Genomic DNA, 56,390 nt, shown 5'->3' with positions numbered 1-56,390 from the left:
AGGCCCGCGCTCTGCAGCGCTTCGAGCACCGCGCTGCCGGCGCCGCCGGCGACGCAGCCTTCCTCGACCGTCACCAGCGCCTCGTGGGTGCGCGCGAGTTCGACCAGCAGTTCGGTGTCGAGCGGCTTGACGAAGCGCATGTTGGCCACCGTCGCGTCGAGCTTCTCGCCGGCCGCGAGCGCCGGGTACAGCAGCGTGCCGAAGGCGAGGATCGCGATGCGGCGACCGCTCGGCCGCGCATGGCGGCGGATCTCGCCGCGGCCCCACGGCAGCGCAGCCAGCCCGGGCTCGATTGCGACGCCGGCGCCGGCACCGCGCGGGTAGCGCACCGCGACCGGGTGGTCCTGGCGGAACGCCGCGGTCAGCGCCTGCCGGCATTCGTTCTCGTCGGCCGGCGCGATGAGGCTGCAGTTCGGGATGCAGCGGATGTAGGCGATGTCGTAGGCGCCGGCGTGCGTCGCGCCGTCGGCACCCACCAGGCCGGCGCGATCGAGCGCGAAGACCACCGGCAGCTTCTGGATCGCGATGTCGTGGACCAGCTGGTCGTAGCCACGCTGCAGGAAGGTCGAGTAGATCGCGACGACCGGCTTCAGACCTTCGCACGCCAGGCCGCCGGCGAAGGTCACCGCATGCTGCTCGGCGATGCCGACATCGAAGTAGCGCTTGGGGAAGCGCTGCTCGAACTCGACCATGCCCGAGCCCTCGCGCATCGCCGGCGTGATGCCCACGAGCCGCTCGTCCTCGGCGGCCATGTCGCACAGCCACTGGCCGAAGACCTGCGTGAAGCTCGGCTTGCCCGGGGCCTTCTTGACGATGCCGACCTTGGGGTCGAAGGGGGTCGGTCCGTGGTAGTTGATCGGGTCGGCCTCGGCGAGCTTGTAGCCGTAGCCCTTCTTGGTGACCACGTGCAGGAACTGCGGGCCCTTCAGGTCGCGCAGGTTCTCCAGCGTCGGCACCAGCGCGTCGAGGTCGTGGCCGTCGATCGGGCCGACGTAGTTGAAGCCGAACTCCTCGAAGATCGTGCCCGGCACGACCATGCCTTTCGCGTGCTCCTCGAGCCGCCGGGCCAGCTCGAACAGCGGCGGCGCCTTCTTCAGCACGCTCTTCGCGCCCTCGCGCGCGGCGCTGTAGAAGCGCCCGCTCATCAGCCGCGCGAGGTACTTGTTGAGCGCGCCGACCGGCGGCGAGATCGACATGTCGTTGTCGTTGAGCACGACGAGCATGTTGGCGGCCGAGTCGCCCGCGTTGTTCAGTGCCTCGAAGGCCATGCCGGCGCTCATCGCGCCGTCGCCGATGATCGCGACCGAGCGGCGCTCCTCGCCCTTGATCTGCGCGGCCAGCGCCATGCCCAGCGCGGCCGAGATCGATGTCGAACTGTGCGCGGTGCCGAAGGTGTCGTACTCGCTCTCGTCGCGGCGCGGAAAGCCGCTGATGCCGCCGAGCTGGCGCAGGGAAAGCATGCGGTCGCGCCGGCCGGTGAGGATCTTGTGCGGGTAGGTCTGGTGCCCGACGTCCCACACCAGCCGGTCGCGCGGCGTGTCGAACACGTAGTGCAAGGCGATCGTCAGCTCGACGGTGCCGAGGTTGCTGCTCAGGTGGCCGCCGGTCTGCGCGACGCTGGTCAGCAGGTGGTCGCGCAGCTCGTCGGCCAGCTGCTTGAGCTGCGCGCGCTCGAGCTTGCGCAGCTCGGCGGGCTGGTCGATCTTGGACAGCAGCGGGTAGGTTTTCATCGGTGCCCTCTCATGACTCGCGCTCGACCACCTTGTCGGCCAGCACGCTCAAGCGCGCGGCATGCGCGAGGCCGCTTCCGGCCAGCGCCGCCTGCGCCTGGTTGCGCAGCGCCTCGGCATGGCGCTGGGCCGCGTCGAGGCCGAGCACGGTGACGTAGGTCGGCTTGTTGTGGTCGGCGTCCTTGCCGGCGGTCTTGCCGAGGGTGCCGGAGGCCTGCGTCGCGTCGAGGATGTCGTCGACGACCTGGAAGGCCAGGCCGATCGCCGCGCCGTAATCGGCCAGCGCGGCCCAGGCTCGGGCATCCGTCGTGCCGCAGGCCGCGCCCATCATCACGCTGGCCTGCAGCAGCGCGCCGGTCTTGCGGCGGTGCATGTCGGACAGCGCCGGCTCGTCGAGCGAGCGGCCGACGCTCGCGAGGTCGATCGCCTGGCCGCCGGCCATGCCGTCGCCACCGGCGGCGCGCGCGAGCAAGGCGCACAGCCGGGCCTGCAGGCCCGGCGCGACCGCATCGCCGGGCGGCGTCAGCACTTCGAAGGCGAGTGCCTGCATCGCGTCGCCGGCGAGCATCGCCATCGCTTCGCCGTAGCGCACGTGCACCGTCGGCTTGCCGCGACGGAGCACGTCGTCGTCCATGCACGGCATGTCGTCGTGGATCAGCGAGTAGGCGTGGATCAGTTCGACCGAGCACGCGGCACGCAGAGCGGCCTCTTGATCGGCCGCCTCGCTCGCCTCGGCCGCCGCCAGCACGAGCAGCGGGCGCAGCCGCTTGCCGCCGTCGAGCACGCCGTAGCGCATCGCCTCGCCCAGGCCCGCCGGCGCGTCCGCCGGCACCCAGCGCCCGAGCGCCTGTTCGACGGCCGCCAGGCTCTCGCGGCTCCAGCTCTCGAAGGCGTCGCGCTTCATGCGGCGTTGGGGTTGAAGCTGCGCCACTGGCCGGCTTCGAGCACCTGCACCTGCTGCTCGACGGCCTCGAGCTTCTCGCGACAGTAGTCGAGCAGGTAGGCGCCGCGGCGGTAGCTGGCGAGGAGGTCGTCGAGCGGCAGCGCGCCGGCTTCCATCGACGCGACCAGCCGTTCGAGTTCGCCCAGCGCCGCCTCGTAGTTCGAAGGCGCGTCCTGCGGTGTTTCGGCGGTGGGTGGCGGCCCGTCGGCGGGCACTTGCTTGGGCATGGCGCGAATGGCCGGGATTGTAGTCAGCGGCCCTTCCCGGCCCGCGGCTTGCCCGCTCGCATCGAAGCCGCTGGACGTCCCCGTCGATAGAATCCCGCTCCCCGTGCCAAGCCGCTTCGCCCGGCGCGGGTTCCCACCCTCCTCGGTGGCGCGGCATGTCGCTGCGCCGGTGTCCCGGTTCAAGTTTTCCGACCGCCTGGGGATCATGTCCGACCTGAGCATCACCCGCGAAGCCCTCGAGCGCAGCCATGCGCAGCTGCCCGTGTCGAGCTATTTCGACGAGGAGACCTACCGCCGCGAGCAGGAGCTGATCATCCGGCCCGGCCCGCGCTACCTGGGCCACGCGCTCGCAGTGCCCGAGGTCGGCGACTACCACGCGCTGCTGCACGAAGGCGATGGCCGCGCACTGCTGCACACGCCCGACGGCATCGAGCTCGTCTCGAACGTCTGCCGCCATCGCCAGGCGGTGATGCTGCGTGGCCGCGGCCAGACCGGCCAGCACGTCGTCTGCCCGCTGCACCGCTGGACCTACGACCTGCACGGCCGCCTCGTCGGCGCGCCGCACTTCCCCGACGACCCCTGCCTGCACCTCAAGAACTACCCGGTGCAGCGCTGGAACGGCCTGCTGTTCGAGGGAGGCGCCGACCGCGCGAACGTCGCGACCGCACTGGCCACGCTCGCGCTGCCGCCCGAACTCGACTTCAGCGGCTACGTGTTCGATCGTGCGCACCTGCATCACTGCGACTACAACTGGAAGAGCTTCATCGAGGTCTACCTCGAGGACTACCACGTCGGCCCCTTCCATCCGGGCCTCGGCAACTTCGTCGCCTGCGACGACCTGCGCTGGCAGATGGGCCGCGAGTTCTCGGTGCAGACGGTGGGCGTCGCCAAGCACGGCGACGAGGCGCTGGGCAAGCCCGGCTCCGACGTCTACCGCCGCTGGCACGAGGCGCTGAAGGCCTTCCGCGCCAGCCAGCACGGCGGCACGCCGCCGGCGCACGGCGCGATCTGGCTGACGCTGCATCCGACGGTGATGGTCGAGTGGTACCCGCACGTGCTGGTCGTCTCGACGCTCTACCCGCAGGGTCCGCGCAAGACGCTCAACCTCGTCGAGTTCTTCTACCCGGAGGAGATCGCCGCCTTCGAGCGCGAGTTCGTCGAAGCGCAGCAGGCCGCCTACATGGAGACCTGCGTCGAGGACGATGAAATCGCCTTGCGCATGGACGCCGGCCGCGAGGCGCTCTGGCGCCGCGGCGACGACGAGCACGGCCCCTACCAGAGCCCGATGGAAGACGGCATGCAGCACTTCCACGAGTGGTATCGCCGATCCATGAGCCGGTGCGCAGGCCAAGGCACGGCGAAGGCGTGAGGCGGCGGATGTCCCCGGACCTGCGCTGAACCACGCCGCGCCCGCCGGCCTGCCGGCGCCGGTGCTGATGGCGCTGGCCACGTTGTTGTTCGCCGCGATGGGCGTGGGCGTCAAGTTCGCGTCGAGCCACTACGCCACCGGCGAGATCGTCTTCTTCCGGGGCCTGGTCGGCGCGGTCGCGATGGCCCTGCTCGCGCGCCGGCGGGGCATCGCGCTTGCGACGCCGGTCCCGGCGATGCACCTTTGGCGCTCGGCCGTCGGCGTCACCGCGCTGGGCCTGTGGTTCTACGCGATCGCCGGGCTGCCGCTGGCTACCGCGATGACGCTGAACTACATGTCCTCGGTCTGGATGGCGGTGTTCCTGATCGGCGGCGCGGTGATGCTCGGCCGCTCCAGCATCGATGCGCGGCTCGTCGCGACGGTGCTGGTCGGCTTCGTCGGCGTGGCGCTGATCCTGCGGCCGACGATCGAGCGCGACCAGCTCTGGCACGGCCTGCTCGGCCTGCTGTCGGGCGTGCTGTCCGCGCTGGCCTACCTGCAAGTCACCGCGCTCGGTCGCGTCGGCGAGCCGGAGCCGCGCGTCGTCTTCTACTTCTCGCTCGGCGGCATGACGGCCGGGCTCGCGACGCTGCCGTTCACCGGCCTCTCGACGACGCACACGTTCGAAGGCGTCGTCTCGCTGCTCGCCGTCGGCATCTTCGCGACCGCGGCGCAGTTGATGATGACCCGCGCCTATGCGATCGGCCGGACGCTGGTCAACGCGAGCCTGCAGTACCTCGGGATCGCCTACGCCTTCGGTTTCGGCGTGCTGCTGTTCGACGACCCGGTGACACCCATGGCGCTGGCCGGCACCGCGCTGGTGATCGCCGCCGGCCTCGCGGCGACGCAATTGCGCAGCCGCGCCGCACCCACCGATGCCAAGACCTCGACGCTGGAGAGCTGAGCCGCATGAACCCGCCCCTGCCGAAGCCCTTGATCGATGCCGCGACGCTCGCCGAGCGCCTCGCCTCGGGCGCGCCGACGACGCTGCTCGACGCCTCCTTCGACCTCGCCGACCCTGCCGCCGGCGAGCGCGCCTGGGCGGCGGGCCACCTGCCCGGCGCGCTGTACCTGCATCTCGATCGCGACCTGGCCGACCACGCGCCGGCGCCCGACGGTCGCTTCCGCGGCCGCCACCCGCTGCCCGCGCGCGAGGCCTTCGCCGCGACCCTCGGCCGCTTCGGCGTCGGGCCGGCCACCGCGGTCGTCGTCCATGACCGCCAGGGCGGCGTCTACGCCGCGCGCGCGTGGTGGATGCTGCGCTGGCTGGGCCACGCCGAAGTCGCGGTGCTCGACGGCGGCGTCGCCGCCTGGACGGCCGCCGGCCACCCGCTGAGCAGCGAGCCGCCGCCGGCGCCGACGCCCGCCGCGCCCTACCCGGCGGGCGCTTCGCTCGTCGCCAGCATCGACGCCGACGCGCTCGGCGCCCGGCTCGGCACGCTGCGCCTGATCGACGCGCGCGCGCCGGAGCGCTTCCGCGGTGAGGTCGAGCCGCTTGACCCGATCGCCGGCCACATTCCCGGCGCGCTGAACCGGCCGTTCAAGGACAACCTCGACGCGCAGGGCCGCTTCCTGCCGCCCGACGCCTTGCGCGCGGCGTTCGTGCCGCTGCTTGGCGGCGCGCCGGCCGCCGACGTCGTGCACCAGTGCGGCTCCGGCGTCACCGCCTGCCACAACCTGCTGGCGATGGACGCCGCGGGCCTCGCGGGCTCGGCGCTCTACCCCGGCTCGTGGAGCGAGTGGTGCGCCGACGCGACGCGGCCGATCGCGATCGGCTGACGCGGCACGCGCGTCGAACCACCCTTGACGGCCGCGTGAACGCGGCGCAAGGTCCGCTCACCCGGACCCCGCGGAGCGCCTCATGTACCGACGCATCCTGGTTCCCACCGACGGCAGCCCGATCACCGAGAAGGCGATCGCCGCCGCGATCGGCCTCGCGAAGCCGCTCGGCGCGCAGATCGAGGCGCTCGCCGCGGTCGAGCCTTTCCAATATGGCGTGATCGGCGAGGTGGATCCGCCGCCGCCGGTCGACTTCCGCGAAACGCAGCAGCGCATCGCGACGCAGCGCGTGCAGGCGATCGCGCTCGCCTGCGAGAGCGCCGGCATCGCCTGCAGCGTCCACGTCACCGAGGCCGCGCATCCCTACGAAGCCATCATCGGCCACGCGACGCAGCGTGGCTGCGATGTGATCGTGATGGCCTCGCACGGTCGCCGCGGTGTGCGCGCGATGCTGCTCGGCAGCCAGACACAGAAGGTGCTGACGCACACCGCGGTGCCGGTGCTGGTGGTGCGCTGAGCCGATGACGCGAAGCAAGGCGCCGGCCCCGTCGATCGACTTCCGGCCGTTGCGCCGCGACGACTTCCCGACGCTGGCCGGCTGGCTCGTCGAGCCGCACATCGCGCGCTGGTGGGCCGACGACGCGACGCCGGCCGGGCTCGAGGCCGACTACGGCGGCTGCATCGACGGCAGCGAGCCGGCCGAGGTGTTCGTCGCCTGCGTCGAAGAACAGGCGCTCGGCTTCGTGCAGCGCTACCGGCTCGCCGCGTATCCGGACTACCGGGACGAGCTGGCGGCGCTGGCGCCGATCCCGCCCGGCGCATGGGGGATCGACTACCTGATCGGTCCGCCGTCCTTGATCGGCCGCGGCTGGGGCCGCGCGATGGTCGAACGCTTCGTCGGGAAGCTCTGGCAGGACGACATTGAAGCGGTGTGCGTCGTCGTCGCGACGCATGCCGACAACCCGGCGTCATGGCGCACGCTCGCGAGCGCCGGCTTCGCGCGGGTCGCGGCCGGCGACATGGCCCCCGACAACCCGGCCGACGACCGCCGGCACCTCGTCTACCGGCTCGACCGGCCGCTCGACGTCGCCCCAGCGCTCAACGCAGCCACTGCGGCTCGCCGTCGAGCTGCGTGACGAGGCCGCTGGCCGCGTCGATCGACACGCGCTCGCGCACGATCCAGCGCAGCGCCGTCGGGTAGAGCCGCCGTTCCGCGTCGAGCACGCGCGCGGCGAGCGCCGCCTCGTCGTCGCCCGGCTCCACCGGCACCGCCGCCTGCGCGACGATGGGCCCGAAGTCCAGCTCCGGCGTCACGTAGTGCACCGTCGCGCCGGCGAGCTTGCAGCCGGCCTCGATCGCGCGCCGGTGCGTGTGCAGGCCGGTGAAGGCCGGCAGCAGCGACGGATGGATGTTCACCATCCGCCCGGCGTAGCGCTCGACGAAGCCAGCGGTCAGCACGCGCATGAAGCCGGCGAGCACGACGAGGTCGGGCCGGTGCGCGTCGATCGCTTCGGCCAGCGCCGCATCGAAGGCCTCGCGGCTCGCGAAGAGCTTGTGGTCGACGACCTGCGGCGCGATGCCGTGAGCACGCGCCACGTCGAGCCCGGCGGCGCCCGGGCGGTTGCCGATGACTCCGACGATCTGCGCCGGCCAGCACTCGCGCTCGCAGGCCTCGAAGATCGACGGCAGGTTCGAGCCACGGCCGGAGATCAGGATCACGAGGCGTTTCATCGGCGACGAGTGTAGAAGTCGCCTGCGGCTGTGCTCAGTGCTGGTGCCTGTATGCGTCGAACTCGAGACCCGCGCCCTGGTAGCCGAAGCGGCTGACCTGGCTGACGTAGGCACGCAGATAGGCTTCGACCGAGCCGGCATCCTCGCGCTGCTTGACATGGCGCAGCTCGTGGGTAAGCACGGTTTCGAACTGGCGCGTCACCCAGTCGTTGATGAAAACCGTGTGCCCCAGGGTTAGGGCGGCCAGGCGCTGCGGGTCCAGGCCGAGCGCGCGGAAGGAGCGGTCAAGCGTCGAATCGGACGGCGTCGGCAGCTCGCCGACGACGATGCGCACTGAAGCCAAGTCGTTCACACCGGCCTCGCGTGCCCAGTCCAGCTCGGGCCCCACCAAGGCACGGCCGTGTTCCTCGGCGTACGCCTCCCGTTCCTGAACCCATTCGACGGCGCTCGGCAGCATCGCCTCGACATCGGCTTCGAGCAGGCGGGGCCGCGCCAACGGGTTGGCGAGCGACGGCGGCGGGTAGCGCTCGTCCATTTCCGCCACTGAAAGCTCGCGCGCCGCGGGCGAGCTGGGTTCTGGCGAGACTGAACGGCTGCGCGTGGACGCCACATGCGCTTCGCGCACCGGCGAGTCGTCGCGGACGTTCTCGCTCGCCACGCGGCGGCGGCTTGATTCGGCCGCTTCAGGACTGGTGCTTTCGCGGCTTCGCTTCATCGCGTCGAGACGCCAGGTACCCGACGTGTAAGAACGCGGCGAACTGCTCGCATCGCTCGTGCTGTCGTCGTTCGAGCTCGAGCGCGCCGACAGGTCATGGGCCGAGGAGGGCGAACGCCGCAAGGTCGGCTTGCGAGGAGAGTTGGACCGCGTGTTTTCGGGCGACGGCGGATCGAACAGCCGACCCGACAAGAAGTTGCGGATGTTCACGACGGCGGCGGTGAGTCGGTACTGAAGCGTGCTGAACGCTCGAACTCTGCTGGCAGTCGCTGCGGGAACAGGCGTTCGAGCGAAGCCGCGACGGCATAAACGAACAACAACCCGGCCACGACCCCTTCCTAGAATGGCTTTTCTTCATCGCACACGCCCCATGAAAGCCCGCGTCCTCACCGGCATCACCACCACCGGCACGCCCCACCTCGGCAACTACGTCGGCGCGATCCGCCCGGCGATTGCCGCGAGCCGCGAGGCCGGCGTGCAGAGCTTCTTCTTCCTGGCCGACTACCACGCGTTGATCAAGTGCGACGAGCCCGATCGCATCGAGCGCTCGCGGCTTGAGCTGGCCGCGACCTGGCTGGCTTGCGGGCTCGATCCGCAGCGCGTGGCCTTCTACCGGCAAAGCGACATCCCTGAGACGCCCGAGCTGACCTGGCTGCTGACCTGCGTCACCGCGAAGGGCCAGATGAACCGCGCGCATGCCTACAAGGCGGCGCTCGACGCGAACCTGGCGGCGGGCGAAGACGCCGACGCCGGCATCTCGATGGGGCTGTACAGCTACCCGATCCTGATGGCGGCCGACATCCTGCTGTTCAACGCGCACCGCGTGCCGGTCGGCAAGGACCAAGTCCAGCACATCGAGATGGCGCGCGACCTCGCGCAGCGCTTCAACCACCAGTACGGCCAGGGCCACGATCTGTTCGTGCTGCCGCAGGCCGAGGTGGAGGCCGAGGTCGAGCTGCTGCCGGGCCTCGACGGCCGCAAGATGAGCAAGAGCTACGACAACATCGTGCCGCTGTTCGAGGGCGGCGCGAAGGGCCTGCGCGACGCCGTGGCGCGCATCGTCACCGACTCCAGGCTGCCCGGCGAGCCGAAGGAGCCGGAGGGCACGGCGCTCGTCGCGATCTTCGATGCGTTCGCGAGCGCCGACGAGCGCGCGGCCTTCCGCGCCGAGCTGCGCGCCGGGCTCGGCTGGGGCGATGCGAAGCACAGGCTCGTCGAGCAGATCGATCGCGAGCTCGCGCCGATGCGCGCGCGCTACGACGAATTGATGAGCCACCCCGAGCGCATCGAGGAAACGCTGCAGGCCGGCGCCCAGAAGGCGCGCGCGGTCGCGAAGCCCTTCCTCGAAAGCCTGCGGCGGGCCGTGGGCCTGCGGCCGATGCTGGCGGTGCCGGCGTCGATCGCGAGGCCGGCCGCGGCGAAGGACGGCCCGGTCGCGCTCGCGAACTTCAAGCAGTACCGCGAGACCGACGGCCGCTTCCATTTCAAGCTCGTCGATGCCGCCGGGCAGACGCTGCTGCAAAGCGACGGCTTCGCCGAAGGCCGTGAGGCCGGCGCCTGGGTCAAGCGGCTGAAAGCCGAAGGCGCCGCGGCGCTGGCCGGCGCGCCGGTGCGGCGCGGCGCGGGCGTCGATGCGCAGCGCGTCGAGGCGGCGCTGGCCGCGCTCGTCGCGGCCGAACCGGCGCCGTGAAGCGCGACGACCTCGTGCCGACCATGGCCGGCATCCACATCAACGACATCGAATCCGCCATCAACTGGTGGCGCGAACGTTCGCCGTCGCCCGACAACGTCAGCGCCTGCCCCGAAGTGCGCGCGCTGGCCGAGGTGTACGCGCTGCTCGTCTACTACCGCGAGTCGCAGTGCGACGAGGCGACGATGCCGCCAAAGGCCCGCGACGCCTGGCTCGCCTGGTACGCGACCACGCCCGACGCGCCCTGCATCGCGATCTGCTCGACCAGCCAGGGCGACTCGGTGTGCAAGGGCTGCGGCCGCACCGAGGGCGAGGTGCAGCACTGGCCGGCGATGAGCCCCGGCGCGAAGCGCGCGGTGTGGCGGCGCATCACGCACGAGGGGACCGCGTGGCGGTTCAACCGCTATGCGGAGCGCGGGGCCGAGACGAGCGAGGCCGCAGCCGTCGGCACGCCGCCCGGCGCCGCCTGAGCCTGCGGGCGTGGTTCACCCCATGGCCCGCAACGCCGCCTCGGTCGCCGCGTCGGCCGGGTAGAACAGCTCGACGGTCAGCTCGGCCAGCGTCACGTCGCGCGGCGAGCCGAAGGTCGCGAGCGTAGTGAACAGCGACAGCCGCACGCCGCCGAGTTCGAGCACGCAGGGGATCAGCAGCGCGGGCGCGTCCTCGGGCGCGCCCTGCTCCCGCGGCTCGCGAGCGAGTGCCGCGACGTTCGGCCAGGCCATCACCTCCGCGGCGAGCGCGAGCGTCGCGGCGTCGGTGCTGGATGCGGCGACGCGCTGCAGTTCGTCGATCAGGTAGCGGCCCCAGTCCGCGAAGTTGAGCGTCCATGCGGCCATGCCCTCGGGGTGCAGGCTCGCGCGGAACACGTTGAGCGGCGGCCCTTGAAGGAAAGCCGGCAGCTGCGCGACCAGCGTCTTCGCCGCCGCGTTGGCGAGCACGACGTTCCAGTGCCGGTCGAGCGCGACGCCGGGATAGGGGTGGTGCGCGTCGAGCAGCCGTTGCAGCGCCGCGCGCACGCCTTGCAGACCCGGCGCGCCGAGCTGCGTCTCGGAAAAGCGCGGCGCGAAGCCGGCGGCGAGCAGCAGCCGGTTGCGCTCGCGCAGCGGCAGCCCCAGCTGCTCGGCCAGCGCGAGCAGCAGCTCGGCGCTCGGCTTCGCGCGGCCGGTCTCGACGCAGCTCAGGTGCCGCGTCGAGACGCCGGCGTCCAGCGCCAGGCTCAGCTGGCTCAGGCGCCTGCGCTCCCGCCAGCCGCGCAGCAGCTCGCCGACCCTGGCGGTGCCCGACTCGGCGAGCGCGCTCATCCCTTGAAGGGGTTCGCGGTCGCGAACCACAGGCCGATGCCGGTCGCGATGATGAAGGCACCGTCGGTCACGCCCGCGGTCAGGAAGTACTTGGTCTGCAGCGTGTCGATCAGCTCCGGCTGCCGTGCCGCCGCCTCGAGGAACTTGCTGCTCGAAAGCCCGATGCCGAGGCAGGAGCCGATCGCGGCGAGGCCGATCAGCAGGGCGACGGCGAGCGGCAGGACGTCGAAGGCGGGCATGGACTTCTCCTCGGATGGGTCGGGAATTGATGGCCTCAGTGTGGGACGCCGGGGTCAAGGCGTCGATGACCTCCCGGGTCAAGCCGGAAGGCGCATGGGCAACCGCCGCTGCGACCCGGACGGCCGGCTCACGCGGGAATGGGCGTTGCCAGAGAGAGGAACGCGCCGTCTCGCGCGCGCAGCCAGGCCACAGGAAAGGACCCCGCCATGACCATGCTCGACAAAGTGATCGCCGCCGTCACCCCACCCGAAAGCGAAGCCGCCCGCGCCGAGGCCCGTGCGAAGGCGCGCGAAAAGGCCGTTCCCGGCGGCTGGCTCGAAGCCGTGCTCGACCACCACCTGCAGATCGAGGACAGCTTCGCCGCGGTGCGCAACGCGAGCGACGCGACCAGCCGCCGCGGCGCGCAGAAGCAGCTGGCGGTGCTGCTGACCGGCCACTCGCTCGCCGAGGAGGCGGTGATCTACCCGGCGCTCGCGCTCAACGGCGAAAAGGCGCATGCCACCTCGGCCTACACCGAGCAGAGCGCAGCGAAGGTGCAGCTCGCCGGCCTCGACGAGCTCGACCCGATGAGCCAGGATTACCTCGACAAGCTCGAACACCTGCGCGGCGCGGTGCTGCACCACGTGTACGAGGAAGAGAAGAACTGGTTCTGCGACTTGCAGGACAAGCTCGACAAGGGCGCGCACGACAAGCTCGCGGCGCGCTACGCCGAGGAATTCCGCCGCTACATCGGCATGGCGCCGCCGCAGCGCGGGGCGCAGGGCATGGCGCAGGGGATGTCGCCGGGCTACGCGCAGGGCATCGCGCCCTGAGGCCGCCTCCGCCGCGCATCGAGCGCGACTGCCTCGGCCAGCCGCGCCGACGACGCCCCCGCGGCCCGGCCGATCGAGGCGTCGCCGGCCGGCTCAGCCGGCGGCACGCAGCGGCAGCGCCAGCACGAAGCAGCTGCCGCCGTGCTCGCGCGGCTCGCACCAGACCGCGCCGCCGTGGTGGCGCGCGATCTGGCGCACGAGGCTCAGGCCCAGGCCGACGCCGCCTTCGTGCTCGGCATGTCCCGGCAACCGGTAGAAGGGCTCGAAGATGCGCTCGCGCTGGTCCTCGGGCACGCCGGGGCCACGGTCGTGCACGCGGATCTCGGCACGTTCGCCGGCGCGCTGCAGTTGCAGCACCGGCGCCTCGCTGCCGCCGTAGCGGCGCGCGTTCTCGAGCAGGTTGCGCAGCGCGCGGCGCAGCAGGCGCTCGTCGCCGGGCAGCGTCGCGGGCAGCCGGGCGTCGGGCGCTTCGAGCAGCGCGTCGACGCGGGCCGCTTCCTCGGCCGCGAGCGCGAGCAGATCGACGGGATCGCGCGGCGCCTCGGCGGCCTGGGCGCTCAGGTTCTGGCGCGCGTCGAGCCGGCTCGCGAGCAGCACCTCCTCGACCAGCGCGTCGAGCTCGCCGATGTTGCGCTCGATCTCCTGCTTGAGCCGCGGCTGCTGCGCGGCGGGCGCCGTCTCCAGCATCGCCAGCGCCATCTTCAGGCGCGCCAGCGGCGAGCGCAGTTCGTGGCTGGCATTGGCGAGCAGCGAGCGGTGCGAGGCGAGCAGCGTCTGCACCCGTTCGGCCGCCGCGTTGAAGCTGGCGGCGACCGCGGCGACCTCGTCGCGGCCCGAGGCGTCGACGCGGCGCGTCAGCTCGCCGGCGCCGAAGTCCTCGACGCCCTGCTTCAGCGCTTCGAGCCGGCGCGTGAGCCGGCGCACGACCGGGTAGGCGCCGGCGGCGACCGCGACGAACAGCACGCCCAGCGTGATCACGACCCCGATGCCGCGCATGAAGAAGGGCGGCGACTCGGGCAGGCCGCGCCCCCCGCCGTCGGGCCGCCGCGGGCCGCCGCCGCGCACCACGAGCAGCGTGCGGCCGTCGCTCATCGCGACGCGCTGCGGCGTGCGCCGTTCGCCGGGGTTCAGCGAGCGCAGCGGGCGATCCTCGGCGGGCGGCGCGGCGCGGCCGGCGGGATCGACGGCGTCGGGCGGCGCCTCGGCGGCGCTCGCATCGGGCGGCTCGCCGGTGAGCCGCGCGTACATCGGTGCGGTCGCGATGCGCTTGCCGGCGACGTCTTCCAGCGCCAGCGCGAGCCGCAGCCGCGCCGACCATTCGAGCAGCTCGCGGCGCTGCTCGGCCTCGTCGGCCTCCGGCGGCGGCAGCGCGCCTTGCAGCAGCTCGGCCCAGGCGGCGAGGCGATCGCTGGTCGCGGCCGCGTAGCGTGCGCGCTCGTGCTCGATGTTGCGCTGGACCAGCCAGCCGGAGACCAGCGCGAACAGCAGCAGCGCCGCGACGACGGTGAGCCAGATGCGCAGGTACAGCGTCTTCATGCGCCGCCCGGTCGCGCCCGAGCGCCTCGGCTCACGACTCGGCGTCCTGCTTGCGCGCGAACACGTAGCCGGCGCCGCGTACGGTGAGGATGCGGCGCGGCACCTTCGGGTCGTCCTCGATCACCGCGCGGATGCGCGAGACGTGCACGTCGATCGAGCGGTCGAAGGCCTCGAGCGCATGGCCCTTGAGCGCATCCATGATCTGGTCGCGCGTGAGCACGCGGCCCGGCGCGCGGGCCAGCACCAGCAGCAGGTCGAACTGGTAGCTGGTGAGGTCGCAGGGCCTGCCTTCGAGGCGCGCCTGGCGCCCGCCGGGGTCGATCTCGAGCCGGCCGAAGCGCAGCACGTCGTCGTCGGCGGCCTGCGGCTGGGCACGGCGCAGCAGCGCCTTCACGCGCGCGAGCATCTCGCGCGGCTCGAAAGGCTTGGGCAGGTAGTCGTCGGCACCGATCTCGAGCCCGACGATGCGGTCGAGCGGCTCGCCGCGGGCGGTGAGCATCAGCAGCGGCAGCGCGCGGTGGCGCGGCGAGGCGCGCAGCTCGCGGCAGAGGTCGAGGCCATCGCCGTCGGGGAGCATCAGATCGAGCACCAGCGCATCGACCGGCGTGCCGCGGTCGAGCCGCTGCCGGCCCGCGGCCAGCGAGCCGGCGGTCTCCACCTCGTAGCCCGCCTGGCGCAGGTAGTCGCCGAGCATGCCGGTGAGGCGGGCGTCGTCGTCGATCAGCAGCAGGCGGGCGGCGGTCATCGGTCGGTCAACCCTTCGGCGTTTCGAGCTGCCGGCGTTCCTGCATGTGGCGATTCATCATGTCGTGCCGCGCCTTCATTTTCTCGGCCAGCTTGGCGCGCTGCTCCGGGCTGAGCACGCGGCTCGCGTCGAGCATCGCCTGCAGCATCCGCCGCGATGCCTGGTCGTGCTGCGCGAGCATCTGCTGGCGCAGCGTCTCGGCGGCGTTGGCGTCGACCGTCGGCTGGGAGAACAGCTGCAGCTGGCGCTCGCGCAGTTCGCGGCCGGACTGGCGGATCGTCTTCAGGTCGTCGCGCGCCGCCTGAGCGATCTGGCGCAGCTGGGTGCGCTGTGCGTCGGTCGCGTTCACCTCGTCGAACACGCGCTCCAGCATGCGCGGCGAGCCCATCATGAAGCCGCCGCCTTCGTGGCCGCCGTGGCCGGGGCGCGCCCAGGCGCTCAGGCTGAACGCGCTGGCGAGCGCCAGCAGCGTCGCCATCACGAACACCCGCGTGCGCGGCAGGGAGAGATTCAGTCCATTCATCGGAGATCCTTTCCTTCGCCTTCGATCAGGCTGGAGGCATCGTCGGCCGCAGCGGTGAAGCGTGCTTGGGCCGCCGGTAAAGATCTGCGAAGGCGGCCGACTCAGGCGCCGCCGGCGCGCCGGGCCAAGCCCTCGATGGCGAGCCGGTAGCCGTCGATGCCGAAGCCCACGACGATGCCGGCGGCCACCGGCGAGAGGTAGGAGTGGTGCCGGAACGCCTCGCGCGCATGCACGTTCGAGATGTGCACCTCCACCACCGGCACCGCGACGCCCTTGATCGCGTCGTGCAGCGCGACCGAGCTGTGCGTGTAGGCGCCCGCGTTGAGCACCACGCCGATCAGCGTGCCGGCGGCATGCGCGGCGGCGGCGGCGTGGATCGCGTCGATCAGCTCGCCCTCGTGGTTGCTCTGCCGGCACTCGACCGTGTGGCCGAGGCGCACGGCGGTGTCGCGGCACAGCGCCTCGACGTCGGCCAGCGTCTGTGCGCCGTAGACCGAAGGCTCGCGGCGGCCGAGCAGGTTGAGGTTGGGGCCGTTGAGGATCAGCAGCTGGGGCATGGCGGGGCAGCGGGGCGCGTGCGGCGAGGCCGCAACGGTAAGGCCTGACGGCCGGGGCCGGGCGTCGCGTTTGCCGTAAGGCCGGCATGGCTCAGGCGCTCGACGATGCCGCGCTGCTGATCGTCGACATGATCGGCACCTGGCAGTTCCCGGACGGCGCGGCGATGCTCGCCCGCGCGCAGGCGATCGCGCCGCGCATCGCGCGGCTCGCCGCGGGCTTTCGCCGCGCCGGACTGCCGGTGGTCTACGTGAACGACAACCACGGCCAGTGGCGTTCGGACTTCAAGCATCTGCTGGCGGCCGCGGCCGGCGCCGGGGCGGCGCAGGCCCGGCTCGTCGAGCGGCTGAAGCCAGCCGACGACGACTACTTTGTGCTCAAGCCCAAGCACTCGGCCTTCTACGCGACGCCGCTGGAGCTGCTGCTCGACCACCTCGGCAGCCTTCGGCTCGTGCTGACCGGCGTGACCGCCGACCAGTGCGTGATGGCCACCGCGATGGACGCCAAGCAGCGCGAGCGGGAGGTCATCGTCGCCGGCGACGCGGTGGCGGCGCTCGACGACGCCCGCACCGAGGCCGCGCTCAGGCACTGTCGCGAGGCGCTGCAGATCGCGACCTGCAGCACCGCCGAGCTCGAAGCGAAGCTGCCGGTCGGCCGTCCGCGCGGCTGACGGCCGGCATCGCGCGGGCGCGGCGGCGGTGGCCGGAGCCGCGGGCGCCCCGCTTGCCGTGAGGGCTGTACGCAGCCGGCGCGGCGCCCGCCCGCCGGCCCTTGTTCCCTTTCCTTCACGGAGTACGCCCATGTCACAGATCGACAACCTCTCGGACCTCTACATCGACGAGCTCAAGGACCTCTGGTCCGCCAACGACCAGATGGCCAAGGTGCTGAAGAAAATCTCGGCGAGCGCGAGCCATCCCAAGCTCAAGCAGGTGCTGGAAAAGTCCCAGCAAGGCATCGCCAGCCATACCGACCTCCTCAAGGCGCTGATCGCCAACCAGGGCGAGGAGGTCGCCAAGGAACACTGCAAGGGCATGGAAGGGCTGGCCGCCGAAGCGATCAAGCACACGCTCGAGGACGCGCCGGCCCAGGGCCCGGTGCGCGACGCCGCGATCATTGCCCAGTACCAGCGGATGACGCACTACGGCATCACCGGCTTCGGCACGGCCGCCGCGTTCTCGCAGGCGCTGAAGCTCGACGACGACAACCGGCAGTTGAAGGCGGCGGTCAAGGACATGTACCGCGCCGACGAGCTCGTCAGCGAGCTCGCCGAGGCCGCCGTCAACCAGCAGGCGGCGCAGGAGTAGCCGGCACCCCGCGACGCCACGCCCGCCCGCCGTCCGATGGCAGCCGCCCCGACTCCGCGCGCAGACGCCGACGCCGACGCCGACCCGACCCGCCTCGCGCGGGTCATCGGCGCTCCGCTGCTCTTCCTGTTCATCCTGGGCGACGTGCTCGGAGCCGGCGTCTACGCGCTGGTCGGCAAGATCGCCGGCGAGGTGGGCGGCGCGACCTGGGCGCCGTTGCTGCTCTCACTGGTGCTCGCGCTGCTCACCGCGGCCTCGTATGCCGAGCTGGTCACCAAGTACCCGCGCGCCGGCGGCTCGACGGTGTTCGCAGCGCGTGCCTTCCGGTTGCCGCAGGTCTCGTTCCTCGTCGGCTTCTCGATGGTCGCCGCGGGCGTCACCAGCGCCGCCGGGCTCGCGCTCGCCTTCGCCGGCGACTACCTGAGCCCGCTGGTCGACGTGCCGCCGCTGCCGGCGGCGCTGGCCTTCCTCGCCGCGATCGCGCTGCTGAACGCGCGGGGCATACGCGAGTCGCTCGGCGCCAACGTCGTGATGACGCTGATCGAAGTGGCCGGGCTGCTGCTGGTGGTGGGCCTGGCGCTGGCCTTCGTGCTCGGCGGCCAGGGCACGACCGAGCGGCTCACCGAGTTCCGCAGCGGCGTCTCGCCGGGCAGCGCGATCCTCGGCGCGGCGCTGATCGCGTTCTATTCGTTCGTCGGCTTCGAAACCTCGGCCAACATGGCCGAGGAGGTGCGCGACGTGCGGCGCGTCTATCCGCGAGCGCTGTTCGGCGCCTTGCTGGTGGCCGGCGCGATCTACGTCGCGGTGGCGGTCGCGGCCACCGCGGTGCTGAGTCCCGCGGAGCTGGCCGCATCGTCGGCGCCGCTGCTCGATGTGGTGCGCGCGACGGGCTACGGCGTGCCGCCGGTGCTGTTCGGCGTCGTCGCCTTGATCGCGGTGGCCAACGGCGCGCTGCTCACGATGATCATGGCCAGCCGGCAGGCCTACGGCATGGCCGAGGAAGGGCTGGTGCCGTCGATCTTCGGCCGCGTGCTGCCGGGGCGGCGCACGCCGTGGGTCGCGATCGTCGCCACCACGCTGGTCGCGATGCTGCTGACGCTGACCGGCACGCTTACGGCGCTCGCCGAGACGGTCGTGCTGCTGCTGCTGTTTGTCTTCATCAGCACCAACCTCGCGGTGCTCGTGCTGCGCCGCGACGGGGTGACCCGCCCGCATTTCCGTGCGCCGACGGTGCTGCCCGTGCTGGCGCTGGCTTCCTGTGCGCTGCTGCTCACGCAGCAGTCGGCGGGAGCCTGGCTGCGCGCTGGAGCGCTGCTGGCCGCCGGCGCGGTGCTCTACGCGCTGTCGGGTTCGCGCCGGCGCGCGACGGCGGCCCTGCAGGCGCCGTAGGCGCCATCGGCCCGATCACGCCGCGGCCCGGCAGCGCGCGAGCGCCCTGCCCTCAGGACCGCACGATCAGCTGCAAGCCGATGCGCAGGCCGCGCTCGTAGGTTTCGTCGAAGCCCGCGCTCGGCGCCACGGGCGCGTCGGGCCCGGCGCGCAGCGGCGCCGGGAACAGCCGCGGCCACAGGGACTGAAGCGCCGAGCGCATCACCACGCGCGCCGCGCCGTCCGCGGGCGTCAGCGCGACGCCGGCCCAGCGCCCGCCGGCATCGAAGACGGCCGCGCCCTGCACCGCGGCCGGCCCTGGCACGTCGATGCCCAGGCGGCGAACGCCCGCCGAGGCCCCGTCGGGCATGCCGTGGAAGCCGGCGTGCAGGCGCGGCCAGGCCGCGGCGCCGGTGGGATCCGGGCGGTGCACGAGCACGCTGCCGGGGCTGCCCGGGAAGGGGTCGCGCGGCGCGCTGGCCGCGCCGCCTGCGGGCAACGCGGTCGCGAGCTCGATCAGCGCCACCGTCGACCCGCCGGGGCCCGGCTCGACCACCCGGCCCTTCGCCGTCTGCCCCAGCCCGTTGCGCAGCCAGAGCTCGCGCGTTCCGCGCAGGGCCGCCGCCGCGGTCAGGGCCTGGCGGCCGCCTTCGAGCAGCACGGCCGAGCCGGCGACGCGCGCCGAACGGGGCACGGTCACGCCGCTCGCATACGGCGCAAGCCGCAGCGGCGGCGCGAGCAGGGCACCGGCGGGCAAGGCGGACGACGGGCCGATCAGCTCGCGCACGCGGGCGATCGGCGCGGCGTCCGGATCGATCCCGGCCGCGCCGTCGAGCATGCGCAGCGCCTGCACGTCCTGCGCGCCGCGCGACAGCAGCCAGGCGTACAGCAGCGCGCCGCCGACCACTTGCCGGTGCGCCTGCGCGGTGTGCGCGACGAAGGCGATCGCGCGGCGGTATTCGCCCTGCTGCATCCAGGCGCCACCAGCGACATCTCGGTGTCCGCCGCATGCGCCTTCTGCGCGGCGAGCTCGAAGTGGCGCAGCGCCGACTCGGCATCGCCGGCAGCGAGGGCGCGTTCGCCGGAGGCCAGCAGCGCCTCGCGCTCGGCGTCGTGCGCGGGCGATGCGGCCGCGGCGTGCGGCGCCGAAGCGGCGAGCGCACGCCAGCGCTCCATCACCTGAGTGGCGCGGTCGCCCGGCGCGCCGGCGCGCGCCGCGCCGCTGCCCGCCAGGGCCGCGGCGATCAGCAGCCCGCGGCGGCGCGGGCCGCGGCGCTGCGGCGCGGCCCGCGCATTCAAGGGTTGGTGGCCGCGCCGCCCGGGCAGCTGCTGCCGCCCACGCGCTGGATGCGTGCGCTGCCGGCGTCCTCGGCCTCGGTGCCCGGCGCGTACGCGGGGGCGGGCGCCTTGTAGCGCGCCATGTAGGCGACCAGCGCGTCGATGTCCTGCGCACCGCCCAGGCGGTTCGTGCCGTTCAGGAAGCTGGTGTAGCCGTCGCCGCCGTCGGCCATGAAGTTGTTGACGGTGACGCGCCAGGTGCGCGTCGGCATCTGCACCACGCCGGCCGCGTCGACCAGCGTCTCGGTCGTCGCGCCGCGCGTCAGCGTCACGTTGCGGATGCGTGCGTCGCAGGCCTGGGCGCCGTCCCAGGTGTACTTGAAGCCTTTGCTCGGCAGCATGATCCGCGTGGCCGTCGCCGACTGTCCGCGGCAGCCGGCGAACTGCTGCTCGAGCACGTTCTTCAGGTCCTGCGTCGTCAGCGTCAGCGTCACCAGGCTGTTGCCGAACGGCTGCGTCGTGAAGGCTTCGCCGTAGGTGACGTTGCCGTCGCCTTCGCCGACGCTCTGCGCGAAGGTGAAGCCCGGCGTGCGCACGCCGCCGCGGTTCATGAACGCGATGACCGCGTCGCCGAAGCCGGCCGGCGCGGTGGCCGCGAGCTGCGCGTCGGCGATCAGGTTGCCCGCGAGCATGTTGCAGGCGGCGTCGGCGTTGCTGTTGGGCAGCTCGGCGGTGATCGAGCCGATGACCTGGTTCGCGATCGGCGAGACCAGGTTGCCGTAGGCCGCGACGAGCGCCTGCACCTGCGCGTTCGGCGTCACCGTCGTGTCGGTGCGATCGACGAGGCGGTTGGTCGCGGCGGCGGCCGTCACGTCGCGCGTCGCCGGGTCGATCGTCAGGTCGAGGTCGGTGACGACACGGCCGAAGGCGCTCGAGCTGGTGACCGGGATCGCGCGGCCGCTCGCGTTGGGCAGCCGGCAGTTGTAGGCCGAATGGGTGTGGCCGCTGACCACGGCATCGACCGCGTTGTCGAGCCGGCCGACGATCGCCGCGATGGCCGAGCCGGCGAGCTGGCCCTCGCACTGGTTGATGTCGGCAAGGCTGCCGGTCTGGAAGCCGCCCTCGTGGATCAGCACGACGACGGCCTCGATGCCCTGCGCCTTCAGCGTCGGCACCAGCGCGTTGACGGTGGCGGCCTCCTCGCGGAACTCGAGCCCGGCGACGCCGCTGGGCGTGACGATCGTCGGCGTCGCCCGCAGCGTCATGCCGACGAAGGCGATGTCGACGCCGTTGATGCGTTTCACGCCGAATGCCGGCAGCAGCGGCTGGCCGGTCGCGGTGCTGACGACGTTGGCCGACAGCCACTTGAACTTCGCGCCCTCGAAGGGCACGGGCGTGCCGACCGCCGCGCCGCGGCAGCTGTTCGGATCGTTCGCGCCGGCCGTCTGCTTACAGCCGCCGTTCTGCAGGCGCAGCAGCTCGGCCGCGCCCTTGTCGAACTCGTGGTTGCCGACCGAGCTGAATTCGAGGCCGATGCGGTTCAGCGTCTCGACCGAGGGCTCGTCGAAGAACAGCGAGGAGATGAGCGGCGTCGCGCCGACCAGATCGCCGGCACCGACCACCACGTGGTTCGGGTTCTGCGCTTTCAGCTTCGCGACATGGCCGGCCAGGTACTCGGCGCCGCCGACCGCCGGCCGCTGCGCGCTCGGCACCGCGGTGCTCGTGCCGAAGCTGCCGGGCGACTGCAGGTTGCCGTGGTAGTCGTTGAAGCCGATCACCTTCACCTGGAAGGCGGGCGCCGGCGCCGGCGGCGCGTCGTCGTCGCCGCCGCAGGCCACGACGGTGGCCAGGGCCAGTGCGGCAAGGCAGGCGCTCATCGTCGACATCTCCATGCCGGTCTCCATGCGGGGCCTGCTCGGGCTCGCTCGGGGCTCAGCGCTCGCAGCCGCGCCGCTCTTCGCGCGTGAGGCACTCGGCATACGCCGGATCGCTGCTCAGGCGGTGCAGCACGCGCGCGGCCACCGCGGTGTCGGGGAAATCGGTGAAGACGCCGTCGAGGCCGAGCGCGAAGAACTGCAGGACCTCGTTGACCGGGTTGCCGGCGTAGCTGCCCGCCAGGCGCGCCGCTTCGTTGCGGAAGGTGTAGGCGTGCACCAGCAGGCCGGCCTTGTGCGCGCGCTGGATCAGGTCGCTCGGCGGCAGCGTCTTCAGCGCCGCTTCGCCGGGCGCGGTGCCCGGCGGGCTGGTGGCCGCGGTGCTGACGATGTAGCGCTTCCACGGGCCGATGCCGTCGGCATAGCGCCTGACCTCCTTCAGCCCCTCGTCGGTGGTCAGGTAGGCGAAGGTGCGCGCGAGCAGCTCGGGCCGGCCCGAGGCCGTCCAGTCGTAGGGCCGGTCGTAGGGCGCGGTGAAGTCGAGGCTGCCGTCGGGCCTGACGTCGTTGGCGTCGATCAGCTGGACCAGCCTGACGCGCGTCATCTTGTTGAGCGCGACAAGGTTGCCCTGCTCGAAGGACTGGATGAACACCGGCGCCTCGCGGTAGTTCCAGCCGTGGCGGGTGAGCACCTGCAGCAGCTTCTCCTCCAGCGGCAAGCCGAGCGCGCGGTGGTAGGTCGGGTGCTTGGTCTCGGGGTACACGCCGACCGTGCGGCCCAGCTCGCGGCCCTTGCGCTGCGCGAGGCGCACCACCTCGTCGAAGGTCGGGATCTCGAACTTGCCGTTGAACTGCTGGGGTCGCTCGGCGAACGGCTGCCGTGCGCGCAAGGTCTTGATCTCGGCCAGCGTGAAGTCGCTCGCGAAGAAGCCCGACTCCGCCGCGCCGTCGACGAGCCAGCCGCTGCGCCGGCGCGAGGCGAATTCGGGCCGCGAAGCGACGTCAGTGGTGTGGGTGATGTTGGGCTCGTGCCGCGCGATCAGGTGGCCGTCCTTGGTCGACACGAGATCGGGCTCGATGAAGTCGGCGCCGAGCTCGATCGCGAGCGCATAGCTCTCCAGCGTGTGCTCGGGCAGGTAGCCGCTGGCGCCACGGTGGCCGATCACCAGCGGCGCCTCGGCAGCCGGGCGCGGGCCGCGGTCGCCGTCGCGCCAGCCGTGCGCGTGAGCGGTGTGGTCGACGACGTTCAGGCCGCCGGCCACGGCCAGCGCGGCAAGCATCGCAGTGAAGATTCGCATGGGGCTCCTCGGTACTCGGATCGGTGGAGCGGCACGCTAGGCGAGCGGCGTGACGTGTCGGTGACGCGTGGTGCCTGCTTCAACCCCGGTAATACCCGCCGCCGCGGCGCTTGGGCGCGAGCGTCTTGCTGAACACCGCAGTGCCGTCGAGATCGCGCAGATCGACGCGGAACTGGCCGCGCCCGTCGATGTTCACTTCGCCGAAGCGCAGCGCTGCGACAAGCCCGGCGCGTTCGGGCGGGTGAGGACGCGACAATCGCGGCCGCGCCACGACCGGCAACCGCCCATGCCGAAGAACGAGGACGAGCCCGCGCTCGCGCTGAAGGAAGCCTGCCTGCGCGCGGCGCGCGAGGTGATCGCCGAGCGCGGCGTGGAGCAGCTGAGCCTGCGCAGCTGCAGGAGCACGTGATGCACTCGATCGGCGCTGCGTTGGACGCGCCGCCGCAGGCCAAGGCCGTGCGCAGAGCCGCTCGGTCGCCGCGTCGCTCGTGACGCATGCGCTTTTTCGGACAGGAGCGATGGAGACACTGCAATGATTCGATGCATCGTCGTCGATGACGATGCGGACATCCGCAACGCCTTGCAGCAGCTCTTGCAGCGCTTCGGCATGAGCGTCGCAGCCGCGGCGGACGGTCGCGGCATGCGCCGCCTTCTCGCCGTCCACCGCTACGACGTGGCCGTCCTCGACCTGATGCTTCCCGACGAGAACGGCCTGGCGCTGTGCCGTTGGGTCCAGTCGACCCACGACCTGCCGGTGATCATGCTCACCGCCCACGGCGACCCGGCCAGCCGCGTGCTGGGCCTCGAGATGGGGGCCGACGACTACCTCGGCAAGCCGTTCGAACCCCGCGAGCTGGTCGCCCGCATCCACGCGGTGCTGCGCCGCGTGCACAAGCGCGCACCGGCTGCCGAGCCCCAGCCGGCGAGCGTCGCCTTCGACGGTTGGCGCTTCGAGCGCACGCGGCATCAGCTGCTGTCGCCGCGCGGCTTGGTCGTGGCGCTGTCGCAGGCCGAGTACCGACTGCTGTCGGCATTCGTCGAGCGGCCAAGGCGCGTGCTCACCCGCGAGCAGTTGATCGAGCAGACGCGCGCCTCGGGTGTCGAGGTCAACGACCGCAGCATCGACCTCGCGGTCTCCCGGCTGCGCCAGAAGCTCGACGAGCCGCCGCGCGCCCCGCGCCTGATCCGCACCGTGCGGGGCGAGGGCTACTGCTTCGACGCCGAGGTGCAGCGATGAAGGCTTTCGGCTTGAGCGACACGCTGGCGAAGCGCCTGTTCGTGCTGATGTGGGTGGCGCTGGTCGCGAGCCACTTCGCCGGCTACGCCGCCGTGCATGGTCTGCTGCTGTGGTCGGGGCACGCGCCGAGCCGCAGCGGCATGGCGACGCTTCCATCGCTGCCGCCGACGCCCGGCGTACCCGGGCCGGCCGGCCGCGACGGTGTCGCACCGAACCTGCCGACGCAGGTGCTGCTGCTCGACTACGGCGTTCGCATCGCCGTCATCGCGCTGGCCGCCTGGTTGGGCTCGCGCTGGCTGGCGGCGCCGATGCGCCAGCTGGCCCTGGCGTCGCGCGCATTGAACGATTCGCTTGCCGGCGCCGCGCCGTCGGCGTCTCTCGACGAGCATCACGGAACCCGCGAGGTGCGCGAGGCGGCGCGCGTCTTCAACCTGATGGCACAGCGACTGCGCCAGCAGTTCCGCGCTCGTGGGCTGATGGTCGCTGCGATGTCGCACGACCTGCGCACGCCGCTGACCCGCCTGCGCATGCGCATCGATTCGATGGGTGCCGATGCCGAACTGCAAAAGCGTTCCGCCGACGACATCCAGGAGATGAACCGCCTTATCGACACGGTGCTCGGCGTGTTCCGCGGCGACGTGCTCGGCGAACCCGAGCCCTTGCAGGACACCGCGGTGCACGCGCTGCTGCAGTCCCTGGTCGACGACCTCGCCGAGCAAGGATTCACGGTGCGACTGCTGCCTGCCGAAGGCGACCCCGCTCGCGCGATTGCGCGCTGCGAGCCTGCGGCGCTGCGCCGCGTGCTCGACAACTTGCTCAGCAACGCGCTGCGCTATGCCGGCGCGGCCGAGGTGTCTCTGCACACGACGCGCGACGAAGTAAGCATCGCGGTCGAAGACCGGGGCCCCGGCATCGATCCCGCGCATCTCGAGGCGGTGTTCGAGCCGTTCTACCGGCTCGAGGCTTCACGCAATCGAGCCACCGGCGGCACGGGACTGGGGCTCTACATCGCGCGCGAATTGACGCAACGCCAAGGAGGGCGCCTCTTGCTCTTGAACCGCGCGGGCGGTGGCCTGCGCGTCGAACTCGTCGTGCCGCGCGGCGGGCGGCGCGTGCGAGCGTGATGTGTCGGCCCGACACAAAGTGACGAAGCGGCCGACACAAGCCTCGCGAACAATCCAGGCTCCCTCCTCGATTCGCGAAGGTTTTCTGCATGCTTTCCATCGCTCGTGTGCGCGCCCTCGCGGTGGGCGCTCTGGTCGCTCTCGCAAGCCTCGGCGCGCATGCGCTCACGGCGCAGGAGCAAGCAAACAAGGACGTGGTGCTCGCCTTCTACGAAGCGGCGATCAACCAGAAGGACATCGACGCCGCGGTCGCCCACATCGGCCCGAAGTACATCCAGCACAACCCGCGCGCGGCCGATGGCGTCGAGGGCCTGAAGAGCTTCATCGGCGGCTACCTGAAGAAGGCGAACCCACAGTTGAAGGCGAGCATCAAGCGCGTCATCGTGCAGGGTGATCTCGTCGTGCTGCACGTGCACTCGGTGCCCGAGCCGGGCGCGCTGGGAACCGCGCTGGTCGACATCTTCCGGCTCGAGAACGGCAAGATCGTGGAGCACTGGGACGTGCAGCAGCCGGTGCCCGAGAAGCTTCCGCACGGCAACACGATGTTTTGATCGGTCGGGCGCCGCCGGCAGCCGCACCTGGTCCTGCGCGCAGCGGCGCCTGCTCGGCGCCAGGGCGTGGTCCCCTGGAATTGCATCCCCGGCGGACCCGCGGCGCGGGCCGCGTCGTCGAGACGGCAGGGCTGTGCGTGCGTACCGTCGGCGGAACGCGCGCACGTGGCGCACGTGGCGCACGAGGCCGGCACCGCCCACCTCGTTGCGCGACAGCCCGTCATACGGGCAATCTCGCGCTCGGACTTCTCCTCCCGGCCATGCAATCGCCGACTCCTGCCAATCATGTCCATGGTGATCACTCCTCGTCGTCTGCTGCACAAAAAGCAGCAGAGTAGGTGGCTCACCTGGCTCAGTTTTGGATCGGCGCAACCCTCAAAAGTGGCTCGGTTTTCGGCCGGCGACAACACCTCGGGTCAGTGGTGGCGGGTTCTGGTGGAGCCCGGTGCGCTGGTAGACATCGATGAAGTTCAGGCCCACAGCGTGGTGGCGAATGCGCACTTCACCCGGGCCGGTTCCCCGACTGCAATGTCGACCCATTGCATGGACTTCGCGCTGCCCTATGACTGAAGCTGAATGGTTTGCACCATGCGACAACTCCGTCACGTCTGTTGATGAGCCGCGCGGCCTACGTGAAGATCGAAGACGGCATCGGTCAGGCACTCTTCGGCCCGGGCAGCGACACCACCGAGATGTCCGACTCGTTGCCGGACTCGTCCGCCATTGCTGCGTTCAGCAGGCGATCGAGCAACGCATTGAACGCCGGCGCAGCGGCGCCGCCGGTCAGTGCTGCATCCAGTGTGGCGTGTGGCACCCACCCGCCGTGCGGATCGGGGCGATGGGTGGCTTCCAGCAACCTGCGCCCCAGTGTTTCGCGCTCGGCGGCGTCCAGCCCCGCAGCATCGATGATGGCGGCGTAGCTGTCCACCATGGACGCGTCGTCGTGCTGGATGCAGAGTTCGGCGATCGATGCGTCCTTGTGGCGAAGCGAGAGCAGCAGCGCGACCACATCGGCACCGCCGAGTTGGTTGCGGCGGCTCAGTTGACCCAGCGCGTCGCCGAAGTTGTCGGCGCTTTCCGGGGCATCGACGACAACGCTGCCGCCCATGCGTTCAAGAAAGGCAGCGCGTTCTTGTGGCGAATGCGCCTCGGCCACACTCACGAGCAATGGTCCGACCAGCGGTGCAGGCGCTTGCATCAGACCGAGCACCGACGCGAGATATGCGTGGGCGGCATCGCGGGTGCCGGGAGCGTCGGTCGCAGCACCGAATTCGTGGTTGATGGTCCAAGTGCCTCTGGCGGCGTCACGAGTGTGCGTATCGTTGAAAAGCGCCTGTCCGATGGCGTGTCGCGACGTGCTGTCCAGATCCAACGAATCGACAAGGTAGTGCAGGCGGGCACCGACGCCGACATCGGTGAGATGGCGGGGCAGGTCGTTCTTGCGCGCTTGGTGTGCCGTGATTCCGACCAGGATTGTTTGCAGATCGTCTGTGCCTAACCGATCGATCTTCATTTGATCGCGTAGCGTCTTGGACAGGTCGACCGTTGTCGAGGGGGCCGTCAATGCAACGGCTCCGGCGCGTTGCAGATAGTCGATGCGCCCGGCCCTGTCTCGTTGAGCAGCCAAGCCATTGAGCAAGGCATCGCGTGCCGGAAGCTCCGCATCGACGATGTGGAACAGGCTCGCCATCGACAAGCGGTCGGCGTCGCCGACGTACATGGTCAACTGGCGCTGGGCGCCAGCTGCGACCATCGGCTCGCCGTTCTTCTTTGCGTAGGCGCCATCGGGCACCACAACGAATTTCGTGACGGGGCCGTTGAAAGGAATTTCTTTGTCAGCGGAGTAATACTCTGATCGGTCCCGTGCATTGCGTATCAGATCCTTCATCGCAAGAGACCTGATCCTGGCCGGGTCCGTTTCCGTCAGGCGCACATGAGTCACTGTTTGGTTCGGGTCGTACAAACTTACCGAGTACGTCATGGTGCCTGGTGGCTTGCCGTCGATCTGCTTGGCTTTCAGAGACAGCGACATGGCATGGTTCCCCATCAGTACCAGCAGGTGCTGGGTGCCCGGTCCGTTCATGGCGGCGAACCGGTCCGACATCATCTGGCCCCACTCCGAATGACCCGCAAGAACGGTATCGGTGCCCGCGATCCTCAGCTCGTTGAAGCGGTCCTCCATCGCAGTGTCCACGTGCCGCTGCATGCGCGCGGGCGTGCCCATCAAGCGCTCGCGCTGCTGAGCCCGGTTGGTCGGCAGCACGGCGGTACGTCTGTCATGCGGAACCTGCTTGTCAGCATCCAGCTTCTGAGCGTCCAAGATGTCTCGAATCGCAAGGTGACGGCAGACGATTTGTTCCTGCGTGCCGCGCAGGAATCGGACTTTGCCGTTCAGGTCGACTTGCGTGCGTCCCAACTCGGCGTTGGCCAGATAGCTCTGGCCGACTGCGGAAGCGGTGCCGACCACTTGCCCGCCCGCGACATGGTTGATGCGGGTCTTCCGGTCCGCCGCGATCCTGTTCTCGACCTGTGTTCCCGGCGGTACGTTGATCTCCACCAACTCGGCACGCGCCAGGGTAAGCACGTCGCCCGTCGCGCCGCGCGCGTCCAACCGCTGCAACCGGGGCAGATCGGCAACCCATTGCGGCAGCGCAGGCAAATCGGACGGCAGGCGCAGCTCTTGGACATGGCTTCCGAGCAACGGGCCGATCTGCGCGGGCAGATGCGCCACCGCCTGCGAGTTGCGCGACGTCAGGTCGAGCAGCGGCACGCGCATCCGGTGGGCGGCCGTGATGTCCTTGGCAACTGCGCGGCGCGGATTGGGTGTCAGTGCTGCCAGCGGCCCGCCGGCGCCTGCATACGTGCCCAGCGCCTCGCGTACCTGGCTTTTGCGCTCTGCGGCGCCCTCTGGTGCGCTGGACTGCGTGCGCGAACCAAGCGGCAGGGAGGGGAAGCAGGAGATCGGCATTCGGGGGCCTTTGCATCGGTCGCACCCCATGGGGCGGCGACTCTCGGGCGTTCGCCTGGGAGCCAAGACCTGTATTGCCCCATTTGAAATGCCCGGGCCCGCCTGTGGCTTCAGCGAGCCGAAGCGATGGCTGTGAACGCGAACGTCCGGGCCGTCGCACGCCCCGCTGGCCGTGAAGGTGGGCTGCTCATGGACAGTTCAACTCGACGTGCCTGTGCAGCTCAAGCGGTGCGGCATGGCGATGCGACTGATCGTCGGGGATCGAACGGTCGCCGAAGCAGCGGCGGTCGATGCGAAGTTGGTTGCCTTGATTGCGAAGGCGCAGCGATGGTTCGCTGCGCTGGCCTCGGGTGAGTGCAATCGTCTGGCCGAGGTCGCCGCGCGGGATGGTGTCGGATCGCCCCACGTCGCGCGGGTGATGCGGCTGGCACTGCTTACGCCGGACATCGTGGGGCGCATCCGGACGGGTGAAGTGCCACCCGATTTAACCGCCGAACGGCTGAACCGGATCGGCGAGTTGCCGATCGAGTGGGGAGCTCAAAGGCGCTTGTTGGGCATGAGCGACTAGCGGTCCGCCGCGTCGCAGGGCTGGCCCCGCAGTGCGGGGTCTTTTTGTTGGGCGATGCACTTATCCGTACCGTCGACTGACCCTACTGAGAAAGGCCTCGACGAACGCGCCCAGCGCCGGCAAACAGCGCGCTCTGAGAAACCCCATCGCCGCGCTGGCCCGCACCGCGCGGGCCCGCCCAAGAAAAAGCCCGCGACGGGCGCGGGCTCGGACTAGCTGGCGGTGGGCCGAGTCCTCAGCGAACCCGTCTCAGCGGTGCGAGGGGCCTTAACAGGGACTTTTCGTACCTTTGTCAGCCGACTGTGGCGAAGTACCGACGAGAAAGATCAAACGTGACCGTCACTTGCGCGTGATGACGCGTCTTCTGCGTGTTCAGAAAACAGGGAACTCGCCGCGCCCGGAACAGGGACTTAGCGCCGCAATTCAGCGAAAACAACGTCGGGGATTGCGCCCCTCCCCAGAAGTCGCTTCGCGAACCCGCCTTCTCGGCAGAACGTGGCGATCACCGCAAGCGACGTCCCCAGCACGCGCGGTCCCCATTCGGGCTCCACCCACCAGGTCCCGCCAGCGCCCGTGAGAACGCCATTGGCTGTTCCCCACCGCCGGCACCGCCCAAGCGATGCCGACGGCGAGGTCAAGCGACTACGTCAAGGCTGCCAGTTCGCTGCGATGGTTGCACTCAAGGCCGTGCTGTAAGTTGGCGGCAGCGTCGTCTGGCCTACGGCCGGTGGTGCGAAGGCCGCCATCGCATCGACCAGCGCCTGAACACGGCTGTCGAGCAGGCGCAGGCCGCCCGCCGTCTGCAGAGTCTCGATGCGGTTGGCCGTGCTGCCGTACCAGTTGCCTACCGTCATTCGGTCGTTCGTGCCGATGACGCTGACCTCCAGATCCGAGCCGACCCGACGTAGCCAGATCTGGTCAGTGGCGATCCCGCTCAGGAACTCCAGCCGGTCGCTGCCGCCCGAGTCACGCACCGTGTCCTGCGCATCGCCACGGCCGAAGCGGTAGACGTCGGCCGAAGTCGTCGAGGTGTCGGTGAGCGTGTCGTTGCCGGCGCCGCCGATGTAGATGTCGGCACCTTCACCGCCCGTGAGCGTGTTTGCTGCCGCATTGCCCGTCAGTGTGTTGGCCAAGGCGTTGCCGGTGCCGTTGATGGCGGTGGTCCCCGTGAGCGTGAGGTTCTCGAGGTTGTTGCCCAGGGTCCAGGTGACCGCGCTGTTGACCGTGTCGGTGCCCTCGTTGGCGTTCTCGGTCACCACGTCGGTGGTGACGTTGACGAAGTAGCTGTCATCGCCCGCCCCGCCGAGCATCGTGTCGTTGCCGGTGCCCCCATCGAGCACGTCGTTGCCGGCGCCGCCGTTCAGCGTGTTGTTGGCGCTGTTGCCGGTGAGCACGTTGGCCAGGGCATTGCCGGTGCCGTTGATGGCCGTGGTGCCGGTGAGCGTCAGGTTCTCCAGGTTGTTGCCGAGCGTCCAGGTCACGGCGGACTGAACGGTGTCGGTGCCTTCGTTGGCGGCCTCGGTCACGACATCTGTGGCGACGTCGACCACGTACGTATCGTCCCCTGCGCCGCCGAGCAGGGAGTCGTTGCCGGTGCCGCCATTGAGCACGTTGTTGGCTGCATTGCCGCGCAGCGTGTTGGCGAGGGTGTTGCCGGTGGCGTTGATGGCCGCCGTGCCGGTCAGGGTTAGGTTCTCCAGGTTGTTGCCCAGCGTCCACGTGACGGCGCTGTTGACGGTGTCGGCGCCCTCGTTGGCGTTCTCGGTCACCACGTCGGTGCTGACATCGACGAAGTAGCTGTCCTCGCCTGCGCCGCCTACCAGCGTGTCGGTGCCCGCGCCGCCCTCGAGGGTGTCGTTGCCCGCCCCGCCGGTGAGCGTGTTGTTGGCGGCATTGCCCGTGAGCACATTGTTTAAGGCATTGCCGGTGCCGTTGATCGCCGTGGTGCCGGTCAAGACCAAGTTCTCGACGTTGGCACCAAGGGTCCACGTCACCGAGGACTCGACGGTGTCCGTACCTTCGTTCGCGATCTCGGTCACTACGTCGGTGGCGGCATCGACGACGTAGGTGTCGTTGCCGGCGCCGCCGATCAGCGCGTCGTTGCCGGCGCCGCCGTTGAGCGTGTCGTTGCCCGCGCCACCGGTCAGCATGTTCGCGGCGGTGTTGCCGGTGAGCATGTTGTCTTGCGTGTTGCCGGTGCCGTTGATGGCCGCAGTACCGGTCAGCATGAGGTTCTCCAAGTTAGCGCCCAAGGTCCAGGTGACCGAAGACTGAACAATGTCGAGGCCTTCGTTCGCGTTCTCTGTCACCACGTCGCCGGTGGCATCGACGACGTAGGTGTCGTTGCCCACGCCACCCAGCATCACGTCGTTGCCAGCCAGGCCGTTGAGCAGGTTATTGCCGGCGTTGCCGCGCAACGTGTTCGCGGCGCCGTTGCCTGTGGCGTTGATCGCTGCCGTGCCGGTCAGGGTGAGGTTTTCCAACTGATCGCCCAAGGTCCAGCTGATGGAGGCTTCGACGGTATCGGTGCCTCCACCGGCCAGCTCGCTCAGCACGTCGCCCGCGGAGTCCACGACGTAGGTGTCGTTGCCCGCCCCGCCGGTCATCGTGTCGGCGCCGGCGCCGCCATCGAGGCGATTGATCCGGGCGTTGCCGATCAGCGTGTTGGCCAGGGCGTTGCCGGTGGCGTTGATGTCGCCGGTGCCGGTCAACGTAAGGTTCTCGACGTTGGCGCTCAAGGTGTGGCTGAGGGCCGTCTCGACGCGGTCGATGCCTTGGCCCGCGGCCTCGATCACGACGTCGAGCGCATCGTCGACGAGGTACACGTCATCGCCGGCTGCGCCGGCCATCGTGTCGCCGCCAGCCCTGCCGTCGAGCCGGTTGGCGGCGGCGTTGCCGGTGAGCACGTTGTTGACGGAATTGCCCACGCCGTCAATGACTGCTGTGCCGGTGAGGGTGAGGTTTTCAAGTTCCGCGCCCAGCGTCCACGTCACGGCGGACTGCACGGTGTCGATGCCTTCGTTGACAAGTTCGGTCACGCGGTCGCCGGCGTCATCGACCACATAGGTGTCGTTGCCGGCACCGCCGAACATGCTGTCGCTGCCCGCCGCGCCATCGAGCACGTTGTTGCCGGCGTTGCCGCGCAGGGTGTTGGCCACGGTGTTGCCGATGCCGTTGATCGCGGCGATGCCCGTGAGCGTGAGGTTCTCGACCTCGGCGGCGAGCGTCCAGCTGATCGATGACTCGACCAGGTCGGTGCCGCCTGCGGCTAGCTCCAAGGTGGTGTCGCCGACGTTGTCGACAACGTAGGTGTCGTTACCGGCGCCGCCAGTCATCGCGTCGGCTCCCAAGCCGCCGTCCAGGCGGTTGTAGCCGGCGTTGCCGATGAGGGTGTTGGCCGAGGCGTTGCCGGTGCCGTTGTAGTTGCTCGTGCCGGTCAGGGTGAGCATTTCGACTTCGGCGTTCAGGGTGTGATGCGCCGAGGACTCGATGGCGTCGTAGCCGCCCCCGGCCAGTTCGACCACCACGTCGGTGGCATCGACCACATAGGTGTCGTTGCCTGCACCACCTGCCAGCATATCGGCCCCGCCTGCGCCACTGAGGCGGTTCGCGGCGCTGTTGCCGGTGAGCACATTGGCCCAGCCGTTGCCGGCGCCATCGACGGCGGCGTTGCCGGTGAGGGTGAGGTTTTCGACGTTGCCGCCGAGCGTCCAGGTAAGGGCGGTCTGGATGGTGTCGGTGCCTTCGCTGGCGCTCTCGATGACCACGTCGGTGAGGGCATCGACGACGTAGGTATCGTCGCCCAGGCCGCCGAACATGGTGTCGTTGCCCAGGCCGCCGTCGAGGGTGTTGTTGGCGGCGTTGCCGCGCAGGGTGTTGGCGAGGGTGTTGCCAGTGGCGTCGATCACGGCGGTGCCGGTGAGAGTGAGATTCTCGATTTCGGCCGAGAGCGTCCAACTCACTGAAGCCTCGACGAGGTCGGTGCCGCCGCCAGCGGCTTCGATCGTCGTGTCGCTGGCGTTGTCTACGAGGTAGGCGTCGTTGCCGGTGTTGCCAGTCATGGCGTCGGCGCCCGCACCGCCGTCGAGGCGGTTGTTGCCTGCGTTGCCGAGCAGGGTGTTGGTCAGCTCGTTGCCGGTGGCATTGATGTTGGCGGTGCCGGTGAGGGTGAGGTTTTCGATGTTGGCACCGAGCGTCCAGGTCACAGCGGACCGAATCGTGTCGGTACCCTCGTTGGCATTCTCGCTCGCAATGTCGCCTGTCGCATTGACAATGTATATATCGTTGCCCGCGCCGCCAAACAAGACATCACTGCCCAACCCGCCGTCGATGACGTCATCGCCTCCTTGCCCGCGGACGGTGTCATTGCCATCCAACGCATCGATGATGTCATTACCGGCGGTGCCATTGATATTGTCGTCGGCGTACGTGGCCGGGTCAGGCATGCGAGCTAATATGTCGGTCACACCCCAGCGAGTACCGTCTACAAAAGCAATCGCTTCGAGTGCATAGCCGAAACCGTTCGTGATGGAACCGCCGCCTGCAAAGTAGTCACGAATTGTGACCTGATCATTACTTTCGACTATACGCAAAATCAAGTCGGCCAGATTTCTACTCAACAAGACATCGGCAGGCGCAATGCCAAGACCGAATTGTAGCACGTCTTGTTTTCCTGCCTCAGCAGCTATCCCCCTATTCCACGCGCTTCTACCATTGTCAATGGTATCCTGTCCATCGCCCCGTCGAAAGATATACGTGTCGCCACCAAACCCGCCGACCAGATAGTCGTTTCCGGCGCCACCTTCGAGCACGTCGTTCCCTCCAGCACCGTCGCTAGGGCCATCGCCGAACATTTGATCGTCGCCAGCCCCGCCGGTCAGGGTGTCAGATCCAAATTGCCCCTGGATTTCGTCAATACCGTGGCCGCCTTCGAGGATGTCGTTGCCTCCGTGACCCTGCAGGGTATCATTACCTTCGCCGCCATTGATGGCGTCATTTGTTTCGAATCCGAGCACGGCATCGGCACCTGCCGTGCCGCGCAATGCTTCACTACGCAACCGATCGACGTTCCAATGAGTGCCGTCCGAAAAGTACAGCCCGTCATTTTCAAATGACGCATAGGTTGCGCCGCTGCTCCAATCGAACGCGTAGCCCAGCGTAAGACTATCTGTGCCACCAAAATCAATGGCCAAGTCGGAACCGCCGCCACCGCTACGTCTCACGCTTTGGACATCAACAGCATTTAGGTTTGTTAACTCGTAGCGGTCGGCGCCGTCAGAATCGTGAATATAATCGCGACCATCGCCGCGACCGAATCGGTAAATATCAGAACTCGAGGCGTAATCATAAAATCGGTCATCGCCGGTGCCGCCAATAAATACGTCGTTGCCTTCACCACCACTGAGCGCGTCGTTGCCGTCGCCGCCGTCGAGGGTATCGTTGCCGTCGAGGCCTGAAAGGCCATCAGCGCCCGCCCAGCCTTGGATGTGGTCGTTTGTATTGAAACCGGAAATGATGTCTTCTCCGGCCGTACCGCGAAGCGCTTCAGTTCGAAGCCTTGCAATATCCCAGCTGGTCCCATCGGCAAAACGCAGGCTCTCGATCGCGCGGGCAGAATCAACCGCCCCAGCGTAGTCGAACATGCGAGCGACATTCACGCTGTCGCCGGTCGTGAAATTCACCGTAAGGCCATAGCCGGCGCGCACGCTGGCAACGTCTAACGCATTCAGCCCCATCAGATCAACGCGATCAACACCACCGTAGTCAGCGATGGTATCTTGACCATTCCCGCGAGCAAAACGATAAGCGTCATCACTGCTTGTGGAGCTATCATACATAGAATCATCGCCGAGACCACCCACATAAACATCATGCCCATCGCCACCATATAACTGATCGTTATCTTCGCCACCAAAGATCAAATCATCGCCGGCGTCTCCGGATAGGAAATCATCGCCAGCGTCGCCGTAAATAATGTCATTACCTGCGCCCGCGTTGAAACGAGTAAAGTCAGTACCTCCAAGATACGCGTCATCGCCGTCGGTCCCGACGACAGCTTCGGCCCCAAAGATATTTATGCTTCTTGCGGCAAGCGCGCGTACAACGTTTGCGTCGGTCACAGCCCTTTGCATCAGCGCGTTCATTTGCGCGGCTCCACTCCAGCCCAAGCTGTTAAGCATGTCGCCGAACACTTGGTACACATCGAGAAAAAGCGCAGCACCCTCGTGGGCGCTAGCCGCATTTGCCTCGATCAGCGCCTCATCAAGCCGAGTAAAATCGAAAACGACTCTCTGCTCTGAGACGCTCACGTCCACCATATCAAGATAATTTGGAAGGCGCATACTAGCCAAAAGACTGGTGCTTGCATCGTTAACCAGTCGATTCCACAAGCTGTTTAGGTATGGCTCAGGCGTGTTAGCGGGTGGAAGCGGAATATCGACACGGATGTAGCCGGTTTGGCTTGCAGGAACAGCGACGCGGTTGTCGTGTAAAACCTGCGAAAATGGTACCGATGTTTCTATCAATCGGCCCCAGGTCTGGACCGGTCGAGGCACGAAGTTCGTTGCATCGTCATGCACCTGCGACCAGGTCAGAAAAGTATGGCCGGTGAAAGCCTCATATGCGTAAAGCCTTTCTAGCCCGCCGATCATTCGCTCGCGCATAGCGTCGAACTTGCTCCGGTCAGTGTCCGAAAGTGACTCACGGAATGTATTACGGTCTACCTCGTTCGCTCTGATGGCCAAGTCCATCCAGCCGCGTTCTTGTTCCCCGACAGGCTCACTCAGAATCAAGCCGTACCCTGCTGCCAATGCCTGCCGACTGGCGTTGTTGTACACAGAATCGTTGCCCCATTCGCGTAATAAATTGGACACTGCATTTGTGTATTCAGACCTCGGTCCAGCGCTTTGCACTGATTCGATCAACGCAATGAGTTCCGGGCTCACGGTTGCAGCTTCACGCAAGTTCCGGACCCAGCCTGTACCAGTAATGTCAGGTAAAGCTTCTGCCGCTCCACTAACTTCGAGTGGAGCGAACTGGCTCACGAAATTGTTCTGCACAAGGATGAAGCTGCCTGCTTGGCCTGGGCTGCCGCTCGTGCGGGTGAAACTTCCATTCCGCGCCAGGATAGCATCTTGGTAAGTGGCATTTGGAAACGGCTGGCTTGAAAGACCAATGCTTTGCACACCGGCCTCAGCCAGATTAGTTAGTTCGGTGGCTTGGCTGATCCCGTCTTGATTGACATCGCGCCAAATGCGCAAGCTGGTGTACTCCGCATCACGCGCGTCGAATACTCCGTCACGAGCACCAACGGCGGCGCCATTAACAACGCTCCCGCGATCGATGTCACTTAGTGCAGCAAAGCCGTGCGGAGCTTTCAGACCATCGGCGAGAATAGTTTCATCGCCGAACAGTTCGACGCCCGAATCGATGCTGCCGTTGCCATTGCGATCCCAAACCAGCAAGCCGTCATCACCACCTATCCATGCGGTTCCATTCTTGATTCCATCGCCGTTAGCATCAAAGACAACACCGTGCCCTAGAGGAGTAATCTCCAAGCCGTCTCCGTCAAGGTCCAGTACCAAGGGATCGACGTAACGGATTACTCTAATCAACGGGTCTGGAGTCGCGCCAATCGTAGGTGAAAGAATGCCGTCAGGAATGCTCCACCAATCGTATTCCTTCACGCCTGGAGGCAGGTACGGAATAACAACCGAAGGAAGCTCGATGTCCCCAGCACTGCCACTTCCCTGGTAAGTTTCGATTCCTCGCTTGATAGCCGTCATCCCGATGCTTAAAGCAATACCTATCGCTTTAGCGTGGGGCGCTGGCGCCAACGCCATTAATGACCCAACAGTCGCCAAGGCATCCGCAGTATAACGAAGCGCATCAAGAGCGTTTGTCGCATTGTACAGATTGCCAAAAGACGCATTAAGATCATAAAGGGCCGACGCGCCGCCTGAATATTTGAAGAATCCGGAATCGGTAAGTGCGCCAATCAAGGCGTTGAGCGACTGCGTCGCACTTACTTTTGCATCCCCCCATTGCCCGCTCGATCCGCTCTGGATGGCAGACACAAATTTGTCTCCAGCAGAAATCAAGCCCTCAGCTGCACCCCAGATTGTTGCCATATACAGTCCTCAATTTAGTTTAAGAGCCCAGATGCCGCCAACCGACCAGCCGGCCGCGATTAAAAATATAATAAAGATGGGTCGATTCATTTCGTTGCCCCTAATTTTTGATGGGAGCAAATACAGCCCAGTGGCGATGGCAATTATCACGGGGGCGAAATTTAATGCATTAAAAATTTGCGGCAAGACTTCAGTTTGAAGCAATCGCTCAACAATGAAGCCGCCAATCGCAGAGCATGCCAATACGATTGTCTGTTTTTTGGGTCTTAGATGCGCGCTCAATTCCTACCTCCAGAATGCGACAACAGAATCAACTTTGTCTACAAGCCCCTGCATCGCTGGTTCGCCCGTCGTTTTATTGGAATTTGCAGCTTGCATTTGCAAAAACAACTTGTCCAAATCTTCAATTGCGTCGCAAACTTTTGAAGTCATTCCAAGCTTTCACGAGAGTTTTACAAATTGTGCTGATCATCCATTTGCGTTGGAAGGCGCCCTTGGTGGGCTGCAATATCGTTGGTGGTCTCAATCCGAACTGCAACACGCTCTATTAGTCGAAGCAGCTAGCTGCCACGCATCAGTCAAGCTGGCCTTAACCCAGCCCCCCACGATCAGAGACCGCGTCGCATGCACCCGCTTCATGAACTTCCGTGATTTACTTTTTCGCACCGTTCGCTGTCGGCGAGCTTGCCCCAGCCGGTATCACGATCGCAATAGGACAAATGTCACGATGACTGTCACGGCGTCACGACGACTCCTTGCTGCGCGGTCATACCACTGTCGAGAAGTCCCATCGCCGCAGCCTTCACAATCGCCTCGGCCCGCCGGCTCACTTCCAGCTTCTGATAGAGCACGGAGAGCTGATTGCGTACGGTCGCCGGGCTGCGCTGGCGCGAACGGGCAATGGCTTCGGTCGAATGTCCGCGAGCCAGCAGAGCCAGAAGTTCGCGCTCGGCCGCAGTGAGGGCCGTCCCGGTGTTGTTTCTGCTGGGCGCACCAACCGCGAGCGTCAAGCCAAGCGTCAACCGCTCGTAGCCCGCTTGGCCGGCCTCAAAGCTGTACTGCTGCGCAACGCGCCTTGCTCCGTGCCGCAGCGCCAGGGCTGCGCGCCCGTCTGCCAATAGGCCGCAGACCGCATTGGCGATGGGGTCGGGGCAGAAAAAATCCACCAGCCGACCTTCGATGCCGTCTCGCATCACCTCGCGCACCGGCGCGGTGTTCGATGCGACGAGCGGCAGCCCGCACGCCATCGCCTCCAGCAGCGACCAGCTCAGCACGAAGGGATAGCTCAAGTACACGTGCGCCGCCGACACGCGCAGCACGCGCAGGTAGTGCTCGCGCGGCACGCGCCCGAGGAAGTGCGTGCGCTGCGGGTCGAGCCTCACCTCGCGCAGCATGCGTTCACGCCAGTTCGCGGCATCCGCAGGCTTGCGGCCGTAGCTCACCTCGTCACCACCGACGATCAGCGCGTGGCAGCGCGAGTCCGCCCGCTGGATACGCTCCAGCGCCCGCATGAAGACGTGGAAACCACGGTACGGCTCCAGGTTGCGCGCCACGTAGGTGATGACCGGGTCACCCGCCTTCAGCAGCGTGCCGTTGGGCGTCACGATCTCGGCGTTCGGGTCCGGCCCCAATTCGTGCGTCGCGATGCCTTCGTGCTGAATGGTGATCTTGGGCCGGAAGATCTCCGGATGCCGGCTCCACTGCCAGCGCGTGGGCGTGACCGCCGCGTCGCAGTTCGTGAGGTTCAGCGTGTGCAGTGCGTTCCAGGTGCGGATGCGCGCGCGGTCGTCGAAGCTCAGCGAGAACTCGGGGTCGAAGCCCAGGTCGGCGCCCTCGGCGCTGTAGAACCATTCGCAGAAGTGGACGAGTTTTGCGTCGGGAAACACGTCCTTCGCGTACAGCGTCTCGCCCCAGCCGGGGTGGGCCAGGATCGCATCGGGCGTGAAGCCGCTCTGGCGCAGCTTGAGCATCGCGCGCGCCGTCGCTTGGCCGTGGAGCGTGGCTGCTTCCATCTGGCGCAGGTAGGGGTGCTGGGTCCGTTGCGGCTTGCGCGCAACGCTGTAGCGCAGCAGGCCGTTGAAGCCGGGCAGGCCGGGTGCGGTGTCACTACTGAGCGCGCGCACGTCCCAACCGGGGCGCTGCGCCCACGCCCGTACGAGGTGGCCAAACTGGCCGGGGAAGTTCTGGTGGATGACGAGAAGGCGCATCAACGTTCCCCGAGGCTCTCACTCGCCGCACGCTGGATCGGGCTGAGCAGGTAGTCGATCACCCGGCGCTGGCCGGTCTTGATCTCGGCCGTCACGTTCATCCCCGGGCTCAGGTTCACGCGCTTGCCGTCCACGTCCAGGTGGCTTCGTCCGAGCGTCAGCGTGGCGGGGAAGATCGCACCGCGTTTGTCGTCGGGCACCGCGTCGGCGGTCACGCTCTTCACTGTGGCGGGCACGGTGCCGTAGCGGGTGAAGGGAAAAGTCTCCAGCTTCACCGTCACGTCCTGCCCGGTATTCACAAAGCCGATGTCCTTGTTGTCGATCACCACCTCGGCGGTGACCTCGGCGTCCTTGGGCACGATGACCATCAGCACCTGCGCAGGCGTGACCACGCCGCCTTCGGTGTGCACGGCGACCTGCTGTACCGTGCCTGCGACCGGCGCGGTCAGTTGCGTGAGCCGGCTGCGCTGCTCGGCCTTGCTGCGTTCTTGCGTCAGTTGCTGGCGCTTCAGAGTCGCTTGCGCCTGGCGGTCACTGAGGGATCGCTGGGTCTCGGCGAGGTAGGCGGCGCGTGTGTGTTCGGCCTCGGCCAGCGCCGCTTGGGCTTCGGCGGCGCGGGCGCGCTGGGTGGCGAGGTCACGCTCCTGCTCGATACGCTCGCGGCTGCGGTCTTGCACCGCGTGGCTACTCATGAAGCCCTGATTCGCGAGGTTCTGCAGATCGGCCTCGCGCTGGCGGGCGATGGGCAGCGTCGCTTCGAGCTTGGCGATCAGTTCGCGCACGGTGGCGGCTTCGGCTTCGCGCCGCGCGCGTTCGGCGGCGAGCTTGGAGAGCTTGGCGGTGATGTCCTGCCATTCGGCTTGGAGTTGTTGGCGCTCGACAGCCCCCTGCGATGGGGCTGACGGTGACTTGCCGCCTCGCAGGGCAGCAAGCAGCGAAGTGGTGCGGCGCTCTTCAGACAGGGCCGAGGCCAGCTGCTCCTGCACGCTGGCCCCATCCGCGCTGGCGTTGGTGGCGTCAAGTTCCACCAGCACCTGGCCGGCTTGCACGGCGTCGCCGTCCTTCACCAGCACCCGCTTGACGACGCCCGCTTCCAGCGGCTGCAAGGTCTTGGTCCGCTCGCTGACGACGATGCGTCCCGGCGCGATGGCCACGATGTCGATCCGCCCCAAGACGGCCCACGCCAGCGCGATGACGAACAGCGCGCACAAGGCCAGCGCCAGGCGGCGGGGCGCCGGATGGACCGGCGTCTCCTGCAAGCTCAGCGCCGCGGGCAGGAAGGCGGTTTCATCGGTCAGGCGCTTGGGGCCGGCAAGTTCATGGCGGGCGGCCCAGGCGACCTTCAGCACGGCTGTGTAGCGCGCCAGAAGCAGCCATGCCGGATGGCGGCTCGCGGTCGCGGTCGCGCTCATGCCGTGGCTCCCTGCTGCATGGCCCACAGGTGCGCATACAAGCCCTTCGGCTTTGCGGTGAGCTGCTCATGCGACCCCGCCTCGACGATCCGCCCCTGCTCCATCACCACGATGCGGTTCGCCTGTCGCACCGCGCTGAGCCGGTGCGCGATGACGATCACCGTCCGGCCTTGGCAGATCGCGGCCATGTTGCGCTGGACGATGGCTTCGCTCTCGTAGTCGAGCGCGCTGGTGGCCTCGTCGAAAATCAGGATGCGCGGCTGCGTGAACAGCGCTCGGGCGATGGCGATGCGCTGCCGCTGTCCGCCTGAGAGGCTGGCGCCCTGCTCGCCGACCAGGGTGTCGTAGCCCTCGGGCAGCGCGCCGATGAACTCGTGCGCGCCGGCCAACTGCGCGGCGTGCATTACCTGTTCGATCGGTGCGGCCGGGTCGGCGATAGCGATGTTTTCGCGCACGCTGCGGTTGAAGAGCCAGTTGTCCTGCAGCACCACGCCGATCTGGCGGCGTAGTTGGGCGGCATCGATCAGCGCGATGTCGATGCCATCGACCAGCACCCTGCCTTGCTCGGGCGCATACAGGCGTTGCACAAGCTTGGTGAGCGTGCTCTTGCCCGAGCCCGAGCGGCCGACGATGCCGATCACTTCGCCGGGGCGAATGTCGAGGCTCAGGCTTTGCAGCACGGCCGGGGCCTCGGGCCGGTAGCGGAAGCCCACCTGCTCGAACTGGATGCGACCCCTCAAGCGCGGCAGCGGCGCGGTGGCCTGCGGCGGCACCTCGGTGCGAGTGTCGAGGATGTCGCCCAGCCGCGCCATCGAAATCCCGGTCTGCTGAAAATCCGTCCACAACTGCGCGATGCGCATGATGGGTTGGGCCACACGCTGCGCAAACATGTTGAACGCCACGAACTGGCCGACCGTGAGTTCGCCGTCGATCACCAGCTTGGCACCCCACCACAGAGTGGCCGCCGACACCAGCTTGCCGACGAGGTTGATCGCCTCGTGTCCAAAGCCCGCCAGCGTCGCGGTCTTGAAGCTGGCCGAGACATACGCTGCGAGCTGATCGTCCCAGCGCCGTGCGATCTGCGGCTCCAACGCGCTGGCTTTGACGGTCTGGATGCCGGTGAGCGTCTCGACCATCAGGGCCTGGTTCTCGGCGCCGCGGGCGAACTTCTCGTTCAAGCGGGCACGCAGCACCGGCACGAGCGCCAGGCTGATGCCCACGTACAGCGGCACGCTCGCCAGCACGATGAGCGTGAGCGGCACGCTGTAGATGAACATCACCGCGATGAAGATCACCGAGAACAGCAGGTCCAGCACGACCGTGAGCGCATTGCCGGTGAGGAAGCTGCGGATGTTCTCCAGCTCGCGGACGCGCGCGGCCGAGTCGCCGACGCGGCGGGCTTGAAAGTAGGCAAGCGGCAGCGCGAGCAGGTGACGGAACAGCCGCGCGCCCAGCTCCACGTCGATGCGGCTGGTGGTGTGGCTGAAGACGTAGGTGCGCAAGGCCGTGAGCAGGCTTTCGAACACCACGACCACGACGAGCCCGGCAACCAGCACATCGAGCGTGGTCAGGCCGCGGTGCACCAGCACCTTGTCCATCACCACCTGGAAGAACAGCGGGCTGACCAGCGCGAAGAGCTGCAGGAACAAGCTGATCAGCAGCACCTCGCCGAACAGCTTGCGATGCCGCACGAGGCTGGGGATGAACCAGCTGAAGTCGAACTTGGCGAGTTCGCCGGCCACGCTGGCGCGGCTGATCAACAGGATCAACTCGCCGGTCCATTGCTCGACGAAGACGGCGAGCGGCTCGATGGTTGGCCTGCCGCCTTGCGCGTCGCCGCTCGGGTCCTGCAGCAGCACGCGCTGGCCATCGCATTGCGCGAGGACGACGACGCGGCCGTCGCGCATCACGGCCAGTGCGGGTAGCGGTGTCAGGGATAGCCGATCAACGGTCGCGCGAGAGCGGCGCGCCTTGAGGCCCAACTCCTTGGCTGCGAGCAGCAGGTCATCGGCGCTGCAGCGGTGGCTGGGCGCCCAGCCCATCCGATGCGCCAGCGCCTGCGGCTCAGCGGCGATGCGGTGCAGGCGGGCTGCAAGGCAAAGCGCCGTGAGCGACGAGTCGGCTACGGGATCTGGAAGCTGCGATGGGCTCGCGGCGGGGCCGGTAGCCGCGTGCGCGTTATCCGCTTGGGAAGGTGTCTGGGTCTGCGGGGTGGGGTGAAGTTGGGGAATTGAAGTCTCTTGATCTACCACTCGCTGCTGCGACACGCACCCACTCCCTGGGATAGTCTTTATGTGTGAACGCGTTCACGATACCGAAGCGCCCCACATTCGTGCACCCCGCGCCTACGGGTGCTTCTATCGTTCTAGGGATAGGAGGTCGGTCGAGTCATCAATGCGGAGGAGAAGGCTCGGTTTCGCAATTGACCCGGGGCATTTTTAGACGCCGGTAGACGAGTCGGCTGCTACCGAGACGGCCGGCGTTCAAACTTGAAGCGGTGAAGCTGGGTCGGGAAGCGTGGCATAACAACCCGACGCGCCACACGCGGCGCTCGGCTACGTCAGCCTCGACAGAGTTCGAGGGGGCGAGAGAAGCTTGGTCGGTGTCCCCGAGACCGGCAGCAGCCCACTTCGCTCGTGGCGCGGGCTGATGTTTAGCGGTTGCGCCCGAACCACAAACCGCTGCCGGTTGCAATTCGAAACTCCGCTGATAAGGGATCTTAGGCCACGATCGCCCTCGCTAGATCGATCGGATGGGCCCGCTGGCGGGCCCCTTCCGAACCCGATGTGCGGGACGAGCCCGCAAGCACGCGCCGCCATGGGTGGTCGCGCCGCAGCCAAGACGTAGAGCTGACAGCCATGGGCTGAGAGCTCTTTTCCTTGACGAGCGTTTTGCAGAGCGAAGGCCATGGGCCGTAGCTCTCTCGCCTGAACTTCTTGCAGAGCCAAGGCCATGGGCCCGGAGCTCTTCCTCGACCCACAACTTCCGGAGTTGCCATGGCCAAGCCACGCCCATCATCTTCTGTTGCTGCCCTCTATGTTGAAGCCGTACCGATCGCTTCACTGCGCCCTCGCGAGCGCAACGCCCGTAAACACTCGAAGAAGCAGATCCGCCAGATCGCGGCGTCGATCCAAGAGTTCGGATGGACCAACCCGATCCTCATCGACAAGGACGGCGTGGTCATCGCCGGCCACGGCCGACTTGAAGCCGCCAAACTGCTCGGTATGACCGAGGTGTCGACGCTGCGCCTCGACCACCTGACGCCTGAACAGGTGCGCGCCTACGTCATCGCCGACAACCGCTTGGCCGAGAAGTCGGGGTGGGATCAAGACATGCTGAGGATCGAGCTCGGTGAACTTGCCGAGCTCGACTTCGACGTACGCCTGACCGGCTTCGACACCGCCGAGGTCGACGCCATCATCGTTCCGATGCTCGACGACGAGGACGAGCCCATCGAGCCGGAGTTGGACAAGCCGGCGACCACACGTCTCGGCGACCTCTGGCTGATGGGGACCCACCGGCTGTACTGCGGCGACTCCACCCACGCGGCCAGCTATGCCGGCGTGCTCGGCGACCAGCGCGCCGAAATGGTCTTCACCGATCCGCCGTACAACGTGCCCATCCGAGGCAACGTCACCACCAAGGATCGTCACGGCGAATTCGTCATGGCCTCCGGCGAGATGACGTCCGAGCAGTTCACCACCTTCTTGACGTCGGTCTTCGCTCAGCTCGCCACGCATTCCATCGACGGATCGATCCACTTCGTCTGCATGGACTGGCGTCACATGGGCGAGATGCTCGCGGCCTCGAAGGACGTCTACGCCGAGTTGAAGAACCTTTGCGTGTGGAACAAGGCGAACGCCGGGATGGGTTCGCTGTATCGCTCCAAACACGAATTTGTGTTCGTCTTCAAGGCCGGCACCGAAGCGCACATCAACAACGTCGCCCTCGGCAAGCATGGCCGACACCGGTCCAACGTGTGGCCCTACGCCGGCGTCAACAGCCCCCACAAGGGCCGCGCCCAACGCCTTGAGATGCACCCCACAGTCAAGCCCGTCACGATGATCGCCGACGCGATCCTCGACTGCTCGAACCGCAACGGCTGGATCCTCGATGCTTTCGGCGGCTCGGGCTCGACGCTGATCGCCGCCGAGACTACCGGCCGGCGCGCCGCCCTGATCGAACTGGACCCTCGCTACGTCGATGCGACGGTGCGGCGCTACGAGCGCCTCGGCAAAGGTCAGGCGCGACTCGCCGAAACCGGTCAGACCTGGGCCGAGGTTGCGGCCGATCGCGCGGTGCAGCCGGAGGTGAGCCATGGCTGATCCGAACGACGACTACCAGGTCGGCTATGGCAAACCGCCCAAGCACTCACAGTTTCCGCAAGGTGTCTCCGGCAATCCCCGTGGCCGGCCCCGCAAGCTACGGGCAACGGGCCAGACCGAGATCGAACAGATCTTCACCGAGACCTGCGGCACGCTGATCGATGGCGGCAAGGCACGGCCGATCGGCGGCCAGGAGGCGCTCTTCTTGGCCCTCATCAAGAAAGCGATGACCTCGGTCGCCGCCGCCGCGGCGCTGTTCAAGCTGGAGCGCGAGCTGATGATGCGCGAGCTTGATGCTGCGACTTCCAAACGCGCCCGGTCCCGTGGCGCTCACGAGCCGCGAAGCCGCGGTGGATTCCTTCTTGTGCCGGCCATTCTTGAGGCGGACGAATGGGAGGCGATCGCCAGACCGATGCAGAAGAAGCTCATGGAGGAGGCGCGGCTATGACCCAGCGCAAAGGCGCAAAGAGGCACAAGGCCGACGACGAGCCGCCTCTCGAGATGCTGCAGCGGTTGCTCGGCACGGAGGTGACCGCTCGCGGTGAAGACGGCCGGCCTCAACGCATGAGCCACCGCAAGCTGATCCTGATGTCCTTGCGCAAGAAGGCGGCGCAGGGCAACACCGCGGCCGGCACCCTGCTGCACCGCGAGCGGTTGGCCTTCCCGCCCCTCCTGGCCGCCCTGCAAAAACATACCGGCGACGATGACAGTCTGTGGAGCGAACTCGTGAGGGGCGGCGTCTTCACCGTGCCACCCGGCGCCGACGTGCATGAGGTCGGCAGGCAGATCGAGCGAGGCATGACCGAGGCCGAACTGGAGCACCTCTTGCGGTTGCATCGAGACCACGAGGCCAAGCGCCAAAAAGCCATTCGCGCAAGGATCGACCGAGAGCAGCCTGGGGGCGAAAGGCCGCCCTGAAAGGCCTTGTTCTCCGCGCCTCAGGCGGCAACGCGCTGCACCGCGACCGACAGCTTGTATTCGTACAGCGCGACGTCCGGCAGCTCGCTGCACGCGAGCTTCAGGTCGTCGCTGATGTCCTTGGCGACGATGATGCCGCGCACCTTCCTGTCGGGTTCGGCGTGGTGCTTTTTGATCCAGTTGACGTAGCGCAGCAACTGGCCGACGACGCGGTCGTAGCCCTTCGAGACCTTCAGCTCGACGACGGCGTAGTCGCCGGCTTTGTCGACCGCCAGGATGTCGATGAAACGGCCGCCGACCGGGAACTCGACGCCGGTGATGCCTTCATCCGTGTACGGCCGCAGACCGGGCTCCAGTGCCTGCAGGTTGCGCGCGAGGTAGTCGCGTAGATCGTGCTCGAAGGCGAACTCCTCGGACAGCGTCGGGCGCTCAAGCTCGGCCTCGTCGGGCTCACGGGTAAGGGACGAGATCGGCACCGGGTCCCTGCCCTTCTCGTATAGGCGGAAGTGGCTGCTGTCGATCTTGAAGAACAGGTCGTCGGAGCCGTCGTCGCGGGCGCTGTACTGCAGCCGAGTGCGCACGTTGGTCGACAGGCGGATCAGGTGGGCGGTGACGGTGCCCTCCTTGACGTTCGGGTAGTGCTGTTGGAACCACTGGATCGCTCGTTCGCGCGAGAAGTCTTCGCCGGGCTGCAGGCCGAAGGCGGCGGCCATGTCGTGCATCAGGAGGCGGACGGGCTTGTCGTTGAGGGCAGGCATACGGGCTCCGATCAGTTCAGGCAGGTCTTGAGCTTCTGTGCCGTCGCTTCGAGCGCGGCGTAGACCCCCGGTGCGCGGGCGCCGGGCGAGACGCCGACCGGCTCGAAGCCGCGGTTGGCGATGAGGCCGGTGTTCTGCTGGGCGCGGGTGATGTTCGAGAACACCAGCGTCACGCCGCGTGCGGTGCTCGCCGCCTTGAGGTCGTAGCGGACGTAGTCGATGACCAGGCCTAGTGAGCTGCCGGCGGTGCGCGTGCCGCCGGTGGCGATCAGCGTCGCGGCGCTGTCGTCGGCGTACTTGAAGACGCTTCCGCCGCTGGAGGTTTGGCGGTTGTTGGCCTGGTAGTACGTGCCGGTGGCTGCGCCGACGAAGGAGCCGGCGGTGTCGCTCAACTGGACTTCGCTGTTGCCGACGTGCTCAGCGACGCACAGCTTGACGCGGCCAAAGGGCATGGGCGCCGGGGTGTCGTAGGAGAAGTCGACCTGGTTGATGTAGACCGCGCCGTAGGCGCCCTCCACCAATCTGACATTGGGAGGCATCGGCACCTGCGTCGCACAGGCGGTGAGGCCCATGGCCACCACAAGACTCGACAGACCCGCCAGCCGCATCGATCGGCCGCGCTCAAAGTTCAGCATGCTGCTTCCTTGCTAGAGTTAAAGATAACGCGACGCCACTGTGGCGTACACCTGCGAAGTAGTCCAATGCAAGAGCGAGCACGAGTGCGCGGTCGACCGCCAGGAAAGACGAGTTTTGAAGAAGGGCCGGCGAAGGCCTTTGGGCAGGCGGTGCGCGAGCTGCGGCTGAAGCGGGGGTTGTCGCAAGAGGAGCTCGGCGCAGCAGCGCGGGTGGAGCGGTCGCACATGGGCAAGATTGAGAGGGGTGAGCACCTCCCCTCACTTGCCGTGGTGCTCCGGCTCGCCGAGTCTTTGAGCTGTCGTCCCGGCAAGCTCGTGGACCGGATGGCGGAACTACTGCGACCACGAGACGCGACGAAGTAGCGACTGCTCAAAAACGATCTTGAGCTAAGGCAGCGACCGGACATGAAGAGTGGCACCAGGCCGATGACCATGACGCCAAGATGCTACTTTAAGTCTGTAGACCCAAAGTCATCTGCCTTGGAACCTCCTCCCCATGTCAGGGAGGAAAGTCACGGTCGAATCGGCGCGCAGCCGCCTTGCGCGGCATCTGCGCGCTTTGCGTGCAGAACGTGGGCTGTCCCAAGAAGGTTTGGCCGACCTGGCGGAGCTGCATCGAACCTATGTGGGCTCGATCGAGCGGTGCGAACGCAATGTGTCGCTAGACAACGTTGAACGACTCGCGCGCGCGTTAGCGGTCGACATCAGCGACTTGCTGTCCGCCAGTTAGAGCTGCTCAGCTTCTCGCGTCCAACGCGCAGGGCCTTAGGTCATTGCCCGCTCATCAAGCATCCGCCGTAGGTCAGCTATGCAGCGGTTGCTGTCGGTGACCCAGAGACCACCAATGTACGCTGACGCGCTCAATGCGGTCCTTGACGAGGCTGTGAGCGTGGAGGTGAATCAAGAGTCCGGCTACTCATATGTTGGTCCGCTGTTCAGGGCCCTCATCAGCAACACTTCACGTTCTCTCCACTGTCTCGGCCATTGTCCGGCGCGTGTCCTCGGGGTTCCTGCTACTTGAGGCGGGCAAGGACATCGCATCGGGAACTACAAAGTCTGACCAGTACGCCGAACTGGGCGCCAAAAACTCTCTCATCGGGCGAATCCAGCCCGAAGAGGCGGCAGCGAGGATGACTTTCCGCTATCGGGCTTGGCGCAGCGCATGACGAGGCTCGCGAGGAGGCGGGCTGAGCGAGTGCAGTTGTTGGAGTGTCGCCTCAGCAAAATGAGACCCAAAGACTCAAGGAGAGTTGAATGCCTTTCGTAGCAGTTCGCGGGGCGACCCCGCTACAGGATGAGGTAGAGCTGAGGGCGCACCTGGCTACCCTCTTGCGCCTCGAGAACGTCGGTCTGTTGCTGGGCGCCGGAGCTTCTGTCGCTGCTGGCGGCAAGACGATGGCCGGCCTCTGGGAGGACTTCCTTGCGGCGTCGCCAGATGACGCGAAATGGCTCCTCGAGCACAAGTTCGTCAAGGAGGGAGCGCTCGAAGAGGACGCCGGTCTGCGTGATGTTCCCAATGTCGAAGAGCTGGGCGACTCTTTGGAAATTGCCTACGTCGAATGGCGCCGCCAAGGGGTTGCGGACGCTGACCGGCTCGCCGTGGTCCGAGCTCAGCTTTCGCGCGCTGTGGTGAAGGCTGCACTCCTGCAGGCTGCCTGGTGGGCATTGCCAAGCGGGGCGGAATCTGACGCGCCGCAGCTGGAGAACCACCGCTCCGTGCTGCAGAAGCTCGTCGCTGCACGCCAACCTGGCCAAGCGGCACCTTGGGTGTTCACGACCAACTATGACCTTGCCATCGAGTGGGCCTCAGAGTCCATCGACCTGCAGGTGGTCAATGGCTTCCTCGGCGTACATGGACGACGGTTTTCGCCGCAGAGTTTTGACCTCGGGTATCGCAATACCCAGGCACGAGGCGAGGCTCGGTTCGGTGTCTACAACATCTACCTTGCCAAGTTACACGGCTCGCTGACCTGGCGCGAGGAGGCAGACCAAGTCTATGAAGTCCAGGCCACCCTTGCCGCCCGGTGCATTCACAAGTTCCTCACTGACGCAGGTAGGACTGAGCTCGGCCTAATGGTGATGCCCAGGGCGGCGAAGTACATGCAGACCGTGGGGTACGTGCTTGGTGAACTGTTCCGCCGGTTTTCGGAGTTCCTCGCGCGTCCGCAGGCAGCCCTTGTGGTTTGCGGCTACGGTTTCGGCGACGAGCACATCAATCGACTGCTCCGCTCTGCACTTCTGAATCCGACGCTGCAACTTGTCATCTACTTCCCGCAGTTCACCGGTGATGTGAAAGCCGCCGCTCTGCCCGAAGCCTTGCGCAAGCTGCTGTCGCTGAAGAACCCGCGTGTGACCGTGGTCGGAGGCGGCGCTGCGGCGTACCTCGACAAGCTGGCTGCCCAGCTCCCCGACCCGCTGTTGTATGACGAGGACATGCGCAAGCTCGAAAAGGCGCTGCGTGCACCGGTCGACAAGCAGGAAGAGCAGGACGACCTCGGCTTGGGGGACTTGGCGTGAAGAGCCGCCAGCCAATTGGTTATGTGGTGCAGATTGATGGCCCCGAGGTCACCCTGAACCTTCTGGACATGCACCGCGGGCAGGTCGCTTCGCATCTCCAGGGCGTCTCGCCCGTGACCGAAGTCGGGAGCCTTCTGGCCTTGGATGCGGGGAGCCGCGTACTGGTGATGAAGGTGCTCTCTCTGAGTTTCGCCGAGCCCAAAGAAGCTCACCGGCTGGGTGTTGGGTCAAGCTCTCATCAGTCTGAACCGCTGCGGAATGTGGCGGGGGTGGTCGTCGGACGGCTGGCCCGTGAAAGCGGCAACACGACGTTCATCAGCGACTCGCTACCTACACCGCCCCTGGGGGCGGAAGCGTTCCCATTGACGAGTTCCGAGCTGTCAGCGGCGCTGGGCAATCCGATCGATGCAGAGCTGCCCATCTCACTGGGCGAGGACCTGCGAGGTGGTGGGCAGCTAAGAGTGGGGCTGGAAAGCCTGATATCGCGGCACGTTGCTGTGTTGGGCAGCTCAGGGCAAGGCAAGAGCTGCTTCACGGCGGCGGTCTTGCAGCAGGTTGTTCGGCTGCCAGGCGCGCGTATCGTCATCTTCGATATCAACGGCGAGTACCCGGAAGCCTTCAAACTACGGGACCTGCCTCCCGGAGCCGTGAAGCTGACAACTTTGGGAGGGACAGAAGCGAACTCGCTGAAGGTGCCGTACTACGCTCTGGGTCGGTTTGGACTCAACCGACTGCTCATCCCCAGCGAAAAAACTCAACGTCCTGCTCTCTCCTTCGCCCTGGAAAACATCAGCAAGGTGAAGTGGTTCCCAGCAGACCGAGGCGCTGGCCTTGGCGATAGTCCGCGGGCCGTATTTTTCGACGACTGTCGGGCAAATGGCGCTGACGTCGCAGATGCAGCTCTGAAACGGCTGAGGGCTGGCGGTGCGCTGCCAGCGGTTGCAGAGTGGCCTCCGATGGTCGCACTCGCCGCTGTTGTCGCGGAGAGTCATGCGATTCAGCAAAAGAACACGGGCCTGACCCGAGATGCGTTCCTCTATGGAAACGTTTCACCCCTGCTCACGCGGATACACCGCTTCGTCGAAGACCCCATGTTCACAGACGTTGTGGATGTTCGAGGAGGGCCTCCGACCGCCGCAGGACTGAATTGGCGAGCGGAGTCTACGGCGCTGGTCGAGAAATTTTTTGGCGGCGCCCAAGTCGATTGGCGCGTGCACATCGTCAACCTGCGTCGCGTCTCGCACGATTTGACGCCGTTCATCTTGGGCTCATTGCTTGAGCTCTACGCCTACGAACTCTTCCGCCGTGGTCAAGAACATGCCGCCCCTACCTTGTTGGTCCTGGAGGAGGCTCACCACTACATGCGCCCCGTCGGGTCAGGCGAAGACGCCGACGTCAATTCACTGGCCTACGAACGCCTAGCAAAAGAGGGACGAAAGTTCGGCCTCGCACTCTGGTTGAGCACACAGCGACCATCCGAGATTTCGCCAACCGTTCTCTCTCAGTGCAACAACTGGGTGACGTTCCGTTTGACGTCTGAGAAAGACCTCAACGCAGTTCAGACAGCCAGCGAGTGGGCAGACCGAAGAGAGGTCCGACGCATCGCGGGGCTGGCCCGGCAAACTGCCATCGTCTTCGGAGGGAGCATCTCGATGCCGACCATGCTCAGAGCGCCCGACGCCGTGCCGCGTCCCAAATCAGACGACGGCAACTTTTCAAGTTGGGGCGCTGCACCGACCGCAGAAGCAGGCAATCCCGCTGACGAGCCGGCTTGAACGGCCTAGTCATCTCGCACACGCTATGGCTGCCGATTGCCCTGGGCGTAGTGAACGTCGTGCTCGCCGCATGGATGCCACGGCTGACCGGCCGGACTCGCAGGTAGGACGACCTATCCTGACCGTTGACCCAACAGAGCGATACTCGAATCGACCGACTTCAGCATCCATTGCTTTGTCGATGTACCGACCCTCCAACGAAAGCGCTTATGCCTAGAACCTCTCGACTGACCCTCGAACGGATCAATGCCCAGATCGCGGAACTGCAGACGAAGGCGGATGCCCTTCGAGAGGCCGAGCGTCAGGACGTCATCGCAAAGATGCAGGCGGCGATGGCGCACTACGGCATCACGCCCGCTGAGTTGCGATCGGCGCCTCGCGGCAAGGCTGGCTCGACGGGGCCAGCCAAGCGGTCCGTGACCTCGAAGTCGAAGCCTGCGCGCAAGAGGAAGACGAAAGGCGTCATTCGCTTCAGAGACAGTGAAGGCAACACCTGGACTGGCGTGGGCAAGCGCCCCAATTGGTACAAGGCCGCGATTGCCGCGGGCAAAACTCCCGAGGACTTGGCGGCGCGCTGATCGGTTAGACGCCGCAAGTCTTCTTTGTTGGCGTGGGCACTGGAAGGCGGCTCCAGACTGATCTCAGTCACTCGCCGAGAGGCGTTGCATGATCGCAGCGGCCGTCAGCTGTCGTTCGGAGACGGCAGCGACGAAGGGCTGCTTCGCCCTCGTCACCAGTCACTCCGACCGGCTGGCCGCATGGCGCGCCCCTAACGATTGCATGCGCCTGAGCCGAGCGGCCGGGCTCGACCCGTTGCAGCTCTTCGCCTCATGAATACGTAGGGCTCCTGTTTGGTCGCAAGCAGTCACTCATCACAAGACCTCGCACATCCTCGATCGGGACGGATGACGGATACGTTGGGGGCTATCGAAGTGTTAGCCTGCTCAGCCGAGATTGGGAGCATCAACGCACCAGCAGTTCACGCAGTCCAAGAAGCACATGACCACTAGCAACCGCGTCAAGGGACGGATCGGTGTCAATACCGTCGCGACGATCGTCGAGAATCTCTGGGAGAGCGGCTGGCAGGAGTACGGTGCCTCCAACGACGACGCCATCGACGGCGTCATCCTCATGCGCAAGGGCACGGCAAAGCCTGCGGATACAGGCGGCATCGTGTTTGTGCAGGTAAAGTGCGGCGGCGACGGCTATCGCCAGGATCAGAAGCAACACCCCGATCACGTCGGCGTTGCGCTGGGACCGGCATACATCACGAAGCACCGCAGCCGATGGCAAAGGGTGCCGGGTCCCGCTGTCCTAGTCTTCGTTGACGACACCAAGAACAAGCTGGCGCCGCCGGCGTGGTGGGTGGATCTCAGAGATCCCGCGTCCTACTCGACGACCAACGCGGGAATGATTCTGATCCCGAAGTCGCAGCGGTTCTCGCATCACTCGAAGGGCGACTTCCACCGGCTGTGTGGTGCGCGCACGCACGACCGCCTTCTGAAGACGTTCTCGCTCGATCGGAGTGACACGCTGTTGCCGGTCCTCGGAAAGACTGAGTCGCTTCGCAACGACGCATGGAACTACTACAAAGCATGGCGCGCCGACTTGACGGCGAGGCAGAACCCTTTGCTAGGAGAAATCCTGGTCAACCGGGAGGGCTGGAAGCACATCACGCGCCGCGGCCGGCTGCCTGAACGGATCGTCCAGTCCTGGATGCTTCTCGGTGCGGCCAAGAAACTGGTCACGAGCTCCCGTGAGGTCTTCAACCTGGGACATGCGAAGGTCACGAAGTTTGCGGACGGCAATTCGGTGACAGAGGACTATCTCGGCCTGCGCGGGATCATCAGCTTCCCGTACCGCCACCAATCGGTGGTGCAGGTCGTCTTAAAACGAAATAGGCTCGTCTCGCCGAGCGACGCAAGCCGTGAGCGCGAGAAAATCTGGTTCTATTCGGTCTACGAGCTGCGCCGGGGAACACTGCAGGGCGTGTGAAGTGCGCGACCGCCTGCCACGGCCGGAATAGAACTTGAGCGAAAACTCGGTTGAGAAGTCCGATACGCCATTACTCTTCTATGGCAATGGGGCTAGCCGCGCAGTGCGATTCTAGCGAGGCGACGTTGGGACCAAGACCCGGAGCAACCGCAGGCGACATTTTGGTGGCGGACCTGTGGCGCCGCTCGCACACTGCGCGTGGCAGAGCATCACCATCTCGGGAGGACGTAAGGGATTGCACCGATGACCGCACTCGGCGGTCGACCGGGCGTTCCTTGCTTCCTTCTGGATGGCTGCTTGTGGCCGGGAGCTAGCTATCCGCGAAGTCGCCGGAAGCAGACGGATGCTCCCGATGCACGATGCACTTGAAGTCGGCTCTACCGCTGCGATGTGGCCCACTGCTCCCGGCCACGAAGTGACGTTCACAGCAGCCCAGCGATGTCTCGGCGAACGTCTGGTCATGCCGCATAGACGACGGCCGCATCGCCTCACGTCCGAGTCGGACGAATCGATCAGCGGTCCTAGACTGGGCGGAGTGAATCAAGCTTCGCTCGCGAACGTCTGCTGCTGTTGGGTTCTGAGGCTCGCGCCTCGTCTGGTCACCAACGACACCATGAGTGGACTGGACGGGACAGCGCCGCGTCATTTTGAACCGGCGGGGCCTTAGACACAGGATCAGAAGATGGATCGAACCGATGTCGTGGGAGCAAGAGCATCGAACGCTGGCGATGACTTCCACGTCCTTTGGGCACTCAGTCATGCGATTCGAGTTCTCGACCCTTCGTCGAATCTGTCTGCGGTCACTGTCGAAGGAATCCCACCCACGAGAGGCGTACAAGCGAAGCAGGGGGCGTGGGACGGAGTGGATGTCGGCCTGTTCTACGGCGGCGAGTCGCTGAGCAGCGCCTCGAGCGTCGAAATCCAGCAGCTCAAGTACTCGACGGCCTCGCCCACGGCGGCCTGGACGGTCGCCCGACTCTGTCGCTCCACGCGGAAGGTCGGCAACAACTCTGTCATTGCGCGACTGGCCAAGGCATACAGCGAAGCGCGGAAGTTCGCAACGCAACTTGCGCCGACGGCCGTCGTCGTGAAGCTCGTCAGCAACCAACCCATCCACGACAACGTCCTTCGGGCGCTCGCTACGGCGCGTCGGTCACAGGCGACAACCCAAGGCTCGGCAGCGGCAAAGGATCGGAAGAAGTTGAAGCAGGCCAGTGGGTTGGCTGAGAAGGAGTTCGCGCAGTTTGCGAACGCGCTCGATTTCAGCGAGTGCCAAGGACCGTCTCGGTTCGACATGCATCTTCGTGTCGTTGCGGCAATCGGGCAGATCGCAGCGTCCGAGAGTCGCCAGGCGATGCTGGAACTTCGCAACGTTGTCTATACACGCATGTTGCCGGACGACGAATCGCCCATCACGCGCGCGGTACTTCTTGGAGCGCTGTTCGTCGGAGATCCCCAGGCGTTGCTGCCTTGCCCCTCTCAGCTCAAGCCGGTTGAGACGTTGGTAGCGCGAGGAAGCGTGATGACGCTCGCGCAAGAACTTCAGTCGCACCAACGGGCCTGCCTCCACGGGGAAGGCGGCAGCGGGAAGACCACCGCGCTGCAAGACCTCAAGCACAAGCTCCCAAGCGGCTCAGAGCTCGTTGTGTTCGACTGCTACGGCGGGGGCCGCTACTTGGACTCCGATGGCCAACGGCATCTTTCGCGGCACGCCCTGCTGCACTTGTGCAATGACGTCTCCGCGCGACTGGGCGTGCCGATGCTGGTCACGGCCTCGCCCTCGGTGGACTATGTCAGAGAGTTCAGTTCGAGGCTCCGCATGGCTGCGGAAGTGATTCGAGCCCGGGACGTCGGCGCCTTGCTGATCATTGCGATCGACGCGGCCGACAACTCTGTCACGGCAGCACAAACACGCGTGCCGCCTGAGCGCAGCTTCGTGCACGACGTTGCGGAGCTTGGGGATCTACCGAAAAACGTTCGGATCGTCGTCGCTGCAAGAACGGGCCGCCTGGATGCCCTGCGCTTGCCCGCGGCGTTTAAAGCGATACGCCTCGCGGGCTTTACTCTCTCGGAGGCAGCCGAGTTCGCACGACAGCGTTGGAAGGCCGCCCCGGAGCGTTGGATCGAGGACCTGCACTTCTTGTCCGACGGCAATCCTCGTGTGATCAGCTACGCGTTCGACTATGCGGGTAGGCAGCCGAGGAACGCTGTGGCC

49 protein-coding genes and 1 pseudogene (1 of these 50 running past the window's edge) are annotated in these 56,390 nt (G+C 67.2%); 26 read left to right on the top strand and 24 right to left on the bottom strand.

What is annotated here, in order from left to right; translation table 11 throughout:
• The 3 genes in view from dxs to VFR90_RS11730 are tightly spaced (at most 10 nt apart) and all read right to left on the bottom strand, a layout consistent with a single transcriptional unit that may run on beyond the window.
• Positions 1-1,730: the 5' portion of a 1-deoxy-D-xylulose-5-phosphate synthase gene (gene dxs / locus VFR90_RS11740; RefSeq protein WP_326406319.1), read on the bottom strand. Its footprint begins 166 nt before the window's first position; the window shows 1,730 of its 1,896 coding nt (coding positions 1-1,730); its start codon is at positions 1,728-1,730; its stop codon lies off the left edge, out of view.
• Positions 1,731-1,740: 10 nt separating this feature from the next.
• A complete protein-coding gene (locus VFR90_RS11735) occupies positions 1,741-2,634 on the bottom strand; it encodes a polyprenyl synthetase family protein (protein ID WP_326406318.1) in 894 nt (297 codons plus the stop codon).
• A complete protein-coding gene (locus VFR90_RS11730; protein ID WP_326406317.1) occupies positions 2,631-2,900 on the bottom strand; it encodes an exodeoxyribonuclease VII small subunit in 270 nt (89 codons plus the stop codon). Before VFR90_RS11730 ends, VFR90_RS11735 begins: the two co-directional genes overlap by 4 nt.
• A gap of 205 nt (positions 2,901-3,105) precedes the next feature.
• Here VFR90_RS11730 and put2H point away from each other — a divergent pair, with 205 nt between their 5' ends.
• The 5 genes from put2H to VFR90_RS11705 all read left to right on the top strand — a co-directional run bounded on the left by put2H (position 3,106) and on the right by VFR90_RS11705 (position 7,223).
• A complete protein-coding gene (put2H, locus tag VFR90_RS11725; protein WP_326406458.1) occupies positions 3,106-4,269 on the top strand; it encodes a putrescine 2-hydroxylase Put2H in 1,164 nt (387 codons plus the stop codon).
• A gap of 67 nt (positions 4,270-4,336) precedes the next feature.
• Positions 4,337-5,212, top strand: coding sequence for a DMT family transporter (locus tag VFR90_RS11720; RefSeq protein ID WP_326406316.1), 876 nt, complete (start codon positions 4,337-4,339; stop codon positions 5,210-5,212).
• A 17-nt stretch (positions 5,213-5,229) separates the two neighbouring features.
• Positions 5,230-6,087 carry a sulfurtransferase gene (locus VFR90_RS11715; RefSeq protein ID WP_326406457.1) on the top strand — a complete coding sequence of 286 codons (858 nt, stop codon included), beginning with the start codon at positions 5,230-5,232 and terminating at the stop codon, positions 6,085-6,087.
• A gap of 82 nt (positions 6,088-6,169) precedes the next feature.
• Positions 6,170-6,604 (top strand): universal stress protein, encoded by a 435-nt coding sequence (locus tag VFR90_RS11710; protein ID WP_326406315.1) that lies wholly within the window; start codon positions 6,170-6,172, stop codon positions 6,602-6,604.
• Between the two features lie 4 nt (positions 6,605-6,608).
• Positions 6,609-7,223: a GNAT family N-acetyltransferase gene (locus VFR90_RS11705; protein ID WP_326406314.1), complete on the top strand. Its 615-nt coding sequence runs from the start codon at positions 6,609-6,611 to the stop codon at positions 7,221-7,223.
• On the opposite strand, the gene purN is transcribed toward VFR90_RS11705, so the two are convergent.
• Together purN and VFR90_RS11695 are read right to left on the bottom strand one after the other, a co-directional pair.
• Positions 7,186-7,818 carry a phosphoribosylglycinamide formyltransferase gene (gene purN / locus VFR90_RS11700; RefSeq protein ID WP_326406313.1) on the bottom strand — a complete coding sequence of 211 codons (633 nt, stop codon included), beginning with the start codon at positions 7,816-7,818 and terminating at the stop codon, positions 7,186-7,188. The genes VFR90_RS11705 and purN overlap by 38 nt on opposite strands.
• Positions 7,819-7,852: 34 nt before the next feature.
• Positions 7,853-8,743 (bottom strand): hypothetical protein, encoded by an 891-nt coding sequence (locus VFR90_RS11695; protein ID WP_326406312.1) that lies wholly within the window; start codon positions 8,741-8,743, stop codon positions 7,853-7,855.
• A gap of 160 nt (positions 8,744-8,903) precedes the next feature.
• Here VFR90_RS11695 and VFR90_RS11690 point away from each other — a divergent pair, with 160 nt between their 5' ends.
• Both VFR90_RS11690 and VFR90_RS11685 read left to right on the top strand, forming a co-directional pair.
• A complete protein-coding gene (locus VFR90_RS11690) occupies positions 8,904-10,223 on the top strand; it encodes a tryptophan--tRNA ligase (protein WP_326406311.1) in 1,320 nt (439 codons plus the stop codon).
• A gap of 23 nt (positions 10,224-10,246) precedes the next feature.
• The gene (locus VFR90_RS11685; RefSeq protein WP_326406456.1) at positions 10,247-10,693 is read left to right on the top strand and encodes a DUF3717 domain-containing protein; all 447 of its coding nucleotides are present in this window, start codon (positions 10,247-10,249) and stop codon (positions 10,691-10,693) included.
• Between the two features lie 15 nt (positions 10,694-10,708).
• Here the strand turns inward: VFR90_RS11685 and VFR90_RS11680 are convergent, their stop codons facing one another.
• Complete coding sequence (locus VFR90_RS11680; RefSeq protein WP_326406310.1) at positions 10,709-11,524, bottom strand: helix-turn-helix domain-containing protein; 816 nt, start codon at positions 11,522-11,524, stop codon at positions 10,709-10,711.
• A complete protein-coding gene (gene atpE / locus VFR90_RS11675; protein WP_326406309.1) occupies positions 11,521-11,763 on the bottom strand; it encodes a F0F1 ATP synthase subunit C in 243 nt (80 codons plus the stop codon). The genes VFR90_RS11680 and atpE overlap by 4 nt, the downstream gene beginning before the upstream one ends.
• Positions 11,764-11,970: 207 nt before the next feature.
• Between atpE and VFR90_RS11670 the strand changes: the two genes are divergently transcribed.
• On the top strand, positions 11,971-12,576 hold the full coding sequence (locus tag VFR90_RS11670) for a hemerythrin domain-containing protein (RefSeq protein ID WP_326406308.1): 606 nt from the start codon (positions 11,971-11,973) through the stop codon (positions 12,574-12,576).
• Between the two features lie 93 nt (positions 12,577-12,669).
• Here VFR90_RS11670 and VFR90_RS11665 read toward each other — a convergent pair whose 3' ends face one another.
• The 4 genes from VFR90_RS11665 to aroQ form a co-directional block, all read right to left on the bottom strand.
• Positions 12,670-14,112, bottom strand: a complete 1,443-nt coding sequence (locus VFR90_RS11665) for a sensor histidine kinase (RefSeq protein ID WP_326406307.1) — start codon at positions 14,110-14,112, stop codon at positions 12,670-12,672.
• Between the two features lie 31 nt (positions 14,113-14,143).
• The gene (locus VFR90_RS11660; RefSeq protein WP_326406306.1) at positions 14,144-14,857 is read right to left on the bottom strand and encodes a winged helix-turn-helix domain-containing protein; all 714 of its coding nucleotides are present in this window, start codon (positions 14,855-14,857) and stop codon (positions 14,144-14,146) included.
• 7 nt (positions 14,858-14,864) lie between these two features.
• On the bottom strand, positions 14,865-15,380 hold the full coding sequence (locus tag VFR90_RS11655) for a Spy/CpxP family protein refolding chaperone (RefSeq protein ID WP_326406305.1): 516 nt from the start codon (positions 15,378-15,380) through the stop codon (positions 14,865-14,867).
• A gap of 101 nt (positions 15,381-15,481) precedes the next feature.
• Entirely contained in the window at positions 15,482-15,937 is a 456-nt protein-coding gene (gene aroQ / locus VFR90_RS11650; protein ID WP_326406304.1) for a type II 3-dehydroquinate dehydratase, read from the bottom strand.
• 86 nt (positions 15,938-16,023) lie between these two features.
• Between aroQ and VFR90_RS11645 the strand changes: the two genes are divergently transcribed.
• The 3 genes from VFR90_RS11645 to VFR90_RS11635 all read left to right on the top strand — a co-directional run bounded on the left by VFR90_RS11645 (position 16,024) and on the right by VFR90_RS11635 (position 18,628).
• Positions 16,024-16,605: a cysteine hydrolase family protein gene (locus VFR90_RS11645; RefSeq protein WP_326406303.1), complete on the top strand. Its 582-nt coding sequence runs from the start codon at positions 16,024-16,026 to the stop codon at positions 16,603-16,605.
• 130 nt (positions 16,606-16,735) lie between these two features.
• Positions 16,736-17,239: a YciE/YciF ferroxidase family protein gene (locus VFR90_RS11640; RefSeq protein ID WP_326406302.1), complete on the top strand. Its 504-nt coding sequence runs from the start codon at positions 16,736-16,738 to the stop codon at positions 17,237-17,239.
• 36 nt (positions 17,240-17,275) lie between these two features.
• Entirely contained in the window at positions 17,276-18,628 is a 1,353-nt protein-coding gene (locus VFR90_RS11635) for an APC family permease (protein WP_326406301.1), read from the top strand.
• A 52-nt stretch (positions 18,629-18,680) separates the two neighbouring features.
• Here the strand turns inward: VFR90_RS11635 and VFR90_RS11630 are convergent, their stop codons facing one another.
• The 4 genes from VFR90_RS11630 to VFR90_RS11615 form a co-directional block, all read right to left on the bottom strand.
• Positions 18,681-19,580, bottom strand: coding sequence for a hypothetical protein (locus tag VFR90_RS11630; RefSeq protein ID WP_326406300.1), 900 nt, complete (start codon positions 19,578-19,580; stop codon positions 18,681-18,683).
• 322 nt (positions 19,581-19,902) lie between these two features.
• On the bottom strand, positions 19,903-21,777 hold the full coding sequence (locus VFR90_RS11625) for a bifunctional metallophosphatase/5'-nucleotidase (RefSeq protein ID WP_326406299.1): 1,875 nt from the start codon (positions 21,775-21,777) through the stop codon (positions 19,903-19,905).
• Between the two features lie 40 nt (positions 21,778-21,817).
• Entirely contained in the window at positions 21,818-23,056 is a 1,239-nt protein-coding gene (locus VFR90_RS11620) for a glycerophosphodiester phosphodiesterase (RefSeq protein WP_326406298.1), read from the bottom strand.
• Positions 23,057-23,135: 79 nt separating this feature from the next.
• Positions 23,136-23,336, bottom strand: a complete 201-nt coding sequence (locus tag VFR90_RS11615) for a hypothetical protein (RefSeq protein WP_326406297.1) — start codon at positions 23,334-23,336, stop codon at positions 23,136-23,138.
• Positions 23,337-23,342: 6 nt separating this feature from the next.
• Here VFR90_RS11615 and VFR90_RS11610 point away from each other — a divergent pair, with 6 nt between their 5' ends.
• The 4 genes from VFR90_RS11610 (at position 23,343) to VFR90_RS11595 (ending at position 25,968) form a co-directional block, all read left to right on the top strand.
• Positions 23,343-23,465, top strand: a complete 123-nt coding sequence (locus tag VFR90_RS11610) for a hypothetical protein (RefSeq protein WP_326406296.1) — start codon at positions 23,343-23,345, stop codon at positions 23,463-23,465.
• A 123-nt stretch (positions 23,466-23,588) separates the two neighbouring features.
• Positions 23,589-24,293, top strand: a complete 705-nt coding sequence (locus tag VFR90_RS11605) for a response regulator (RefSeq protein ID WP_326406295.1) — start codon at positions 23,589-23,591, stop codon at positions 24,291-24,293.
• Positions 24,290-25,417, top strand: coding sequence for a sensor histidine kinase (locus VFR90_RS11600; RefSeq protein ID WP_326406294.1), 1,128 nt, complete (start codon positions 24,290-24,292; stop codon positions 25,415-25,417). Before VFR90_RS11605 ends, VFR90_RS11600 begins: the two co-directional genes overlap by 4 nt.
• 89 nt (positions 25,418-25,506) lie before the next feature.
• Positions 25,507-25,968 carry a nuclear transport factor 2 family protein gene (locus tag VFR90_RS11595; RefSeq protein WP_326406293.1) on the top strand — a complete coding sequence of 154 codons (462 nt, stop codon included), beginning with the start codon at positions 25,507-25,509 and terminating at the stop codon, positions 25,966-25,968.
• A gap of 405 nt (positions 25,969-26,373) precedes the next feature.
• Here VFR90_RS11595 and VFR90_RS17680 read toward each other — a convergent pair.
• Positions 26,374-26,513: pseudogene (locus VFR90_RS17680) on the bottom strand (quinone oxidoreductase); the annotation flags it as partial.
• 110 nt (positions 26,514-26,623) lie between these two features.
• Positions 26,624-28,936 carry a ShET2/EspL2 family type III secretion system effector toxin gene (locus VFR90_RS11585; RefSeq protein WP_326406291.1) on the bottom strand — a complete coding sequence of 771 codons (2,313 nt, stop codon included), beginning with the start codon at positions 28,934-28,936 and terminating at the stop codon, positions 26,624-26,626.
• 235 nt (positions 28,937-29,171) lie between these two features.
• Here VFR90_RS11585 and VFR90_RS11580 point away from each other — a divergent pair, with 235 nt between their 5' ends.
• Positions 29,172-29,504 carry a hypothetical protein gene (locus VFR90_RS11580; protein ID WP_326406290.1) on the top strand — a complete coding sequence of 111 codons (333 nt, stop codon included), beginning with the start codon at positions 29,172-29,174 and terminating at the stop codon, positions 29,502-29,504.
• Positions 29,505-30,151: 647 nt separating this feature from the next.
• Here VFR90_RS11580 and VFR90_RS11575 read toward each other — a convergent pair.
• From VFR90_RS11575 to VFR90_RS11555, 5 genes are all read right to left on the bottom strand, one after another.
• On the bottom strand, positions 30,152-37,633 hold the full coding sequence (locus VFR90_RS11575; RefSeq protein WP_326406289.1) for an SPM autocatalytic domain-containing protein: 7,482 nt from the start codon (positions 37,631-37,633) through the stop codon (positions 30,152-30,154).
• A 9-nt stretch (positions 37,634-37,642) separates the two neighbouring features.
• Complete coding sequence (locus VFR90_RS11570) at positions 37,643-37,915, bottom strand: hypothetical protein (RefSeq protein ID WP_326406288.1); 273 nt, start codon at positions 37,913-37,915, stop codon at positions 37,643-37,645.
• A 452-nt stretch (positions 37,916-38,367) separates the two neighbouring features.
• On the bottom strand, positions 38,368-39,840 hold the full coding sequence (locus VFR90_RS11565; protein WP_326406287.1) for a glycosyltransferase: 1,473 nt from the start codon (positions 39,838-39,840) through the stop codon (positions 38,368-38,370).
• Complete coding sequence (locus VFR90_RS11560) at positions 39,840-41,252, bottom strand: HlyD family type I secretion periplasmic adaptor subunit (protein ID WP_326406286.1); 1,413 nt, start codon at positions 41,250-41,252, stop codon at positions 39,840-39,842. Before VFR90_RS11560 ends, VFR90_RS11565 begins: the two co-directional genes overlap by 1 nt.
• On the bottom strand, positions 41,249-43,519 hold the full coding sequence (locus VFR90_RS11555; RefSeq protein WP_326406285.1) for a type I secretion system permease/ATPase: 2,271 nt from the start codon (positions 43,517-43,519) through the stop codon (positions 41,249-41,251). Before VFR90_RS11555 ends, VFR90_RS11560 begins: the two co-directional genes overlap by 4 nt.
• Before the next feature lie 729 nt (positions 43,520-44,248).
• On the opposite strand from VFR90_RS11555, the gene VFR90_RS11550 reads away from it, so the two are divergent.
• Genes VFR90_RS11550 through VFR90_RS11540 form a run of 3 tightly spaced genes read left to right on the top strand, consistent with a single transcriptional unit; the run spans position 44,249 to position 46,495 of the window.
• A complete protein-coding gene (locus tag VFR90_RS11550) occupies positions 44,249-45,577 on the top strand; it encodes a site-specific DNA-methyltransferase (RefSeq protein ID WP_326406284.1) in 1,329 nt (442 codons plus the stop codon).
• Positions 45,570-46,025 (top strand): DUF5681 domain-containing protein, encoded by a 456-nt coding sequence (locus VFR90_RS11545; RefSeq protein WP_326406283.1) that lies wholly within the window; start codon positions 45,570-45,572, stop codon positions 46,023-46,025. The genes VFR90_RS11550 and VFR90_RS11545 overlap by 8 nt, the downstream gene beginning before the upstream one ends.
• Positions 46,022-46,495, top strand: coding sequence for a hypothetical protein (locus tag VFR90_RS11540; RefSeq protein ID WP_326406282.1), 474 nt, complete (start codon positions 46,022-46,024; stop codon positions 46,493-46,495). Before VFR90_RS11545 ends, VFR90_RS11540 begins: the two co-directional genes overlap by 4 nt.
• Before the next feature lie 20 nt (positions 46,496-46,515).
• Here the strand turns inward: VFR90_RS11540 and VFR90_RS11535 are convergent, their stop codons facing one another.
• Positions 46,516-47,253 (bottom strand): endonuclease NucS domain-containing protein, encoded by a 738-nt coding sequence (locus VFR90_RS11535; RefSeq protein WP_326406281.1) that lies wholly within the window; start codon positions 47,251-47,253, stop codon positions 46,516-46,518.
• An 11-nt stretch (positions 47,254-47,264) separates the two neighbouring features.
• The gene (locus VFR90_RS11530) at positions 47,265-47,888 is read right to left on the bottom strand and encodes a hypothetical protein (protein WP_326406280.1); all 624 of its coding nucleotides are present in this window, start codon (positions 47,886-47,888) and stop codon (positions 47,265-47,267) included.
• A gap of 66 nt (positions 47,889-47,954) precedes the next feature.
• Between VFR90_RS11530 and VFR90_RS11525 the strand changes: the two genes are divergently transcribed.
• From VFR90_RS11525 to VFR90_RS11495, 7 genes are all read left to right on the top strand, one after another.
• The gene (locus VFR90_RS11525) at positions 47,955-48,251 is read left to right on the top strand and encodes a helix-turn-helix domain-containing protein (protein ID WP_326406279.1); all 297 of its coding nucleotides are present in this window, start codon (positions 47,955-47,957) and stop codon (positions 48,249-48,251) included.
• A gap of 133 nt (positions 48,252-48,384) precedes the next feature.
• Positions 48,385-48,618: a helix-turn-helix transcriptional regulator gene (locus VFR90_RS11520; protein ID WP_326406278.1), complete on the top strand. Its 234-nt coding sequence runs from the start codon at positions 48,385-48,387 to the stop codon at positions 48,616-48,618.
• Between the two features lie 524 nt (positions 48,619-49,142).
• Positions 49,143-50,405 carry an SIR2 family anti-phage-associated protein gene (locus VFR90_RS11515; RefSeq protein ID WP_326406277.1) on the top strand — a complete coding sequence of 421 codons (1,263 nt, stop codon included), beginning with the start codon at positions 49,143-49,145 and terminating at the stop codon, positions 50,403-50,405.
• Entirely contained in the window at positions 50,402-52,180 is a 1,779-nt protein-coding gene (gene herA / locus VFR90_RS11510; protein ID WP_326406276.1) for an anti-phage-associated helicase HerA, read from the top strand. The genes VFR90_RS11515 and herA overlap by 4 nt, the downstream gene beginning before the upstream one ends.
• 209 nt (positions 52,181-52,389) lie before the next feature.
• Positions 52,390-52,758: an H-NS histone family protein gene (locus tag VFR90_RS11505; RefSeq protein WP_326406275.1), complete on the top strand. Its 369-nt coding sequence runs from the start codon at positions 52,390-52,392 to the stop codon at positions 52,756-52,758.
• A 421-nt stretch (positions 52,759-53,179) separates the two neighbouring features.
• Positions 53,180-54,175 (top strand): DUF4365 domain-containing protein, encoded by a 996-nt coding sequence (locus VFR90_RS11500; RefSeq protein ID WP_326406274.1) that lies wholly within the window; start codon positions 53,180-53,182, stop codon positions 54,173-54,175.
• A gap of 682 nt (positions 54,176-54,857) precedes the next feature.
• On the top strand, positions 54,858-56,390 hold a 1,533-nt coding region (locus VFR90_RS11495), incomplete at its 3' end, for a P-loop NTPase family protein (RefSeq protein ID WP_326406273.1).

The sequence above is a fragment of the Methylibium sp. genome (assembly GCF_035762065.1).
In the GTDB taxonomy this organism is placed as follows: domain Bacteria; phylum Pseudomonadota; class Gammaproteobacteria; order Burkholderiales; family Burkholderiaceae_C; genus Methylibium.
This window is presented reverse-complemented; position numbering and strand designations above follow the sequence as displayed.

Excerpts from the sequence above, each read along its gene's own strand:
- VFR90_RS11560 (WP_326406286.1), bottom strand. The coding sequence starts at position 41,252 with ATGAGCGCGACCGCGACCGCGAGCCGCCATCCGGCATGGCTGCTTCTG.
- VFR90_RS11710 (WP_326406315.1), top strand. The coding sequence starts at position 6,170 with ATGTACCGACGCATCCTGGTTCCCACCGACGGCAGCCCGATCACCGAG.
- VFR90_RS11685 (WP_326406456.1), top strand. The coding sequence starts at position 10,247 with ATGGCCGGCATCCACATCAACGACATCGAATCCGCCATCAACTGGTGG.
- VFR90_RS11635 (WP_326406301.1), top strand. The coding sequence starts at position 17,276 with ATGGCAGCCGCCCCGACTCCGCGCGCAGACGCCGACGCCGACGCCGAC.
- VFR90_RS11630 (WP_326406300.1), bottom strand. The coding sequence starts at position 19,580 with ATGCAGCAGGGCGAATACCGCCGCGCGATCGCCTTCGTCGCGCACACC.
- VFR90_RS11665 (WP_326406307.1), bottom strand. The coding sequence starts at position 14,112 with ATGAAGACGCTGTACCTGCGCATCTGGCTCACCGTCGTCGCGGCGCTG.
- purN (WP_326406313.1), bottom strand. The coding sequence starts at position 7,818 with ATGAAACGCCTCGTGATCCTGATCTCCGGCCGTGGCTCGAACCTGCCG.
- put2H (WP_326406458.1), top strand. The coding sequence starts at position 3,106 with ATGTCCGACCTGAGCATCACCCGCGAAGCCCTCGAGCGCAGCCATGCG.
- VFR90_RS11540 (WP_326406282.1), top strand. The coding sequence starts at position 46,022 with ATGACCCAGCGCAAAGGCGCAAAGAGGCACAAGGCCGACGACGAGCCG.
- VFR90_RS11640 (WP_326406302.1), top strand. The coding sequence starts at position 16,736 with ATGTCACAGATCGACAACCTCTCGGACCTCTACATCGACGAGCTCAAG.
- VFR90_RS11595 (WP_326406293.1), top strand. The coding sequence starts at position 25,507 with ATGCTTTCCATCGCTCGTGTGCGCGCCCTCGCGGTGGGCGCTCTGGTC.
- VFR90_RS11610 (WP_326406296.1), top strand. The coding sequence starts at position 23,343 with ATGCCGAAGAACGAGGACGAGCCCGCGCTCGCGCTGAAGGAAGCCTGC.
- VFR90_RS11645 (WP_326406303.1), top strand. The coding sequence starts at position 16,024 with ATGGCTCAGGCGCTCGACGATGCCGCGCTGCTGATCGTCGACATGATC.
- atpE (WP_326406309.1), bottom strand. The coding sequence starts at position 11,763 with ATGCCCGCCTTCGACGTCCTGCCGCTCGCCGTCGCCCTGCTGATCGGC.
- VFR90_RS11585 (WP_326406291.1), bottom strand. The coding sequence starts at position 28,936 with ATGCCGATCTCCTGCTTCCCCTCCCTGCCGCTTGGTTCGCGCACGCAG.
- VFR90_RS11565 (WP_326406287.1), bottom strand. The coding sequence starts at position 39,840 with ATGCGCCTTCTCGTCATCCACCAGAACTTCCCCGGCCAGTTTGGCCAC.
- VFR90_RS11520 (WP_326406278.1), top strand. The coding sequence starts at position 48,385 with ATGTCAGGGAGGAAAGTCACGGTCGAATCGGCGCGCAGCCGCCTTGCG.
- VFR90_RS11730 (WP_326406317.1), bottom strand. The coding sequence starts at position 2,900 with ATGCCCAAGCAAGTGCCCGCCGACGGGCCGCCACCCACCGCCGAAACA.
- VFR90_RS11515 (WP_326406277.1), top strand. The coding sequence starts at position 49,143 with ATGCCTTTCGTAGCAGTTCGCGGGGCGACCCCGCTACAGGATGAGGTA.
- VFR90_RS11720 (WP_326406316.1), top strand. The coding sequence starts at position 4,337 with ATGGCGCTGGCCACGTTGTTGTTCGCCGCGATGGGCGTGGGCGTCAAG.
- VFR90_RS11735 (WP_326406318.1), bottom strand. The coding sequence starts at position 2,634 with ATGAAGCGCGACGCCTTCGAGAGCTGGAGCCGCGAGAGCCTGGCGGCC.
- VFR90_RS11660 (WP_326406306.1), bottom strand. The coding sequence starts at position 14,857 with ATGACCGCCGCCCGCCTGCTGCTGATCGACGACGACGCCCGCCTCACC.
- VFR90_RS11500 (WP_326406274.1), top strand. The coding sequence starts at position 53,180 with ATGACCACTAGCAACCGCGTCAAGGGACGGATCGGTGTCAATACCGTC.
- VFR90_RS11670 (WP_326406308.1), top strand. The coding sequence starts at position 11,971 with ATGACCATGCTCGACAAAGTGATCGCCGCCGTCACCCCACCCGAAAGC.
- VFR90_RS11620 (WP_326406298.1), bottom strand. The coding sequence starts at position 23,056 with ATGCGAATCTTCACTGCGATGCTTGCCGCGCTGGCCGTGGCCGGCGGC.
- VFR90_RS11535 (WP_326406281.1), bottom strand. The coding sequence starts at position 47,253 with ATGCCTGCCCTCAACGACAAGCCCGTCCGCCTCCTGATGCACGACATG.
- VFR90_RS11600 (WP_326406294.1), top strand. The coding sequence starts at position 24,290 with ATGAAGGCTTTCGGCTTGAGCGACACGCTGGCGAAGCGCCTGTTCGTG.
- VFR90_RS11550 (WP_326406284.1), top strand. The coding sequence starts at position 44,249 with ATGGCCAAGCCACGCCCATCATCTTCTGTTGCTGCCCTCTATGTTGAA.
- VFR90_RS11625 (WP_326406299.1), bottom strand. The coding sequence starts at position 21,777 with ATGGAGATGTCGACGATGAGCGCCTGCCTTGCCGCACTGGCCCTGGCC.
- VFR90_RS11525 (WP_326406279.1), top strand. The coding sequence starts at position 47,955 with ATGCAAGAGCGAGCACGAGTGCGCGGTCGACCGCCAGGAAAGACGAGT.
- VFR90_RS11680 (WP_326406310.1), bottom strand. The coding sequence starts at position 11,524 with ATGAGCGCGCTCGCCGAGTCGGGCACCGCCAGGGTCGGCGAGCTGCTG.
- VFR90_RS11580 (WP_326406290.1), top strand. The coding sequence starts at position 29,172 with ATGGCGATGCGACTGATCGTCGGGGATCGAACGGTCGCCGAAGCAGCG.
- aroQ (WP_326406304.1), bottom strand. The coding sequence starts at position 15,937 with ATGCCCCAGCTGCTGATCCTCAACGGCCCCAACCTCAACCTGCTCGGC.
- VFR90_RS11690 (WP_326406311.1), top strand. The coding sequence starts at position 8,904 with ATGAAAGCCCGCGTCCTCACCGGCATCACCACCACCGGCACGCCCCAC.
- VFR90_RS11655 (WP_326406305.1), bottom strand. The coding sequence starts at position 15,380 with ATGAATGGACTGAATCTCTCCCTGCCGCGCACGCGGGTGTTCGTGATG.
- VFR90_RS11545 (WP_326406283.1), top strand. The coding sequence starts at position 45,570 with ATGGCTGATCCGAACGACGACTACCAGGTCGGCTATGGCAAACCGCCC.
- VFR90_RS11530 (WP_326406280.1), bottom strand. The coding sequence starts at position 47,888 with ATGCTGAACTTTGAGCGCGGCCGATCGATGCGGCTGGCGGGTCTGTCG.
- VFR90_RS11605 (WP_326406295.1), top strand. The coding sequence starts at position 23,589 with ATGATTCGATGCATCGTCGTCGATGACGATGCGGACATCCGCAACGCC.
- VFR90_RS11575 (WP_326406289.1), bottom strand. The coding sequence starts at position 37,633 with ATGGCAACAATCTGGGGTGCAGCTGAGGGCTTGATTTCTGCTGGAGAC.
- VFR90_RS11505 (WP_326406275.1), top strand. The coding sequence starts at position 52,390 with ATGCCTAGAACCTCTCGACTGACCCTCGAACGGATCAATGCCCAGATC.
- VFR90_RS11705 (WP_326406314.1), top strand. The coding sequence starts at position 6,609 with ATGACGCGAAGCAAGGCGCCGGCCCCGTCGATCGACTTCCGGCCGTTG.